Source organism: Streptomyces sp. NPDC034099 (genome assembly GCF_055575415.1).
This window is the reverse complement of the sequence record NZ_JBVISR010000014.1, coordinates 1-57,671: the sequence shown is the minus strand read 5'-3', so window position 1 is coordinate 57,671 and position 57,671 is coordinate 1. Positions and strand designations below refer to the sequence as shown.

Genomic DNA, 57,671 nt, shown 5'->3' with positions numbered 1-57,671 from the left:
CACGTCATCGTCGAACGGCCCACCGGGACCGGCGACGCCGCGCCCCGCGACGTACCCAGGTGCCTGGTGCTCTCCGCGTCGGGCAGGGACGCCCTCGTCGCCGACGCCGCACGGATCGCCGACTACCTCGGCTCACGGCCCGACCGCTACGAGGCGGTACTGCGTCACCTGCAGGCCGGCCGCCCCGCCCGACGCCTGCGGACCGCGGCGGCCGTCGAGGACGTCACCGCCGCCGTGGACTGGCTGCGCACGGTCGCCGCCGGAGAGGTCCCGCACGGCACTGCCGACCCGGACGCCGCCCCGGCCCCCGCCGTCGGCCGCACGGCCCACGACCTCGCCCGGGAGTGGACCGCCGGACGGTCCGTCGTCTGGAGCCCGGGACCCGCCCCGGCCCCCTGGGACTTCCCGCCCCCGTCGTTCGCTCTCACGGAGTGCGACTTCGACCGCGCGCCCGCGCCCGCGGTCGCCGGACCCCGGCGGCTGCCCCCGTCGGACTGGCTGCACCAGCCGCATTGGGTCCGGTCGCGCCGCGCCTCGGTCCCGGAAGGCGCCGCACGGACCGGGGACGGGCCCCTCGTGGTCGTCGTGGCCGCCGAAAGCACCCCCCGGGAGGCGTACACACCGTTCGAGGCCGTGTCCTCCAGGCTCATCCGGGTCCATCCGTCCACCGCCTTCGCCCGCAGGGGGCCCGACAGCTTCGACGCCGACCCGGCCGACCCGGCGTCGCTGCGCCTGGTGCTCGACGCCCTGTCCGACGACGGCACCGGATCCGTCGGGGCCGCGGTTCGAACGGAGTGGGTGCACGCGCTGCCCCTGGACGTGACGGGGCCGGTCGGCGCCGACACGCTGGCCCGTGCCCGTCACGCCTGCCTGGACACCACGGCGGCCCTGGCCCAGGCGCTGGCCGGGCGGACCGGCCGTCCCCGCGTGTGGTGGCTGTCGTACGGCGCGCGCCCCGTGCACGCAACGGTGGACCGACCCGAACTCGCGCTCCTCGGGGGACCGGTGGAGACCGCCGCCCAGGAAGCCGTCCTGGACGGCCACTGGCTGGACCTCCCCGACGGTGACCTGACCCGCTGGGCCGCACCGGTGGCCGCGCTCGTCGCGGGCCCCCACCCGTCGGGGCGCTCGGACGACGGGGGCCCGACCCGGCAGCTCGCGCTGCGGCAGGGCTACTGGTGGCGGCCGGGCACCACCCCCGTGGCCGCGCCGCCGGACCCCGAGCCCCTGGTACCGGCCGGACCGGACACGGTCCACCTGATCCTGGGCGGCACCGGTGGCATCGGCCGTGCCGTCGCCGCCTGGCTCCTGGAACACACCGACGGGCGGATCCTGCTGCTGTCGAGGAACCCCCGGCTCCCCGAGGAACTCGACCGCTGGGCCGATCGCGTCGGCCTCATGGCGATGGACCTGGCGACCACGCCCGCACACGAGGTGGCGGCGGCCGTCGCCGAGCACACCGCACGCCTGGACGGTGTCGTCCACGCGGCCGGCCTCGGACACGGCGGGTTGCTCGTGCGTCGCGACGCGGCGGCGATGCGGGACGCCGCCGCGGCCCGCGAGGGCGGCGCGCTCGTCGTGGAGCATCTCATCGCCGCCCTCCGGCCGCGGTTCGCCGTCTACTGCTCCTCCATGTCCGCCCTGCTCGGCGGCGTCGGGCAGAGCGACTACGCGGCCGGAGCGAGCCTGCTCGACGGCTTCGCCCACCACCGCGCCACCGAGACGGAGGAGACCGTCCGGATCGGTATCGACTGGGACATCTGGCGTGAGACCGGGATGGCGACACGGGTCGCGCACCCCGACAGCCGCCACCGGGCACACCTGGACGTCGGCCTGACGACCGAGGAGGGAAAAGAGGTCCTCGCCCACGCCCTGGCTCTGCAACTGCCCCAGCTCCTCGTCTCCACCACCGACCTCGCCGCCTCCCGCGCGTTCTACGCCCCCGCCGCCGAGGACCGGCCGGAACCACCCGTCCCGTGTCCCGCCCCGCCGGACGGCGCCGCGGAACGGGCCGCGGCCCTGGCCCGCGTGGTCCGGGGCCTGCTCGGCGTGGACGAACTGGACCCGGACGACTCCCTGTACGACCTCGGCGCCGACTCGCTGACCCTGATCAGCGTGATCGCCACCATCGAGGACGACTACGGCGTCGAGTTCGACCTCGCCTCCTTCAGCCACCGGGTCAGCCTCGCCGAAATCCTCAAACAACTGGAGGCGTCCCTCACTCCCGCCGAGCCCACCGCCGGCGAGACGGGGGAGACCCGCTCCCCGGTCGTCCTCGACATCTGGCAGGAGGGGAACGACGACACCGTCCTGTGCCTGCTGCACCCCGTGGGCGGAGACATCCAGGCGTACCGGCCCCTGGTGGGGGAGCTGGGCCCGGCACCCACCGTGTGCCTCATCGCCGATCCGGCCCTGCGCGACACCGGAGCGCCCGCCTGGTCCCTGGCCGAACGCGCCCGTCACTACGACGCGGCACTGAGGGCCCGCTTCGAGGGCTCCGGCCACCGCATCCACCTGGCGGGGTGGTCCTTCGGAGCCCGGGTGGCCATGGAGATGGCGGGGCTGGCAGAGTCTGCCGGGCACCGGCTGGAGGCACTCCACCTGCTGGACCCGCCGCCGCCCCGGACGGAGACGCCGGCCGCCGCCCGGGACGAGACCTACCTGGAGGCGGTGTTCGCCGCCGAACTGGGCGCCCGCGCCTCGCTGCCGTCCGGCTCGTCCGACCCGGCGCGGGCCTACTCCGAACGGCTGGCCCGCTGCTGTCGGGCCAACCTGCGCAGCCTGGACGAGCACCGTGTGCGGCCGCTCGCCTCCGTCCCCACCTTCCTGTGGCTGGCCGAACAGCGTACGGCCGGACTGCCCGCACCCGGCGACCCCCGGGAGACGGAGCGGCAGTGGAGGGCGTGTCTTCCGCCCACCGCCGTACGGCGGACCCTGCCCACCGACCACTACGGCATCGTCTCGCCGCCCCACGTACACACGGTCGCCGAGGCCATCAGGGCAGCGCTTGCGGGCCCGTCGGCCGCGCCCCCGGCCACGTCGTCCTGACCGCACCCCCTCTGGAGGAGAAGCCATGGAGTCGTACGAACGCGAAGCACTGGAAGCGGTGACCACACGTCCCACGAGGTCCTACCGCACGCTCACGGCCGAGCGCATCACCCCCGTGCTGGGCGCGGAGATCTCCGGCGTCGATCTGTCGCAGGAACTCCCGGTGGACCAGCTGGACGAGATCCGCACCGCGTTCCTCGACCACCACGTTCTCGTCTTCCGCGATCAGACGATCACCACCGAGGACCACAAGCGTTTCGCGGCCGCCTTCGGCGAACTGCGTCCCGTCAATCCGCCACCGCCCGAGGGCGACCCCTGCGTCCTGGAGATCCGCACCACGTCAGCCGCGGCGGACGTGGCGGGCAACGGCTGGCACGCCGACGGCACCGCCGACGCCGAACCGTCGCTGGGATCAATGCTGTACATCACCGAGATCCCCGAGCCGGGCTGCGGCGGCGACACACTCTTCGCGAACATGCACCTCGCCTACGACATGCTCTCGCCGGCCATGCGCTCCCTGTTGGACCCGCTCACCGCCGTCCACGACGGCGCCCAGGCCCTGGGCGGTTACACCCCGCCGCCGGACTACGTCATCCCCAAGAGCGAACACCCGCTGGTCGCCCGGCACCCCGAGACCGACCGCAAGCTGCTCTACGTCAACAAGGCCTACACCAGCCGCGTGCCCCAGCTCTCGGCCCGGGAGAGCCGGACCCTGCTCGACATGCTCTTCGACGCCGTCGCCGCCACTCCCGTCCTGCACTGCCGCGTCCGCTGGACGCCGGGCACCCTGGTCTTCTGGGACAACCGCTGCGTCCAGCACCACGCGACGTACGACTACTACCCCTACGCCCGCTACGGGCGGCGGGTCGCCATCAACGGCGGCCCGGTCAAGGGCTGACGCCCCCGACGGCCACCCGGACCGACCCCGATGAGCACCGCCGGCGCCGCGTTCCCGCCCGCACCGCCCACGCGTCGCCGCGGGACCGGTGCGGGCCGGTGCGGCTCACCGCCGTACGTCGTCGAGGAGCAGACGCGCGGCCACCTCCGCTCCGTCGGTGCGGACCAGGCCGCCCACGGCCCGCGCCCGGGACCGGGTCCGCGGTGCCAGGGCCGTCCCGACCGCGGCGTCGAGGGACTCGGTGGTCACCGCAGTGCCGTCGAGTGCCGTGCCGATGCCCAGGTCCGCGACCCGGCCGGCCCAGTACGGGTTGTCCGAGAGCGGACTGGCCACCACCACCTGGGGAACGGCCGCCCGGGCCGCCGTCGTCGTGGTTCCCGCGCCGCCGTGGTGCACCACCGCGGCCACTTTCCGGAACAGCGCCTGCTGGTTGACCTCGCCGACGGCGAAACAGTCGCTCCGGTCGTCGAGCAGGTCCAGCTCCGCCCAGCCCCGGGCGACGAGTACGCGACGGCCCTGTGCGCGGACCGCCTCGATCGCCCTGCGCGCGATGTCCCGCACCGGACGTACGCTGCCGAAACCCACGTAGACCGGCGGCTCGCCCGCGTCGATGAACGTTTCCAGATCGGCCGGCAACGGGCGCTCGTCCGGCAGCGTCCACGTGCCCGTCTGGGTCACGTCCAGGCCCGGAGCCGGCCGCCACGGTCCCAGGACCGGGTCCGCCGCGAGCCACGGACGGTCGGTGACGACGTGGTCGCGGACGTTGTCCACCGGCGGCAGGCCGAGCGAGGCCCGGTGGCTGTTGAGTGCCCTGCCGAACTGCCCGTTCACATGCTGGGCGTCCCACTCCCACAGGACCCGGTTGTCGCCCGTCTCCGCCTCCGGCCAGCCCGGACGGGGCGGTGGTGCGTGATGCGGCGACGGCAGCTGCACCGCCGCGTAACTCACGTACACGTAAGGGATGCCCGCGGCCTCCGCGACCGACCGCGCTGCGATCTGGGCCAGGCCGGCCGCCACCCACACGTCACACCCGTCCGCGGCGCCGGGGAAGACGTCGAACTCCCGGTCGACCAGCTCGTCCCGGTACCGGGACAGGTCCGCCGCCGACGGAAGCTCCGTCCCGCGCATCAGCTCCCGCACCGGTGGGCCGACCGGTACCAGGTCTATGCCGAGGCCGGCCAGCCGTTTGGCGAACTCCTCGTCCGGTGGGGCGCACACGCGGACCTCCGCGCCGAGCGCCCGTAGCCGCACCGCGAGTGCCACCAGCGGTTCGACATCGCCCCGCGTTCCGTATGTGGACAACAGCGCCCGCATGGTTCGTCCTTCCGGTCCGGTGGATAGGCAAGTGAATGCTGTCGGAATTCAAACCGTCAACACAACCTGAAAGCAGCCAGATGCATAATTCCTCCGCTTCCCTTCCCGACGTTTCGGTTGTATTGCCCTGTGCCGGGTTCGCCACCCGCTTCGGTGCCCCGTACGCGAAGGAACTCCACTGTCTGGCGCCCGGGGTGACCGTCCTGGACCGCAGTCTCGAACCCGTCGTCGAGTTGGCCAAGAATGGCCTCAACGTACGCGTGGTCGTCGTGTTCGGAAAGCACAAGCTGGACACGGTCGGCTATCTCGCGCGCTATGCCGGGATATTCCACCTGGTCTTCGTCTACCAGGACGAGTCGTACGAACCGAGTCTCGACGGCGCGATCCGCTCCGCGCTGCCGATGACACTGGGGCCGGTGGCCCTCGTCCTGCCCGACATCGTCGTCGACGGCCCCAGCGCTCCGGGCAGCCTCGTCGCCGCGCTGGACCGGACCGCGGTGACGGGTTGGAGCGTCGTCGCCACCGAGACACGGGAGCGGGAGACGCTGCGGCAGATGGGCGCGCTGGCCCTGACCCGCGAGGGCGGACTGCTGTCGGTCGAGGCGGCTGTGGACAAGCCCGCCGATCCCGCGCGCTACAACGCGTTCTGGGGGATGGTGGCGGCCTCCGAAGAAGAAGCGCACCGGCTGCCCGACCTGTTCAGCGAGAGCGCCGACAGCCCGCTGGTCGGTGCGGTCGCCCTCCTGGCGGAGAGGATCGTCAACTACAACACCGCTGCGGGCTGACCGTGGGAAGGTTCCCGAGGTCCGCGGCGAGGCACACGCGGTACCCGGCACGGGCTCGGGCGAGCGGCACAACTCGCCTTACCCATGGGGTCGTTGAAAGTGACCGCAGGCCTTCGTGCAGTTCGTGGCCGAGACCCATCGCTTCGCTCACACGACGGCAGAACGCGGCGTCGTCCGGGCCGGTCAAGTCGGGTGCACGGTCGGTGCGTACGCAGGCTGCGTGATGTCGCCGTGGGCGGGTTCGGTGCCGTGATCGAGTCATGTGTTCGCCGCCTCGGCCACGTTCGTGGCTCGGATGACCAGCCGCCTGCCGTGAACGGTCAGCCGGGCATTGCGGTGGGACACGAAGACCTCCGTGCGGTGCAGTCCTGGACAGCTCCACCACACCGGAGGTCTTCGCCGTGTTCAAGCCCGGTCGGCGTTGACAACGCTCGTGATCAATACACCTAGCGCTGATGCCGCTTGCTGTGGGACTTGCTCTTGTGTGTGTAATTGTTGATGGTGTTGGTGATGTCGCCGACGTTGAAGTTGATCAGTCCGCCGCAGGCGAGGAGGCAGAGGCCGGGGTCTGGGTCGGGGGGTGTCGGCGTTGCGGTGACCTGCACCGTCGTGGTGCTGTTGGAGGCGTCGCAGTCGGCGTTGCCGTTGTAGGCGGCGGTGATGGTGTGGGTGCCGGTGGAGGCGAAGGTGGCGGTGTAGGTGGCCTGGCCGTTGGCATTGACGGGCACTGTGTCGAGCAGGTCACTGCCGTCGAAGAAGGTGACGCCGAGGCCGCCGGTAGGGTCGGAAGGGCAGTCGACTGTGGCGGCCAGTTGCACGGGGGCGTTCACCTCGGTTGACTGAGGGATGGCTGTCACCGTGGTGCTCGAGGGTACGGCCCAGGCGGGTGAGGCGAGCCCCAGTGTGGCGGCCAGGGCTGCGGCGACGACCAGTCGTGCTCTGCATGGCGTGAAGTGCACCGGTTCGGTTCCTTGCTTCGGTTTCTGGTCCGCAGAGTGCGGGTGTCGTGAACCCTCACGTTATGGCGGTCGCCTCTGCCTTCCTGGGACGCGGCGCTGATAGGTAGCCCGGTTGGATTAGCTGCCTGCGCTGCTCGCCGGACGGCCGAGTGAGGGAATCGAATGGATGCGCGCGCAGGATGTGAGGCGGCCTTCCCGCCGGTCGCTGCGTCAGATGCCGGGCGTGGCGGTTCGTGTGTAGGACAGACCAGGGCTGGTACCGCCTGCGGTGGTGACCGATACCGTGACCGGGCCTGGGGCGCCTGCGGGTGCGACCGCGGTGACCTGCGTGTCAGACACTGTGGTGAATGACGCGGCCGTGCTCCCGAAGGTGACAGCCGACGTGGTGGCCAGGTTCGCGCCGGTGAGGGTGACCACGGTGCCCGCTGACGCCGGACCGGTGCTGGGGACCAGTGCCGACAGCATGGGCGGGGCGACATAGGCGAAGGCGACGGGGTTGCTCGTGCCGCCCGGCGTGACCACGGTGATGGGCGCGCTGCCCGTCCCCGCAGGAGCCGAGGCCGTGATCTGTGTTGTTGACACCACGGTGAAGGAGGCGGCGTTGGTGGAGGCGAAGAGCACGGCGCCGGCGTTGAGCAGGTTGCTTCCGTTGAGCATGACCACAGTGCCGCCGGCGGTCGGGCCCTGGGCGGGGCTGCCGCTGTTGAGGACGGGCGGCGCGGCGTAGAAGAAGAACGCGTCCGGGGCGCTCGTACCTCCCGGAGTCGTTACGGTCACGGCAGCGGCCCCGGCGGTGCCCGCGGGGGTGACGGCGGTGATCTGGGTGGCTGAGTTCACCAGGAACGACGTGGCCGGGACGCCGGCGAAGGTAACCGCCGTGGCCCCGGTGAGCCCGGTTCCCGTAAGGATGACAGTGGTGCCGCCGGCCGTTGGGCCGCTGGCAGGCGTCACCCCCGTGATCTGGGGGACCTGCGCCACGACGTAGGTGAACGTCACCGAGTTGCTGTTCCCTGTCGGATGGATGAGCGTCACTGCCGCTGCACCTGCGGCGCGGGGAGGGCTCACAGCCGTGATCTGGGTGGTCGAATTGACGGTGAAGGAGGTGGCGTTGGTACTGCCGAAGCGTACGGCGGTGGTTCCCGTCATCGCCGTGCCGGTGAGGGTGACGACGGTGCCCCCGGTAGTGGGCCCCTGCGTGGGGTTGATGGTATTGATCGTGGGCGGCATGAAGGTCGCTCCAATGGCAGCCTGGGCGAAGCCCGGGCCGACGAGGGCGCCGGCCCGGGCTGGGAGTCACCGCACGGGAGAAGCCGGAGGCTGTCCACCCGGCGCGGGCTACCCGGTCGAACGGTGGGCAGGACTGCCGCCCGGTGCGAGCCGGGCGGCAGCAGGGCGCGGGTCAGATGCCGGGGCCGGCGACGTAGGTGAAGGCGTCGGCGGCTGTGTCGGATCCGGCCGCGTTGGTCACCACCACGTCGACTGCGCCGGCGGCGCCGGGCGGGGTCACTGCCGAGACCGTGGTGGCGTTCACCACGGAGAACGGTGCCGGGGTGCCGTCGAAGGTGACCGATTCGGTGGTGTCGAGGTTGGTGCCGGTGATGGTGACACCGGTGCCGCCCGACGTCGGTCCGGAGGCGGGTGCGACGGTGGTCACGGTGGGGACGTCCACGTAGGTGTACGACAGGCCGTTGTTCGTCCCGCCTGCGGTCGTCACACTCACCCCCACGGGGCCTGCCGCCGCGCCTGCCGGGGCGGCGACGGTGAGCTGGGTGTCGGAGACGACCGTGGGCGTGGCGGTGTTGGCGCCGAAGGACACACTCGTGGCCGTCGCCAGCCCGACACCGTTGAGGGTGACCGTGTTGCCGCCCGCCAGCGGACCGGAAGCCGGGCCGACCGACGACTTGAACGGGGCTCCGACGTAGAAGAACGGGACGGGGTTGCTGATTCCGCCCGGGGTCGTCACGGTGACTCCGACGGTGCCGGTGCCCGACGGGGACACGGCCGTGACCTGGGTCGGAGAGACGTTGGTGATACTGCTGGCCGGCCTGGTGCCGAAGGTGACAGCGGTCGTGCCGGACAGGTTCGTACCTGTGACCGTCACCAACGTACCGCCGCCGGTGGATCCCTGGTTCGGAGAGATGGGCATGGAGAGACTCCTCGCTGACAGGAACAGACAGGGCGCAGCGAAACCATGAGCTTTGGGAGCCGACCTTCGCGGAGGAGTTGCACGCAAGAGCAGACGACTGAAGAGTGCCGCCGTGCCGAGGGGCTTCCCTCGACGCCGCACAGGAGAAGAACCGGCACATGCCGCCCTTATCGTGATCCCCGGTCATGGGATGGGCGGCCCACCGGTTCGCTGCTTCAAGTACCCCACAGGTCCTTCACTTTGACAAGACGTCAATCACATCATTCAGACGGCGGGGAGCGCACGAGCAGACCTGTGAACCACCGGCGTGCGCCTTGGGTTCTCCCTTTGTGCCGACAAAGGCCAGCCGACACCGCACGCGGTGCCGGCTGGCCATCCAACCCCTCCGGGGTGCCCATCGCGGTCCCGGCGGAGCCGCACACCTCCCCACGTGTGAAGGGTGACAACTCACACCGTTGCCACGCTCCCCGAACGGAACGGGCTGCCCTGGTTGGATATGCCCAGTAACGCAGGATTGAGGCATATGCCTCAAGCCCTAGAGTCCAGTGTCACCTGATTGGAGTAGTGCAGATCCTTGTTCCGCGGGTTCGTTCCAATCCGTCCGGAGGCAGGGCCAGTTGGGGTGCCGGACGGGTGAAGCCCTTGGTGGATGGGTTTCGGCCGCGGCATCCGTCTCCATCAGAGCTCACTTCCGCGCCACCTGGGACGGAACGGGGAGCGTGGAGGGCGCCTCAAGGGCGCTTGGATTCTCACGGGCCAAGGGAGACGACCTCATCCGCAGCGGGCAGTCTCCGTGCCGTGCGCTGCGCATCGGCCGTCAGACACGTGTCGTCACGGCGTCCCTACTCCGCATCCGCGAAAGCGGAGACCCGGAGTATGACGATGCCCGCGCCGGATTCCACCCGACGTCCTGAAGTGCTTGCTGACCAGGGCGGCAGGGAGTGGGAGCGGCGTGGGAGCGATCGGGAGCCGGGCGCCATGGGGATTGTCTTCTCGGCTACGGTTGCTGGCCGCCGCAGGACCACGCACAACTCGGCCGATTGGAGAAGTGCTGCCTGCCCGGTCTTGTCGGCGGTGAAGGGCGGTACGGCGTGAATCCGGCGGACGAGGCGCTGGTGGCCATCCGGAGCAAACACAGAGCCGTCAGGCACCACTACACGGCGCCGACCGCTGCGGCCAGTCCGCCCGGTTTCGAGACAGAGGAGCCGTCCAGGTCACCGCCGGCGCGGCTTCGTTCGTTCCGGAGTGGTGCAAGGACCGGGGGACTGTCCGAACGGCGGCCTGTCCGTGCGAGTGGAGGTGATCGGCACTGCACCTGTTAATGCGTATCAACGTCGCCCTTCCTCTTGACAGGGCTACCCGCCGACGCAACCGTTGAGAGCGCTCTCACTCACGTCACGTACACGAGGGGAACTGATGCGCTCTTCCCGTTGGCTCGCCGGTGCCGTTCCGCTGGGGCTCGTCGGCCTCCTCGCACTCGGGCAGGCCGCGATCGCTGCCCAGCCGGACGAGCGGCCCACCGACCGGCGCGCCCAGGAGACGGACAGAGGCGCGACGCATCGGGCGGTGACCGTGTCGGATCAGCCCTCAACGCTGGGGCGCTCCCTGGTGGGCGGGGCGGACCCGACCGTGATCAAGGTGGGCGACCTGTATGTCTCGGCCAAGGCCGTGGACGGCGGGATTGCGGTGCGCACGGCCGCCACCCCGGAGGCCGTGGCCACCGCGCCGAAGCACCAGGTGTGGCGGGACAGTGCGGGTCTGGGCGAGGTGTGGGCGCCGGAGATCGTGCACCACGACGGCCAGTACCGGATCTACTTCGCCGCCGGCCGAGGCGCGGCCCACCGGATGTACCACATAGGCTCAGCCAACCCGACGTCCGGTTACTCCGCGGCCGTCAAGGTTTCCCTGCCCGGCGACAAGTGGGCCATCGACGGGGCGCCCTTCACCTACAACGGGCAGCGCTGGTTCGTGTGGTCGGGCTGGTCCGGCGACACCAACGTCGAACAGAACCTCTACATCGCCCGGATGAGCAGCCCCACGGCGGCCACCGGCGGCCGGTACGTCATCTCGCAGCCGCGCGAGCCCTGGGAGCGGGTCGTGGGCAACCCGTACATCAACGAGGCTCCCCAGCCCGTCGTCGACCCCTCCGGGCGGCTGCACGTTGTCTACTCCGCGAACGGCAGCTGGAGTGACAAGTACTGCATCGCCGACTTGCGGCTGCGGGCGGGCGGCGACCCCACGTACGTCTGGGACTGGTACAAGAGCAACGGCTGCCTCTTCGGCTCGCACGCGCCGTCGATGATGTCCGGCTGGACTCCGACCGTGAACGTCAATGGACCCGGCCACCACTCGTTCATCCTGCCCCGGGGCGACGTCAACGCCGCTCCGCCCTCCGGAAACCGCTTCCCCACCCTGTACCACGCGGTCGCCAAGGGCACCCCGTACTCGTGGTCCAACCGCTACTGGTACTCCGGTACGGCGGTCTGGTGGAGCAACACCACCTACCGGCGCGCCAACGTTCCCGGGAGCACGACCGATGCGGGCTACAGCCTGAAGTTCTTCGAGTAGGCACAAGGCGATTCGGCTGTATGAAGCGGTCCTCGACGTTCCCGGTGACATGGCGTTGACGAACGTGGGCGGTTCGGGCGAGGCGCTCTACGCGACGCCTTTGCACACCTCCGTGGTCCCCGACCGGCCATCGCCGCGTTGCCCGTCGACTGCCTGGCCACTCCCGCAACCGGTGCCTGCACGCCGGCACCCCGGCTGGGGCTTCACCACCGCAGTCTGAACACCCGTCGGCCCTCACCGATTTGCCGATCGGAGGGCCTCCGAGTGCGCCATGGGGGTGACAGGGTGACGTTCTTGGAGTCGCTTGTAGCAGCAGATGGCTGCGGCCAGTCCGAGAGAGGCCGGTAGTTGCGGGGGTTTCGCTCGTAGCGGGGGCTGAGGCACCGGTAGCCGGACAGCCACGACATCGTGTGCTTGATCACCCACCTGCGCCGCCCTAATCGTTTGCTGGACACGACGCCCTTGTGTGCGATGCGCACGCCGATGCGTTTCCATCGGCGCCACCTGCGCAGGCCGGGACGATCGTAGGCTTTGTCCGCATGCAGGCGCTGGGGCTTGAAGTAGCGGCCGTCGTAGGGGTCCTGTCTCGTTTGGTGACCCCTCGATCATGGGTTTCAGCCCTTCGCTGTCGTGGGTGTTGCCGGCAGACACACCGACGAGGAGGGGCGGTCCGTTCGTCCGACACGGCGTGCATCTTGGATGCCCGGCCTGCCCCGGTCCACGCGGCTCGAACCTGCGTGTTCGCCCCCTTTTTAGCCCTGACATGGGCGGTGTCGAGGAGGACTCGGCTGACCTCGACCAGGCCTGCGTCGTCGAGCTCGTGCAGCACAGCCCCGTGCAAACGGCCCCGGACACCGGCTCCCGACCAGATCAGGAACCGGCGATGGGCCGTCGACTTCGAAATACCGAAGCACAGTGGCAGAGCCCGCCAGGCGCAGCCGCTGACCAGGGTTCGCGATCTCCTACAAGCCGCCGGACTGTGGCCTCCCGATTCTGGTCTTGGGTCAGCTCGGCGGCCATATGGGCGTGGGTGACACGTTCCGGCCTTGTCAGCGGTGGGTGTTCCGCGTCATCGGCGCGGGGCGGTCGCTACAGCTGTAGCGGCGGCGGACACGTTATGGGCAAGACCACCCCGAGCCGACCCTGGTCAGCCGGGATGACGAACCCGTGCATCCGTTTGATCGCCGGAGCGACCGCGGACAGAGCCTACGCGCGCAGGCCCGGCGCACCAGCGGTGTGCCCCATGCAGTGAGGCAAAGGCCCCAAGACTTGATAGTTAACCTGGCAACAGTTAGCGTGTTAACTATGAGTGGATCGAGCCGAGAGAGCACGTTGGAGCTGATGCGGTGGGTCGTGTGGGGGCAGCGACGCATAGCTGAAGACTGGATACGGGAACGCGGCCTCACGCACGAGCAGAGTGCGGTGCTGGCGTACCTGTCGAAGAACCCGGACGCCATTCAGCGTGACGTCGCGCGGGCCATGCGCACCAGTGCGCCCAGCGTCTCGCGACTCCTGGCCGGACTCGAGCGGCGCGGACTCGTGGAGCGCCAGACGCAGGAGAGTGACACGCGCAGCCGCCGGGTGTACGTCACTGCAGCGGGCTCCGAGCTGATCCAGGGGTTCGAAGAGGCCATGGACCGCGTCGAGAAGTCGATCCTCGCGCCGCTGGGCACCGCTGGGCAGGCCCGGCTCCATGAATTGCTCGAACAGCTCGCGTCCCGCATCGAGCCACCCAGCTCCCCCTGAACCGGCTCTACCGCTCCGTACAACGGCCGGGAGCCTCGCGGGCAGGACCGCCGGTTCCTCCAGCAGCAGTAAGGAACACAGGCATGACCCAGATCACGATCATCGGTGCCGGTCTTGCGGGACTGACACTGGCACGAACCCTGGCGGTTCACGGAATCCCGTCCACGGTGTACGAAGCGGAGGCGTCTGCCCGGGCCCGGGGCCAAGGCGGGATGCTCGACATCCACGACTACAACGGACAGCACGGCATCCGCGCCGCCGGCCTGATGAACGGCTTCCGGTCCCTCGTCCTCGAAGGCCGCCAGGCGTCCCGCGACGTGGCACCTGACGGCACCATCCTGGCGGACCGACCCGATGACCCCGCCGGCGGTCGCCCCGAGGTGCAGCGCGGCGAGCTTCGGCAGTTGCTGCTGGAATCCCTGCCCCCCGGCACGGTCGTCTGGGGCCACAGGACTCGGAGCGTGCGGACCCTCGCCGACGGTCGTCACGAAGTGACTTTCGGCAACGGATCGACGATCGCCACCGACATCCTCGTCGGTGCCGACGGCGCCTGGTCGAAGGTCCGGCCGCTGCTGTCCGATGCCACGCCCGCCTATGCCGGACGCTCGATGATCGAGACGTACCTGTATGAGAGCGACACCCGGCACCCCGCCACCCTGGCACTGGTCGGCGGCGGGTCGATGACCGCCTATGACGAAACCACCCGCATCGGTCTCGGCGTGCAGCGCGAGCGCGCGGACACCCTGCACTCCTACGCCATGTTCGACCAGCCGCTCAACTGGTTCGACGGCATCGACTTCACTGACGGCCCTGCGGCCGCCCGTACGGTCGCGGCGATGTTCGAGGGGTGGGCGCCGGCTCTCGTCGCCCTGGTCGCGGACAGCGACATCCCGCCGATCTTCCGCCCCTTGTACGGGCTACCGATCGGACACCGCTGGGAACATGTACCAGGCGTCACGCTCATCGGAGACGCCGCCCACCTGGCACCGCCGGACGGCGAAGGAGCCAACTGGGCACTCTTCGACGCAGGTCAGCTCGGCAACGCCATCGCCCAACAGCGCGAGAACGTCGACGCGGCCATCCGTGCCTACGAAGCCGCGCTCTTCCCGCGGAACATCGACACGGCGACCGCCGCCGCGGGCTACTACCCCGAATTCAAACCGTGCTGACCCACAACTACGGGACAAGCCTGAGAATCACGGCGAGCGTTGGACGTGGCGGTGGGTGATCAGGCAGACGGCGAGGCCGAGGAAGGCTTCGCTTATGTCGTCGTGTCGTTCCCAGCGGATGCGTAAACGTCGGAAGCCGTGGAGCCAGGCGATCGTGCGCTCGACGACGTAGCGGAAGACGCCCAGGCCGGTGCCGTGAGGCTCGCCCCGCTTCGCGATCACGGGGCGGATGCCCCGCTGCCAGAGCAGGCGACGGCGCTTGTCGTGGTCGCAGCCACGGTCGGCCAGCAGCGCGTCGGGGCGTCGGCAAGGTCTGCCGGCCCGGACCACGACGGCGGGGATCTCGTCGAGCAGCGGCTCGAGTTGGGTGAAGTCGCCCGCGGTATCCGCCGGTCAGCGACACTGCGAGCGGGATGCCCTGTCCGTCGACGATGAGGTGGTGCTTGCTGCCCGGCCGTGCAAGGTCGACCGGGCGGGGCCCGCTTTTGGGCCCCGCCGGGCCGCGCGGACGTGCGAGGAGTCGATCACCGCCCGCTCCCAGTCCAGCTCGTTCTTCGACCGCAGCTCGTTCAGAAGCAGCTGATGGAACCGGTCCCAGACGCCGGCCTCGTTCCAGGCCGCAGGATGCCACCAGCGACCGGGCGCGGCATCAACGGCTCGATCAGCGACCACAGTTCGTCCGACACGATCCACGGCCGCGACTGACGGTTCCCCGTAGCCAGACCTACGAGACAGCAGGCCGAGAGTCTCATGATCAGCAGCTTTGTTGGAGCCAACGAACCATCCGGGAACGCAGAGTGACCACCGGCGGCCAGATCGCTCCCCGCCAAGTGGCCGCCGCTGGGGGAGTCCCACTGACCGCCGACACAGACTGGCCGCATGCGATGGCCCTGAAGCAGGAGCCCGTACTTGGCCAACGGATCATGCGGGGCCGAAGACTTTGCCGGGGTTGAGAATCCCGGCCGGGTCGAGAGCGTGCTTCACCGCGCGATGCATCCGCAGGACGGCTGGGCCGAGTTCCCGGGTGAGACCTGGCCGCTTGAGCAGTCCCACACCGTGCTCACCCGTCACCGTGCCACCCAATTCAAGGGCGTCGGCGATGATGTCGTCGAACGCGGCACGGGCCCGGATTTGAGCCGCCGTGTCACCATGTTCCGTCACAAGCAGCGGATGCAAGTTGCCGTCGCCGACGTGCGCGATGTTGGCGATGGTGATCCGGTGTCTCTCCGCGGTCCGGTCGATGCGGGCCAGCATCTCCGCCACCGCCCCGATGGGCACACAGACGTCCTCCGTGAGGACCGGCCCCAGCCGCTCGAGCGCGGGGAAGGCCAGCCGGCGGGCCGAGAAGAGCATTTCGGCCTCTTCCTCTGTCTCCGACCGGTCCGCCCAAGTCGAGCCGGCGGCGCGGAAGCAGTCGACCATCCGGCGGGCGCCCTCCTCGGCGGCGCGGCCGTCATCGTCGAAACGGGCCAGGAGGACCACGTCCGCCTCGGCGGAGAGTCCCATGTTCTTCCAGGCGTCGACCGCGCGCAGACAGTGCCGGTCGACGAGTTCCAGCGCGGCCGGCCGCAGCCCTGCGGCAGCCGCCGCCCGCACCGCGTCACCGGCTTGCCCGACGCTGTCGAAGTAGCCGACGGCGGTCACGCCGACCGGAGGCAGGCGTCGCAGCCGGACGGTGATCTCGGTGATGACACCAAGAGTGCCCTCGGCACCCACCATGAGGCTCACGAGGTCGTAGCCGGCAACCCCCTTCGACGTACGACGCCCGAGCCGGACCACCTCGCCCGTGCCGGTCACGACCTCCAAAGCGAGAACATAGTCGCCGGTGACGCCGTACTTGACGCAGCAGACTCCGCCGGCGTTCGTCGCGACGTTCCCTCCGATGGTCGACCAGGGCGAACTGGCAGGGTCGGGCGGATACCACAGGCCGAGCGCCGCTACATGGGCGCGGAGGTCGTCGTTGACCACACCGGGCTGTACGACGGCGAGGCGCTCCAGCTCGTCGACCTCCAGCACCCGATCCATGCCGTCCAGCGCGAGGATCACGCTTCCTTCGACGGCATTGGCGCCGCCCGACAATCCAGTGCCGGCGCCGCGGACAACCAACGGAACTCCGTGCTCCAGGCACGCACGCACCACACTCTGGACCTCGTCGGTGCTCTTGGCGCGCACGACCGCCACCGCTCGGCCCGCAGGCGCCCACACCGCCTGGTCGTGCGAGAGGCCGGCGACGATGTCCGGATCAGTCACCACCCGGCCGGCGGGCAGCCGTCGCCTGAGTGCTTCAGCGATACCCACGGCGGGGGGCGTCGTGCTGACGCTGCCACGCTCGGCCACGCGCACACCTCCAGAGAAGTCGACTTACATGGGACGAAGGGGGAGCTGCGGCGTCCGGGCTCACTGGGCGCGGCAGGTCCTGAGGTAGCTGAGGAACGATGCCTGCAGCCCGGTCACATGCGTCTCGTGCATGAGTGCGCTGGTGACAGATCCGCCGCGTGACGTGAGGCGGTGAAGGAACGTGGCCGCGTTCTTCGCGAGATTCTGGTAGACCGCCAGGTCTCCGAGTATCTCCTGCTCGTTGAAGGTCACGTGCAGCTTGGTGTCGGGCAGGGGGTCGCCCATGGCTTCAAGTCGAGCGAAGACCTGACTGTCCGCATTGACTATGCCGGGGCTGCCCGCGCCGATGCTCTCGAAGAAGGTGCTCTTGGTGAGCCAGGCATAGAGGCTGAAGAGTCCGCCGTAGGAGTAGCCGAAGAGGCCGTGACCGCTCGGGGCTGTGCCGTGGTCGCGTTCGATGCGCGGGTGCAGGTCGTCGGTAAGGAAGTCCAGGAACACGTCCCCGCGGCTGTCGCTCAATCCAGCAAGGTAGGCATCGGCTTGCTCGCGAGTCGTCACACCCCTTTCGACCCCCATTTCCACCGCATCGATGTACTCCTTCGCGATGGGTTCGCCGGGCGGCACGAGGTCGCGGTTGCGCAACCGCTCCCAGTGCTCGGCCTCCTCGCCCGCGTAGCCCACGCTGACTTGGACGTAGGGCTGAATCGCCTGCATGGGGTCCAGTTGCGTGACGATGAGTGGGGCGGTCAAACCCACGGCCCAGTTGCCGTCGAGCACGTACACGACAGGCGCTGGGGCCGTGGCAGGGTCGTAGTGCGGTGGCGTGGTGACCCAGACGCCGTAGTCGTGCCCGCCGCTGGAGCGCATCTCGAAGTATTCGGTGTGGGGGAGGCAGCCCTGCCACATGGTGCTCATCTCAGGTCCTTTACGATTTTGCCGGCCTGGACGACGAGGACGGCGTTGGTGGGGTCGGAGAACAGTTCCGGGTCTTCGAGCGGGTTGCCGTTCCACAGAACGAGGTCTGCCTGCGCGCCGGGAGCGATGACGCCCACCTGGCCGGACAGGCCGAGGATCTCCGCGTTGGTCCGGGTCGCCGCCACGAGCGCTTCCATCGGCGTCTCGAGGGCTGCGCGCAGGCTGAGTTCTGTGCCGCGACGGTCCTGGGCCGGGCCGATGAGATCGGACCCCAGCCCGATCCGTACTCCCGCGTGCTTGGCGACAGCGAGCGCATGCGCCATCTGCTCGCGGACCCCCTTGGCCCGGTCGCGGACCGACTCGGCGAGGCCGGCTCCGGCGGTGTCGTGCAGCACTTGCTCGACGACGGCGAACGTGGGCACAAGGGCAACCTCGCGATCGGCCATCAGAGCCGCTGTGGATTCGTCGAGGCTGGTGCCGTGCTCGACACAGCGCACCCCGGCCTCGACCGCATTGCGTATGCCCTCGTTGTTGTGAGCGTGGACGGTCACATAGGTGTTCCGCGCCGCAGCTTCCTGAACTGCGACAGCGATCTCTTCGACGGTGAACTGGGTGTCGCTCAGTCGATCATGTCCGCCCACCACTCCGCCGGTGACGCAGAGCTTCAGGAAGGAGGCTCCGCGACGGAAGGCTTCGCGGACGTTGTGCCGCAGCTCGTCCGCGTTGCCCGCCATCATCGACAGGGCACACAGGCCCGGGATGTGGTGTCTGCTCCACAGCTCGGTGGGTTCCCATGCGGCGCCGTAGTAGCCGTGCCCACCGATCTGGCACTGAACAGGTCCGCACGACAGGACGCGCGGCCCTCTGACCTTGCCCTTCGCGATCGCCGTGACGACACCGCCGTCGATCCCGCCGGTGTCGCGAACGGTGGTGAAGCCGGCGTCGAGCGTCGCACCGGCTGTGGCGAAGATGTCGGCCGCGATCTCGGCGGCGCTGATCTGAAACGAGAAGTGCGGCTGGATCGGGCTCGACAGGCCCAGGTGGACGTGAGCGTCGATCAGGCCGGGCGTCATCGTCAATCCCCCGGCATCGAGACGCTCGGCGTGCGCGCTGGAGCCGCCGAGTCGGGTGATGCGGCCGTTCTCGATCGTGAGATCGAGGCTGCTGGGGTCGTGCCCTGATCCGTCGATGACCGTCGCGCCGACCACATGAACAGGTCCCATCGTCGATCCTCCGCCGTTGCATCCGTCTTTTCCAATGGATAAACTGCGGGAGTGATCCTGTCAACCTCGCAACGCAACGGCAGCGCGCGCGAGCGACTCCTGGTACGGCTTCTCGACGCCTTCGGTGAGGCCCTTCCCCCGCCGGAGATGTCGCTCCGTGAGATCGCCGCCCGTATCGAGACCAGCCACGCCCTGTTGCGCTACCACTTCGGGTCGCTCCCGGGCGTCCTGGCCGCCATGCTCACGGCCCAGCGATCCCGTGACAACGAGGCACTTCTGGAGGCCGCCCAGCAGGGCACCTTCGACGATTTCGTGGGGGCGATCTGGCGTGCTTACACCCGGCCGGAGCAGCTGTCGCGCGTCCGCGGCTTCTTCTACGTCGCCGGACTGGCCGCGTACGGCCCCGAGGACTTCCGTGAGTTCGTGGAGTCGATCGACGACCTGACCGTGATGCTGTCCTCACTCGCGGAACGCGAAGGGCTCGAGGCGAAGGCCGCCCGGGAGGCGGCCACCGTCACCATTGCCGCGATTCGCGGCCTCCTCCTGCAGGAACTCCTCGCTCCCGGAACCCGCTCGGAGGACGCGGTCACCTTGATCTTGCGCATGCGCGAGGGCCGGCCCGCCCGACGATCACGTCCGGAACGCTGAGTGGCCCTCGGCCTCGCAGCTGAGCATCGGCGCACATGCGCGACAACGGTGGGGTACGGCGACGGAGCGTGACGACAACAATCGCCGGAACATGGCCTCTTACCCACGTGCGGTGCGGACAGCGGCGGAGTGGCGACGCGCCGCGCCGCCACAGGAACCATCTGGTCCGACGATTAGAAGGTGAGTTGGAACGTGACTGAGAGCACAGACGTGGTCGTCGTCGGAGCCGGGGTCATCGGATCCTCCATCGCTCTCGAACTGGCGCGGAGCGGCCTGCGGGTGGTCGTCGTCGACAAGTTCGGCGGCGCAGGCAACGGCTCCACCAGCGCCTCGAGCGCCGTGGTCCGCTTCACCTATCCCACGATCGCGGGCGTCAGTGCTGCGTGGGAGTCCCTTCACTGCTGGGAAGCATGGCGCGACCACCTCCAAGCACCCGCCGGTGAACCCCTCGCAGCGTTCAACCGCTGCGGCGTCACCATGCTGGACGTGGACTTCGCACCCCGCAGCCTGTTCACGCGCCACTTCGACCAGGTCGGTGTCCCGTACGAGGAATGGGATGCGCAGGAGCTGTCCGAGCGCATGCCCGCCGTGGACACCGGCCGGTATTTCCCGCCCCGCCCGGTGGATGACGACGAGTTCTTCGCCGACGCATCCGCTCGACTCGGTGCTCTTCACACACCCGACGGAGGCTTTGTCGACGACCCGCAACTCGCCGCGCGCAACCTTGCTGCCGCCGCCGAGCGGCACGGAGCCACCTTCCGCTGGAAGACCGAGGTCACCGCGGTGATGCGGAGCAGGGGACGCGTGCGCGGTGTGCGTCTCAAGGAGGGAACCGAACTGTCCGCCGCGGTGGTCGTCAACTCGGCCGGCCCATGGTCGGGACAGCTGAACCGGCTCGCCGGCGTAGGCGGCGACTTCACGGTCGGTCTGCGGCCCCTTCGCCAGGAGGTGCACCATACAGCGGTCCCCGCCGGCTACCACGACGCTCACGGCGACCGTCAGGCTCCGGTGCTGGCCGATATGGACCTCGGCACCTATATACGGCCCGAGGGAAGGGAGTTCCTGCTCGTCGGCGGCACGGAACCCGAGTGCGACCCGCTGGAATGGCTCGATGATCCGGACGACGGAAGCCCCCTTCCGACCGTGTCGCAGTTCAGGACGCAGGTGACGAGGGCGGCTCGCCGGCTGCCCGGTCTGCGTGTTCCCAACAAGCCCAAAGGGGTGGCAGGCGTGTACGACGTGACCGACGACTGGACCCCCGTTTACGACCGAACCGAACTTGCCGGCTTCTACGTGGCCATCGGCACCAGCGGCAATCAGTTCAAGAACGCCCCTCTGGTAGGCCGCCTCATGACCACCCTGATCCAAGGTGTCGAGGGCGGGCACGACCACGACCGCAGTGCGCTCACCCACACCTGCGAACACACCGGCCAGACCATCGACCTCGGTGCTTTCTCACGCCGACGTCGGCCAGTCGCCTCCACGGGCACAGTCCTTGGCTGACGCCGGGCCGCGACCAGCCGGGCCGACATGCGCCTCGACGGCTGGCGCTACGAAAACCAGCCTGAGCACTTCCTGACACACCTGGTCAACGGGGGACCGCCAAGCCCCCGCTGCACCGTCTGCGGCGCCCACCTCGCCTACCACGACGCTCCCTAGAAGTCGGCTGCTTGGGAGAGCCGTCGGTAGCAGATGAGAGTGCAGGCGATGCTGGTGAAGGCCGGGAAGTGGCTCGCCTTGTGTTCGTAGCGGCGATGGAGGCGTCGGTATCCGACACGCCAGGCCATCGTGCGTTCGATGGTCCAGCGGTGCCGTCGGCCCGGCCGCGGACCGGGACCTTGGCCAGGACCGGGACGAAGTGGGGGCTGTGGGCGGCCTGCCCCGGGGTGAGGGTGAAGGCCAGTGGGCGGCCGCTTGACGCCTATCCGCGTGGGATGCCTTGTCGCCAGCCGCGTGAGTGGTCCAGGGCGGCTGCTTTCAGCCGTGCCCGGCGTCGTCGGTACAGGCGTCGGCGCTCGTCCCGGCGGGTGGCTTCGGCCGCATCGCCAGGCACTGCGGCACCTTGATCCTTTTGTTCCTTGCCGCGGACGCGGCCCCCCTTTCCTCCGCCAGTGCCTTCTCCAGCGCTGACAGCGTCTTGGCGTCCACGCTCACGCCGGCCGCGTCGTGATGCGCTCTCGCTGTGGTGGAGTCCACGCTGACCAGGGAAAGGTCCACCTGGTCCCGTCGTGCGGCCTCAGCGATCACCGCCTCCCTCAGTGGCGCGCCGCGTGCGGTATTGAGCTGCGTGGGGAGAGTGGAGGGCTGGTGTCCGAGAGCTGCTTCGGCCTGGGGGAGCTGGGCGAGCCGACCTCCACGAGCCGCAACCACGCCTGGTAGAGCGTGGCGTGCCCGGCGACCGCCGACCAGTGGCGGCCGTCGGTGAAGACGATGGGCAGCACGAGGATGACCGCCACCGAGACGATCATGGTGGCCGAGGTGTGCCTGATAACGGAGCCGATGGCCATGCCGGCGAACGCGCACACGGGCGCAAGAAGGGCGGACGCCACTACGACGCGCAGGGCGCCCGGGTAGCTGATCGAGATGCCTGCGTCCCGGCCGCCCCCGGTCTCACGGCAACGAGCGCAAGCTCAAGCGCTGGGTGCGGGCCCCTGCCACCATCCTCGACGTGTACCTGCCTACTACGCACCAGCTCGTTAGCCTGGACGCCGAAAAGCCTTTGACGGATTGGCGGTTGTCGGCCGATGGTGTGCAGGTTGCTTCGGTCACGAGCCAGTCCTGCGGTGCCATCGGCTCTCGCACGGCGAAGGAGTTCCGCATGCTTGCTGTGTCTGCCGCTTCAGGGACCTTTGGCAGACTCGTCGTGGATCATCTGCTGGCCCGGTGCCCTGCCCAAGACGTGGTGGTTGCGGTGCGTGCTCCCGAGCGTGTCGCGGATCTCGCCGCCCGAGGAGTCCAGGTGCGCCGTGGCGACTACGACGCCCCGGACACATTGCGCACGGCGTTCAAGGACGCGGACCGGCTCCTACTGATCTCGTCCCCGGAATTGGATCCCGTTCGCCGTATCCGTCAGCACCGCAGCGCCATCGAGGCGGCCCGCGACGCCGGTGTCGGCGCCGTCGTCTACACGAGTTTTCTGGATGCCGATGTCCAGGCCGAGGGCGTCACCGAGGCACACCACGCCACCGAGCGCGCGCTGCGGGCCGGCGGCCTGCCCCATACGCTGGTGCGTCACCCCTTCTACAGTGAAGCTTTCCTCAACCCCGGTCTGCACGCCGCCATCCTTTCGGGCGTCCTGGACGACGCGACCGGCGGCCGCGGAATCAACACCGCTTTCCGATCCGACCTCGCCGAAGCCGCCGCACGCGTCCTGACCGAGGCCGACCACCTGGGCCGCGCCTACGACTTCACCGGCACCTTGTGGAGCTATCCCCAGCTCGCCCAGGTCCTCGCCCGCATGTGCGGTACGACCGTCGTCCACCGCGTGCGGGACAGTGCCAGTCCCGGTGCCCAGGGCTGGCTAGAGGAGCAAGTCCGAGGAGGGGCCCTGGAGCGGCAGACCGACGACCTGCGTCGCGTCCTCGGGCGTCCGCCCACGACACTGGACGAGGCTGTCACCAAGATCCTCGCCCGTCCCGCGCCTGGGAGCGACGTTGCCAAGTAGTCCCAACACATCAGCACCAGGATCAGGACCCGTGCCGACTCTGATGTGACGGAGGCAAAGCTGCGGCGCAGATCCTGGGTGGCCGAGCGTACGCCAAACCTGCCGACAGGGCGGCACAGACGGCAGTGCCGGATGATCTTGTGCTTGATGGCCTGTGGGCTCATGTGGCCCCGTTGTTCCCGCCTCGCTCACCGTGGCATCGACGGTATCCAGGCCGCCTGCCAACGAATGATCGTTCGGGGGCCTGCGACTGCCTCTCTCCGCGCCGTGCGCGGACCGGGTCACCGTCGCCCGGAGGGACAGGTCCAGGCGGCTGTTCCCGCCGGGTTCGAACCGGCCGTACGGGTGCACGTGGGTCCGGAACAAGCGGGGACAGAGCAACCCGGCCCGCTTCGGTGGGTCGCTGCTCCCCGGTCAGGATGTTCTCCCCTGCTCAGGGGATGTGCTGGGAGGAGCAAGGTGGGGATGCCGGCGCGCCTCGGAGCAGGTTCGAGGTGACGACCCCGCACGCCTCCTGGGGCCCTTGGGGGAGCCGGTCAGGCCGTGTCCTTTCCGGTCGCCGCTTTCCCTGTCCCACTGGCCAGCGGAGTCCTGCTGGCCAGGGTGAGGTTTTGAAGGCGGGGAGGAGCCTGGGGGCTTTCACGGGGCCGTGTAGGCCGGCTGCGGAAGCGGGGTCGTGGCGGTGCGCCGATACGTGCTGGGGCTGATGCCGCGGGTTCGTTTGAACGCCGCGCTGAACGCGAACGGGTCGGAGTAGCCCACTGTGCGGGCGATCGCCGCGACAGTCATTGTTTCGCGCTCGGTCAGCAGGTCCGCCGCGAGCGTCATGCGCCAGTGGGTGAGGTAGGTCAGCGGCGGTTCGCCGACCAGTTCGGTGAACCGCTTCGCCAGCGTGGCCCGCGATACCCCGGTCCGGTCGGCCAGTGAGGCAACTGTCCAAGGCGCTGCCGGTTCCCCGTGCAGCAGGCGCAGCGCGCCGCCCACCACCGGGTCGCGCCCGGCGGAGTACCAGCCCGGCGCAGTGCCGTCGGGCCGGTCGAAGTACTCGCGCAGCGCGCACACCAGCATCCAGTCCAGCAGCCGGTCGAGGACGACCTGCTGGCCCGGCGTGTCGGCGGCGACCTCGGCGGCGAGGTGGTCCCACACGGGGTCGGGCCCGCCGCCGGAGCCCACCCGCAGGACGACGGGCAGCGCGTCCAGCAGCCTGCGACTGATCTCGCCACGCACCGGATAGGCGCCGACGACCAGGGTCGTCGTGTCCTCCCCGCCGGTAGCGGCATCGTGCCAGCCGAGCCGGTGCCGGGTCCCGCCCTGCTCTGGCGTCGAGCAGAACGCGCCACACGCGACGGGTTCGGCCCGGGTGCCCACCTCGTCGACGAAGAGGAACGGTGCGGGGCCCCGCACGATCACCGTCTCACCGACGCCCAGACGCTCGGGAGGGCGGTGCTCCGGCACGATCCAGCCGCCTCCGCGGAGGACGGTGCACAAGGTCAGCGGCGCGCCGTCCACGAAGTGCAGCGACCAAGGCGGGGTCAGGGTCGAACTGCCGAACAACGAGCCCTGGGCCCGCACTCCGCGCAGTAGGTCACCGAAAGCATCCACCCGCAAAGACTAAACGATCCAGACGATCACACAGGTGATCTGGCTCATCACCCATGGATCCGTCCGGGCGCATGCCGTTGACTCACTGACATGAGCGACGACACCACTCTTGTCCTTGGCGCGACGGGCAACACCGGGCGACGGGTGGCCGCCCGGTTGCGGCTGCGCCACGCGCCCGTACGCACCGCCTCCCGTTCCAGCCCGACCCCGTTCGACTGGTTCCGCCCCGCCGACTGGGGCCAGGTCCTGCGGGACGTCACCACCGCCTACGTCGTGCCCCCGTCCGTGCCCGGTCCGGTGCACGACTTCGTGGCACGGGCCGAGGCCGCCGGTGTGCGGCGCCTGGTCCTGCTCTCCGGTCGCGGCGCCGACGACTGGGGCGACTCCGCGTTCGGTCTGGACATGCGCTCGGCCGAGGACGCCGTCCGCGGCTCGACGCTGGAGTGGACCATCCTGCGCGCCTCGAACTTCGCCCAGAACTTCGACGGCCACCCCTTCCGCGCCCCGCTGGCCGCCGGCGAGCTGGCTCTTCCGGCAGGCGCGGTCCCCGAGCCGTTCATCGACCTTGAGGATGTCGCCGACGTCGCGGCCACGGTGCTGTCCGAGCCCGGCCGGCACGCTGGCCGGGCCTACGAGCTGACCGGGCCACACGCGCTGACCTGGGGGGAGGCAGTCGAGCTGATCTCCCGGGCATCCGGGCTGCCCATCGCCTACCGGCGCGTCTCCCCGGCCGAGTACACCGCGATGCTGGTCCAGGAGGGCTGGAGCGAGGAAGAGGCCCAGCACCTTACCGAGATGTTCGTGCTGCTTGAACGCGGAACCGCCGCCCGGACGACGGATGACGTCGCCACCGTGCTGGGGCGCGCGCCGCGGACCTTCGAGGACTTCGTCCTGCGGGCCACGGCAGCGAAAGCCTGGCAGCGCTGAGTCCCGTCGGCCCGGCCTGGCGTACTGCCCCCGGCCTCGGGGCCCCGGCGTCGCGTACTGGGCCGCGGCCTGGTGTTCGGGGCTCCCGGAGGCGGAGCACCGCACGCCCTCCCGCGCATCCGCACCACACGCTGCCGTCCGTTCTTCACATGACTGGAGCCATCGATGCATACCCTGCTCGTCGCTGCCAACCCCGACTCCCGGTCCCTGACGCACTACGTGCTGGGAAGACTTGAGGCAGCGCTTCAACCCGGTTCGGTCGAGATCGCCGACCTGGCCGCGGAGGGATTCGACCCCCGGTTCACTCCGGCCGATCGTCGGGCGTACCACGGCGGCGGCGACTACCCGGCTGACGTCGTGGCCGAGCACCGTCGTCTTGAGCGCGCCACCGATCTCGTGCTGGTCTTCCCCGTGTACTGGTGGTCGATGCCCGCCCTGCTGAAGGGGTGGATCGACCGTGTCTTCGTCAACGGCTGGGCCTTCGAACACTCCCCCGCTTCGGGTCTGCAACCGAAACTGCAGGCCCTCACCACCCATCTTCTCTTCCTCGCCGGCGCCGACTCCGGTGCGTACGAACGCCACGGATACGAGAAGGCACTGCGCACGCAGATCGAGCACGGCATCGTCGACTACTGCGGCAGCCGACGCGGCTCCACAGCATTCCTCTACGAATCCGAACAGCTCGCCCCGGAGACCACGGTGCGAGACGTTGACCGTGCAGTGCGGACCATCACCGAAGCCATCCGTGCCCGCGGGACAGCAGGAACTGCCGGCCCTGCTCCGGACGGCGTCCCGCCAGCGGGAAGCCGAACAGGACGACTCGCGGACCGGTGACCCCATCTCCGCGCCCTTCGCGCAGCGGGGGCCGAGTGGCAGCACAGACCACTGCCATGCCCCGCGGCGAGGTGACCGCAGGTCCAGGTGTGTAGCCGTGGGCAGCGGTCACCCCTTCTGGGACTTCGTCACCGGTTCCGCAGCTTCTTCACCACGGCCATCCCGACCGCTTCGGCGCTGCCCGGGTTCTGTCCGGTGATCAGTCGGCCGTCCTCGACGACGTAGGAGTCGAAGGGCTTGTCGGCAGTGCTGTAGGACGCTCCGAGCTTCTTCAGCTCGTCCTGAAGGCTGTAGGGGACGGCGTCCGCGCGCTGGGCCAGCTCCTCCTCGGGCCAGGAGAAGCCGGTGACGTTCTTGCCCTTGACCAGCGGTTCTCCGCTGCTCAGGGTCACGTCGAGCAGGCCGCAGGGGCCGTGGCAGACTGCCGAGACCACCCGGTCGGTCTCGTAGAAGCGGGCGATGAGGGTTTCCAGGGCCTGGTTCTGGTGGAAATCGAACATCACGCCATGTCCGCCGGTGAGGTAGATCGCGTCGTAGTCCTCGACGTCGACCTCAGCCACGGAGACCGTGTTCTCCAGTGTGTTCATGAACTCCCGGTCGGCGTAACGCTTGTCGGTGCCCAGCTCGCCGAGGACATCGTGGGCGAGGCTCTCCGGGTCGAGCGGGACGTGCCCGCCCTTGATGCTGGCGACCGTGCAAGCGAAACCGGCCTGCTCGGCGACATCGTAGAAGTGGGTCAGCTCGCCCAGCCACAGCCCCGTTCGGTAGCCGACCTTCTCGTACTCGCCGACGCTGGTAACGATGATCAGAATGCGATTGGTTGTGGTGGCCATGAGAGCCTCCTCTGTCATAGTTCGTCGACGGACGCGGTTCGTCCCGCGCGGTTGGCGTCGTCCCTGGCCTGGCGGGCCAGGCGGGACAGCAGCGACCGGAACTGCTTCTGCTCGGCAGGCCCCAGAGCTGCCAGCACCGACTCCTCGGCCGAGGCGACCTGGTTCTGCAACGCGCGGAAGGTCTCGATGCCCAGGACAGTGGCCACGACCTTCCGCGCCCGCCGGTCGGCCGGATCCGGCTGCCGCTCGACCAGCCCGGCCCTGACCAGGTCATCGATCACATACGGCAGCACCGACCGGTCGATGCCCAGGTATCCGGCCAGCTGCGACTGGTTGGCCAGGTTCTTGGACACCACGGTGTACAGCAGCTGATAACGGCGATACCGCGTGGCACATCGGCGGTACAGGGTTCTGCTTGCGCTCTGTAGTCACGCATGAGCATCCCGATTGACCACCCCAGGTCGCAGTCGCGGTCAGCCTCCCCTTTGTCCGGGTTATCGCCTTCGCCTTCCGCGGTTCCACCCTACGCCCAGTCGTATGTGCCACAACTTAGTTGTTGCACATACGACTGGGCCACGACGGTAAGGCGGGGGATCGCCGCTCGTGGGCACCGGGCGAACGCCTGGGCTCTACCTGGCCGCGATGCCCGGTGTCGGCGAGCGGCATTCCCTGCGAGCCCTCACACCGAAAGTGCGCCTGGTGTCGTGGTCGCCCACTGCTGCCGGCCGCCGCAGTTCTCGGCCTGGAGCGAGGTCGACGCAAGACCGCAGTCAGCAAGACCGAAAGCCCACACTATGCACCCGGTGAACCGGTCATGAGTTTTATGTGCGCCGTTAACGCATCACCGTCGGGCACGAGAACGACGCCCCTTGCCGACAGAAGAGACCTCACTGCCCCGTTGTCCGGTGTAGTGCTCACATATACGGTGGTGAAACCCTGCGCACTGGCTCTGTTCAGGAGGAGTTCGAATACGGCCGTTCCCACGCCTGCACCTCGGTGGGTCCGGCCGATCCACACGCCGGCCTCCGCAGTACCGGTCTGCCCGTCCAAGGGGCACAGGCGCGCAGCCCCAGCGACCTGCTCTGCGACGGTGATGGCGAAGGTGGTCTCCAGGGGATCCGCCGAGAGGGAACGCGCCTCGTGGAACTGCACGAATGCTGCCCGGCGCTTGGGCGTCCAGCCGCTCGGCCCCATCACGGGTGGCATCACCTCTAACGGATCGGCGTCCGTGACGGCTGCGTGCAGCAGTTCTGCGAGAAGGCGCTGGTTGAGACGGTACAGCTTGACATCGGTTCGCATGATCACTCTCTTAGAGCCATTTCATTTGGAAGGGTGACTTCTGTCGCGGTGGCGCACGAGCGTTTCTTCGATGGCCTGCTCAATGAGGTGGATCTTCTGTCTCGGAAAGTTCCTCTTGATCAGGGAGCTCATCCGCTGAGCCTTTTCGGTGGTCGGCAGGAGACCCGCCAGGAGGTGCGGTAGCAGCAGGCGGCGGGCAAGGACTTCGTTTTCGGAGGTGACCTGCGGCCGACGCACGACCGAGACGTTGCCCCGGATGGCGTGTTCGTTGCCTGGCGGGACAACCGACCGGTCCGTCTCGATCGCGGCATAGCGAAAGCCATGAGCGAGATCGCATGCGGGGCAGCCGACAGGTCCTCGGCCGAGGCGACCACTGCAGTCGGAGCAGGCCAGCCTGTCGAACGCGGCGTCCACCACCCGCCAGTCGTGACGGTTGGGCTCGGCCGCGGTTGCCTGAGATCCGCTGGCACCGTGCACAAAGGCGGACCATTCGTCTTCCACGATGCTGTCCACCAGTTCGCGGCAGGCCTTGCAGGCGGGCACACCGCTGTACTCATATCGGCCGCATTCGGCACAGCGGCGTAAAGGCGCCCCCATCGCGGGTCTTGCCATGGCCCTGATCCCTTCGGGCGCCGGTGCGACATCGGAGACAGCCGGCGATCGCGTTGCCCACTGTCCTGGCGAAGTCTCTCCTGCCGCACATGACACGAGAAACTGTTTACGGCCTCGGCGCCAACAAGCGGCGGTAGCAGATAGGGGTGCAGGCGATGCTGGTGCAGGCGAGAAGTGGCTGGCTGTGCGCTCGTAGCGGAGGTGGAATCGGCGGCACGGCAAGCCACCCGCATCCAGCTCCACCTGGAGAGCAACGCCAGCCTCGGCAGCCTGCTGGGCTGGTCTGCTGCCCTGCCGCTCACCGATGCGCAACGGACGCGGCGAGATCCATGGCCTCAACGGCGGAGAAGCCTTGCTGGCTGGCCGGCGACGCCTGGACCCCTACGAGAAGCAGTGGGACACCGAACGCCAGCTGATCTCCTACGAGTCCACCTGGCGCGACGTCGCCTGGCTCCCTGGCACACTGCTCCGCCGCCTCGGACTTCTCCACACCGTCGCCGTTCCCCAGGTCGTCACCGGACGTGAAGCCCGCGTGGGGGAGTGGTGGATCCTCCAGTTCGAGCACGACTCCGATACTGGCCTGCGCTGTGCCGAGCTGGTGCAGGCACTGACCGACTCGCACCGCGGTCTGCCGCTGGAACTCTGTGGCCACCGCGACATGATGCCCGGAGACAGCCTCGGACTGATTCTCCTGAAATCGCCGGATCGCGCCGCCGCCTTCCAGCAGCGCTACGACCGGATTGACTATCCGATCGCGAAGGACCGCACCGAGATGTTCGCGGCGATCCGGCGACGTACCGGTGCCTTCGCGGGTGAGGCAGCGCTGTCCGCCACGCCCGGTGGCTCGGCCACCGGCGGAGCCGGATTTCGCGGTACCGGTCCGCCGTCAAGTCCCCGTCACCCGAAAGGATGCCGTCCCGCGACGACGTCCCATGCCCCGCGCGCTTGCCGTACGGTTTTCGCACTGCGTCCGCCAGGGAAACGAGGGCGGGCTGGCTCGGGGAGAGGGCGGCGTTGGGGTGGGCGGGGACGAACCGGAGACCTAGAGTAACTGGCTCTAACAAAAGCTGCTGATCATGAGGCTGTCGGCCTCTCTGCTCGTATGTCTGGGAAACCGTCAGTCGCGGCCGTGGATCGTGTCGGATGAACTGTGGTCGCTGGTCGGGCCGTTGTTGCCGAAGCCGGGTCCGAAGAAGGCCGAGGGCAGACCGCGGGTGCCTGACCGGCAGGCCCTGTGCGGGATCCTCTTCGTCCTGCACACCGGTATCCAGTGGGAGTACCTGCCCCAGGAACTCGGCTTCGGCTCGGGCATGACCTGCTGGCGGCGCCTCGCGGCCTGGAACGAGGCCGGCGTCTGGGACCAGCTCCACCAGCTGCTGCTGAACGAGCTGCGGTCGAAGAACCAGCTGGACTGGGAACGGGCGGTGATCGACTCCTCGCACGTGCGGGCCGCCCGACGGGGCCCAAAAGCGGACCCAGCCCGGTCGACCGGGCACGCCCGGGCAGCAAGCACCACCTCATCGTCGACGGCCAGGGAATCCCGCTCGCGGTGTCCCTGACCGGCGGCAACCGCGGGCGACGTCACCCGACTCGAGCCGCTGCTCGACAAGATTCCCGCCGTCGCGGGCCAGGTCGGCAGACCCCGCCGACGCCCCGACGCACTCCTGGCCGACCGCGGCTACGACCACGACAAATACCGCCGCCTGCTCTGGCAGCGAGGGATCCGCCCCGTGATCGCGAAGAGAGGCGAGCCGCACGGCACTGGCCTGGGCACCTTCCGCTACGTCGTCGAGCGAACGATCGCCTGGCTCCACGGCTTCCGCCGCCTGCGCATCCGCTGGGAACGACGCGACGACATCCACGAGGCCTTCCTCGGCCTCGCCGTCTGCCTGATCACCCACCGCCACGTCCGACGCCTTTGTTAGGACCTCTTAAGCGCCCGCTGACTGACCAGGAGGCACGATGCATCGAGATGCCGGCGTGCTCCGAGTCGGCCCGCTTCGACGCCTGGCTCGCCCACGGGCAACGGCGCCGACTGGCTCCACTAGCCGCCGGTGCTGAGCTCACCGAGCGCATCCGAGGACTGCAGCCCTTCCAGCGCCGCGACGTCGAGGACCACCCGCTCCGGCTCCTGGCTGAGCACACGAACCTGGCCAAGCACCGCACCCCGGCCGTCGCCGCGACCCGCCTCGGCGCCGTCTATCCCGACCACCAGCACCCCGATCTCACCGTCGCTCTTCCTCTGGAGCGCAATCCGCAGCCAGGCCACGGCCTTCCTCTCCAGCCCGGAGACATCCTGGCCAGTGGCCCCCGCTACACCCGCATCGCGCTCTCGATCGTTCCGACCGTGTGCGTGCAGCGCCCGCACACCCAGGTCTGGCACATAGCGCTGAAAGAGCTGGGCTACCTCGAAGACTGGGTTCGGACCACGGCCATCCCGATCCTCATCACCGGATCCCGCCAGGGCACCGCGATCCCGCCCCAGCTCGATATCACGATCGGACACCCCGACCTCCGGCAAGCCCTTCAGTCGGCGGGCACCACGCCTGCAGCGGACCGGGGCGTCCTGAGCATGCAGGCCACCATCGCCCGCCGCGATCTCCCCGAAATCCTCGCTATGCCACCAGTGGAAGCCGACAGAGAAGTGATCACAGCATGGGTGGCCTCTCTGGATGACGCGACGGTCGCGACTGCGCTCACCCGAATCGCGGAGGTGAGGTCGAACCCCACGGCTCTGCTGGACTGTCTACGTCAGTTGAGCGCTGAGGCTCACGCCTACCAGAGCCGATAGCGGAGCGACCAAGGCCCGCGTCGTGACGTCGGCCCGCAGCCAGGCGATTGTCAGTGGGGGGTGAGAACCTGCCGTCTTGACCAGAGGAGAACGAGGGGGAGAAGTGTGGGGGAATGACGGGCCGGAACGACGAGACCTGCCCACCTGGCTGCGAGGACGACAGGCACTACGTCCGGCATCCGGAGAAGACCGCCGAGCTGGCCTGGGAAGGTTCGGCATGGGCTACAAGCTGACCACACAGACTGGCGTCGGCCTGGGAAAGACCGTGGAAGCAGGTCTGATCGTCGCCGCAACGGTCGCTGGACGCCTGTCTCCCCTCGACTACCTGACGATCCTGGACGGGCAGCACCGAACGCTGTGGCTCGGACGACAACGGGAGGCGGATCACCACGTGGGCGATCATCGACGAGGCCTACCAGATGCGCTCCGACACGCTTTTGTGGACCGCCGGCATCTTCGAACGGGCCCTCTTCGTCGGAGACCCCGGCCAACTCGACCCCTTTTCCGAGGTCGCAACCGACCGCTTCCAAGGCCTGTCCCACGACCCCATGAACAGCGCGGTCGCCGTCCTGCTCGCCAACAACCGCGACCTGCCCGTCCACTCACTGCCCGTGTCCTGGCGCCTGCCGCCCTCAGCCGTCCCCCCGATCAGCAACGCCTTCTACCCCTCCACGACCTTCCACGCCGGAAGCAGTGAAGCCGACCGAACCCTCACGTTCTCCCCTCTCGACATCCGCACCCCCACCGACGAGGTCATCGAGCACGCCGCCCGAACCGGATGGGCACTGTTCGAACTACCGGCCCGCATCACCGGCCAGCGCGACATCGAAGCCTTCCAGACCACCCTCGGCATCGCCGACCGGCTGCTGACCCGACGCGCCATCACCACCTGCGAGGAAACCCCCCAGGGGCACGCCCTGCAGCCCGGTGACATCGCCATCGGCACCGCCCACCGCAGCCAGGCTCACGACATCCGCGCGCTCCTGGCCCGCCACTACCCCCAACTGCACGGCGTCACCGTCGACACCGCCAACCGGCTCCAAGGCTGCGAATTCCGCGTCACCACCGTCCTGCACCCCCTCTCCGGCCGCGGCGACGCCTCCACCTTCCACCTGGAAGCCGGCCGCCTGTGCGTCCTCACCTCACGCCACCGCCACGCCTGCATCGTCGTGGCCCGCGCCGGCATCGCCGAACTCCTCGACGCCCACCCCTCCAACGATCCCGCACACCCCGAAGCCGCCTCCAAGGCCGCCGACGGCTGGGAGGCTAATCACGCAGTCCTCGCCCACCTGACCCAGCACACCATCTACGCTCAGGCACAGCCCCGTCGCTGGCGCGGATGAATAGGTCGCCGCACGCCTGCCACATGAAGGCGGGTTGATGGGAGCGTCGTCGCTGGGGCGCCCTCAGTCCTCGTCGTCGAGGGTGTCGTCGGCTGATTCGTGGTGGACGTTGACGCCGGCTCGGCAGCGCGCGGCGCCGATCGTGTCGTGCAGCCGGGCGAACAGGTCGGGCCGGATGAGTAGATCAGCTCCCGCGACCGCGGGCAGGAGTGGTTCGTAGTTTCCGTCGTGGACGAGGCGGCCGTGCCACTGGCGGCAGATCATTGCCTCACCGGTGGCGTCGCTGAGGCTGAACCCGCAGATTCCCTCTGTGGGTTCAAGGCCGAGTGCGGCCACGACGCCGGCTGCGGGTGCGAGTACGTAGACGGGCAGGCCGAGGCCGCTCAGGGTGCGAGGGCGAGGCGTATCGATCAGGCCAGCGGTTCCAGCGTCAGTGAGGGCCGTCAAGGCCTGGTCTGCGGCACTGATGTGCTCGGCTGCTAACTCGGTTGTAAGGCCGAGTCCCAGGCGCCGCCACGGGCTGGTCCACAGCTGCCAGGGGGCCTGGCAGGCGGGTAGTGTGCCGGGCGGCGGGTCGTCGTCGAGGGCCTCCAGGCCGACGGCGATCTGCAGTTGGCGGGCGGGCTGATCCGGGTATCGGCGTGCAGGAGTGCGCTGCCGCTCGAACAAGCCGATCTGCACCCAGCCCTCGTGCGGACCTTCATCCACGCGAGCAAAGGCCATGGCGTTTCCCGGCAGGGACCGCAGGCCCGCGACCGAAGCGAAGCCGGAAGGCGGCCAGGGCTTGTCCGCTTGATGGCTCTCACTGAACCACGGTGCTGGATCAAGCGACCACGCCAGGGCCTCGGGACGAGTCAGAGGGCGGGGAATGCGGGCGAATTCGGCACGCAGGGCCGCGCGGGGGTCATCGCGCAGTCGCGCGGCCGCGCCGCGTTCGAAATTCTGGGCGTTGCCGAGATGTCCCGCTTGGGCAAGCGCGGCACGCAGGCCGGCGGCAGCGCGTTGCAGGGCGTCTTCGGCGGCGGCCTGGTCGGCGAGATAGGCGTCGGGAAGCTGGCTGCGGCGTCCATTGGTCAGAAGGTCCAGCTGCATGCGCATGAGCGTCTCGACGTCCGGAAGAGCATCGATCACGAGATCGATGACGGTCTCGCGGAGCCCGGCCGGACTGCCGGCGGCGTTTAGGCGGTCGCCCAGGTAGTGGTCGACGAGGTGGGTTGCGAACTCCCGAGGGTTGTTCATGCGCTGTCCTCGCTGAGGGAGAGGGCGGCGGCGATGGCGCGTGCGAGTGTCGGATGAGCTGCCGTTGCCGCAGGGGCGGGCCGCCTGGTGGCCAGCGCGGGCCAGGATGGCGGACGCATCGGCACGGACGGACAGCACGTCACTGCCGCACAGCGTGACGAGCTGTTCGAGAAGGGCGGCATCCAGAGGTCCGTCGGGCAGGTGTCCTTGTAGGACGGTCAGGAGCCAGGTCAGGGGGCCAGCTCCGAGGTCGAAGGAGAGGACGCGTGCCAGGGCTGCCTGCGCCTGGCCGGAACGGCTGGCCAGCAGAACCGTCGCTGCGATCAGGGCGCGGCGCTTGTCGCCGCGTTCGGGCAGGGCAATCGTGGCCAACGCAAGTTCGCACAGTGCGGTGTCGATGTCGTGCTGGGTCGCCTGCTCCGGCACCGGGTGGTAGGCACCCTGGCCGAGACGGGCACGGCCCGGCAGACGGTGGGCGATGACGCCATACGCCGCATCCCAGCAGGCGAAAGCGCTGACAGCCGGGGGTGAAGCGAGCGGGGGCTGAACAGCGAACGCCGAGACCAGGGCCAGGCTGACACCGATAGTGCGGCTGTAGGACGCCTCGGCGACGGCCTGGGCCACCTGGTCTGCGAGGTTGCGGGCTGCGGTGGCCGGGTCCGCGTAGTGCGCCTGCTGCCACAGATCCAGCCGGTCATTGCCGCCGAAGGAACGCCATCCGCCGCCGCCTCGCATCTTGGTGTAGGCGAGCATGCCCGCCGTGGCGGCGAGAGGGCCGAAAACACCAGGATCGCTGTCCTGGCGCAAGCGGAGCCCCGAGGCGAGGTCGGCCAGCAGCTCAAGAGGGTTGGAGGCGTTCATCTCGTCGGCGATCCGGTGCAGGAACTGGGCGGCTGCGTCTGCTCCCTGACCGTCGATGACCTCCAAGAGCCGCCACCCGACCGCATTGGCCAGGGCATCCCTCGACCACCGTGGGCCCGAGGGGGCATCGTATGCCTTGCTGGTGCGGTCACGGACCGCAGCAAGCGCGCCAGCAGCACCTACGGGCAGCGTCGGGCGCTGCTGGGCGTGCAGATACGCGGCTGTGGTGGGGTGCTTCTCGGGGCCGAACCAGTCACGTGAGGTGTTGTTGGGCACGGGGCGGGGCGCCCAGGGCAAGCCGCCCTCACCGCCACAACGCTGTGCTGCTGTGCGCAGCGCAGAAGTGGGCTCGTCCCCGGCAGCCTGCGATGCGGCGATCAGTGTCTGGTCGTCGTAGGTGGAGGTGATTGCATTGGCCAGCACCGGCAGGAGACGCGATGCGCGGGCCGCGTCGTCGCCGGGCAGGTCAGCAAGCCTGGTGAGCAGAGCAACGTCCTGCCGGATACTGCGGCCATCGGGTCCAGCGGCGATGCGGAGCGCGGCCAGGACGACGGGGTCGGCCGTGTCAGCCTGCGTGGCCAGCAGCTGCCGGTGGGCCGCGCTTACCCGGCCATCGGGCAGCCCGGACTCGGCCAGCAGCACCTGGGCGCCCAACTGCGCGGCACCCCGCGGATCCAGGCGCGCAAGGGAACGCCACCACTCCTGCGGCGTTCCCGCCATGCCCCGCCCGTCGGTGCAGTCCGCGACGAGATGGACAAGAGGCTGCGTACGCGCCAGACGCACCTGCGCCTGGACGGGATCGGCCTGCATGAGCTGAGGCAGCGGATCCAGCAGCTCCTCGATGGTGATGTCCTTGTGACCGCCATAGGCCCCCATGTAGCGGGCGGCACGCTCCCAGCACCGCTGCGCCTCGTGCGGGTCGTCGCAGGCGAGACTCACACGGGCCATCTCAAGCTCGAAGTCGGCGTCCTCCGCATACAGAGCACGGCGCTCGGCTTGCGCTCCGCGCAACGTGCGCATGAGCTCGTGCACGACGTCGGCCCCTGCCTGACCGACGCTCCCGGCGAGCAGGGACACCAGCTCCGTGGTGACCAGCGGGCCGGTTCCGGCCATGCCCATGAGAGAGGTGGTGGTGCCCTCGCTGACGGCTTGCAGGAAGGCGATGCCCACAGCGACATCATCGCCGCGCAGCAGGGCGACGGCGTCGTGCAACACCTGCCGCACCTGCCGGTGGATGTCCGCAAGATCGCAAGCCCGGGGGCTGCCCGTGAACGCGTTTGCATGCTGGGCAAGTTGTTCGAGCGCGACACGCACGGTGGCAGACGCGGTTTCGGCTGTGAGGATGCCCGCCTCGACGTCGCGGTGCAGGCCGACGGTGGCAAGGGTGAAGCGCAGCCAGGCACGGTAGAAGCCATCGCCGTCCAGGAGGGGGAGCAGTCGGGCGGGCGCCTGCGGATCGGCTGCATGGGCCACGGCCAGCAGTGTCAGCCACCTGTTCACCGGGCCGGACAGGCCACTGGCACGATCGGTCAGTACATCCTGTGTTGCTTTCGCGAGAACCGCGGCGATGTCCCCGGAAAAGAGCTCCTCGGCAAGGTCCGACACTGCCACACCATGGCGGAGCAGGCGCCGCGGGTCGCACGGCCCGCCGGCCCAGGCCGCGGTGGCCAGCGTGCGGGCAGACGGCAGCGCGCCGCCCGCCGTGCCATGGGCGTCCGCAAGGTGCAGCAAAAGGGCCGCGCGCCGGTCGGGCTGCTCGATGAGCTCCGCGCTCTCGAGCAACGGGTCTGGACCCAGACAGTCCAACAGCACACCCAGCGCATCCTCAGGCGAGGTCAGAGCCTCCTGGTCGAGGAACCGGGCGACCCGCTGCGCGAGCGTACGCGGGGCCTGCCCGAGCTCGACATCGTCAGCAGCCCGGGCTGGCAACCGGATCCGTCCGCGCAACTCCGCCAGGAACACCGACTCATCGCTCTCGGATCCGTAGTGGACACGCTCATCCTTGCGTGCCTTGTCCCAGGCCGTGAGGTACGCCTCCCACGGGGCGGCACAGCCGGCCCGGTCGACCGCCGCACACAGCTGCAGGCCCCACCGCGCCGCCAACGTGGTCACACCCTCGTACATCAGGCTTGCCGCCACGCGGTCGGCTCCCACCAGCGCCACCAGCACATCCGCATACGGCACCAGGGAACCTGGCAGGCCTTCGTCCTCATACGTCGCCCGCGCCCGGCTCAGTTCGACGCAGCGCACCAGTGTGGGCCAGTCGTTGCGGACCGCCGCACGCCGCGCGGCAACGGTCAGAGTGTGGACGATGGCCTGAGGCGGCTGCAGCCCGGCAATCGCGCGGGTGAGGAAATCGGGTTCGATTAGCAGAGCGAGTTCGTCATCGCGCCCCAGTGCGGCCAGCAGTTCGGGCAGGTGCCGGAACGCGCGGGGATCGGTGAAGAAGCCCCGTTGGGACAACCAGTCGGCGGCCTGGGACCGGACCTGATCGACCCACGTGTCGTCGCCATCGACCCGGCGGATGAAGCGGCTGAAGCTCTCATGATGGATCTTCAGTCCGCCGATGCCCGGCTGTTGCGCGACGATTGGTGCCACGCTGTTCAGCGCGGCACCGAGTTGCATTCCGGGCAGCGGGAAAATTTCCTCGAGCTCCGATGCACTCACAGCGAAGTCGCAGACTGCGAGCATGCTGACAGCAGAGCGCTGTCCGGGGGTCAGACCGGCCAGCAGATAGGCGTAGTAGTCGTCGAGGTCGTGCGCCGACGACGGCACCGTCCGCAACCTTTCCAGAGGATCGCCGGCACCATCCGGCGCCGGCGCCGCTCCCAGGCCCGGGGCAGGACCAATGGCCTGCCGGCACAAATACGTGGCGTACAGGGCGTTGCCTCGAGAGCGCTCCTCGATCAGTGCGACCGCGGTCCTCGCCCGCGCAGCGGGATCGAGCCCCTCACCGGCAGGGGAGGACGCCAGGGCCGTCAGCACGCCCAGGCGGTCCGCCAGAGCATGCAGTTCGGCGCGGTTGAGCGGGGCAACGGTGAGACGGGAGGCACCGGCGTCGACGGCCTCGAGGTGAGGGCCGGGCTGACTGGCCAGGACGAGCACGACACCGGGCGGCAGTTCCAGGGCGGAGAGGTCCGTGACCAGAGAGGCCGCCGGGTCCACCCGCGGACGAAAGGCGCTGCCGGTGGTGGATCCAAGAACCCGGCTGACATGGTCGATACCGTCCACGGTCAGCGCGATCGGCCGGTCCGGTGCCAGGCCGCGCGCGGCAGTGATCGCGGCCGTGAGGGTCTCCAGCGTGGCCGCGTAGCGTGGCCTGACCTGCGCCAGCGCCTCTGGAACGGCCGTCCCCAGCTGCTTCAGCAGGCTGCCGATCACGACCTCGGTCAGCACACGCTGCTCACGGTCGATGTCCGCGGCACCGAGCCAGCAGTGATGCCTCACCGCCAGCCATGTCTCCCGCAGCGCATCCCCGAGCTGCTCACACAACCACGACTTGCCGATGCCGGGAGCGCCGGTGACCACCACGACACCCCCCTGCTGCGCAGCGTCCTTCACGGCCGCGACCACGCCCGTGAGCACCGTAGGACGTCTCACCTCGGTGGCACGGTCCACGGGGTGCCCCTCACGGACCGCTCCGAAGTCGACTTCCAGACTCAGACGAGGAAGCAGGTCCTCGACCATCACGGTCCCCGCCCGGCTGCGCGCCGCTTTGGCCGCCTCGATCAGGGCCAGCGCCACCTCCTCGGGTGTGCGATGCCGGTTCGGCGGCCGTCCGGCACCGAGTTCTTCGGTGATGCGGTGCAGCAAGGCCGCCTCGGCTGGCCCGGGCTCGCGGATGTTGAGCGAACACGCCGGAAGATCCGTGTCGACGACCAGGGATGCGCAAGCGCGGTTGAGCAGGTCATCACTGACCTGGGCGAGCATCTCCTTCCACGGAGCGTGTGCACGCAGCGCAGCGGCGTCGAAACGGAACCGTTTGCTGCTCAGGCCGTGCAGTGCAGGCCCGGGATCGGTGCTGGCGTGGACCGGGCGCAGCACCCGGGTCAGCTCGGGATCCTCCGGCTGCATGTCGCGCACCACGAGGCGGTGCGAGGAACCCGGATCCGAGGTGAAGTCGTGGTCCATGGAGGAGAAGAGCAGATCCAGGCGTAGGCCTCGCTTGTCCTTTGTAAAACTCTCCAGCGACAACGCGCGGTCATAATCCGTGTGCTTAATCTGCAGCCGCTCGCGGCTGCCGGTGCTCCACTCGCACGTGATGTCATCGAATCGGTCGCCGGTGAACATCTTTGTGTCGACCAGCAGGGAATTCGCACGTCCCACCGCCAGGTCCACCAGTCGCAGCGCGGTGAGCAGGTCCTGGTAAGCGTAGCCAAGGTGTGTCGGGCGCAGCCCCATGCTCACCTCCAGCGTGCCTTGCTCACTTGGCACCCCCCATGGTGCGCGTCGCGGTCACTCTAACCTCCCTGACGTACCGGGACGGAACGGAAACCCAAGGAGAGATCGTGTGCGCAAGATCCAGCTGGCCCAGGAACACCTGGAAGGTTGGGCACCAGCAGCGGCTCTCGCACGCGAGATCGACGGCGGCGGCGGCCGCACTTACCTGGTCGTCGACGGCTTCGCGTACCAGACAGGGGGCGTCAGGCTTCGACGTCGATGCCGTAGTCGGTGGCCAGGCCCGCCAGCCCGGTGTCGTAGCCCTGCCCGACGGCACGGGCCTTCCATCCGGTCGTGTGGCGATAGAGCTCCACCGCGATGGTGACGGTCTCACCCGAGGAGAAGGGGTCAGGTGTGAAGGCCAGTTGGGTGCGGGAGGGCTGGGTGATGTCTGCTTGCCACTGGGTGTGATGGTCGAAGACTGCGGCGGGTTGGGCCTCGAGGTCGATGCTGACGATGACGGCGATGGTTGCGATGTCGTCAGGGATGAGGCCCAGGTCGGCGGTGACGGTGTCCCCGCCGACGCTGACCCCGTCGTGACTGGGGTGGTTGTAGAAGACGAGGTCGTGGTCGCTGCGTACCTTGCCGTTGCGGGTGAGGAGTACAGCGGACACGTCAACGGGTGCGCCGGTGCAGGTGACGCGGACCGTCGTCGGCTCGGTGCGGATGGCTGCGTTGGCTCCCCTCGTCCGCAGTTGCAGGGTGCCGCTCTCCTCGCCGGGTAGCGGGCTGGTGGGGGAGCGGGTAGTGGCCGGGTCCAGGCTGGCACGGGTCAGCGTTGCAAGGACGCGCTCGAGGATGGGCCAGCCTTCGGTTTCCTCGCCTGGCCAGGGCCAGGTCAGACGCTGGGCGCCGAACTCCTTGGCGGTCGGCGGCTGCCCGAGTGCTTCCTGCAGCTGGAGGTGGCGCAGGCTCTCGGTGGCCAGGCGGCTGAGCTGCCACTGCCGTTGGGTTTCTTCCGGGTTGTTCACCCAGGTGTCGTGGTCGACGGGCTTGCCGCCCAGCTCCTGGTACACCCGGCGGGCGAAGTCGTAGCCGTCCTCAGTCAGTAGGCGGGTAGGCCGCTCCTGTTGGGATGGCGTCGGCTCGCCGATGGCCGTGTACAGCGCCCCCAGGTCGCCGCCCGTCCAGTGGTTGGCTGCCGTGGTCGCGAACCGCGCGAACTGGGGCAGGGTGGGGGGACGCCCCTTGGCGGCGACGAAGCGGTGATGCTGGTGGGCGACCTCCTCCAACTGGGAGCGCCAGCGGCCCTCCACGTAGGCACCGAGATACTGCTCGGCCCAGGCCCGCCGGTGCCGTGTGATGAGATCCCGTACCCGCTCGAAGCCGTCCCGGCGGGCGCCGTGACTCATGCTGGAGGTGAACGTCACCTGCCCGTACGGGGTCTCGACCGTACTGTCCTCGCTGTCCGTGATCTCCTCCTCCGGCCCCAGGAGTCGTTCGGCGGCTTGCAGTTCGCGGAAGAAGGCGGTGTCGACCGGGCATCCGGCCGCGCGCAGGGCGGCCAGCGGCCTGCTGTAGTAGCGGTCGACACGGTCCAAGGTGGTGCGGGAGTAGGGACCTTCGCACACGAACCAGGCGGTCAGGCCCACGCCGTGCCAGAACTCGGCCGCGGGACCGAGGGCTTCGGCCATGGTCTGGTGCGGGCGCGGGTTGCTGACGATGCTGCCGGGATACCGCGCAAGCGTCACCGTCTCCCACAGCCGCCCCACCCGTTCCAAGACATCGGCGGGCAGACGCTGCCGGTACAACTGAGGGGTGTACCCCTGCTCGGTCCGGTTCAGACTCATTAGATCCTGATCGACCAGCCCCCACAACGACGGCATTCCCCGTGACTGGCCGGCATGCGCCTGGTCGAAGCCCGCCCACCAGCCGCGCAGGGCCGCAGCCCGCTCCTCCACCGGAGACAGAGAACTGCCGCCGCCGAGGAAGGCCGCGAGCATCGCATGGACCTCGTCCTCCGCGATGCCCGCCTCGGCAGCCATGCCGGCCGTCTGCGTGGCCATGCCGACGTACAGACGAGGCTCGGGCAGAGCGGTGATGATCTCCTCATCCGGGTGAGGGGGAGCCTGAAGGTAATCCAGCACAGCCAGCCAGTCGCCCCCGAAGTACGCGGAGACGACCGGCTGCAGCTCTTTGGTGAGCACCCGGCGCGCCAGGGCTGTTCCCGTCCTGGCCTTCTTGGCGAAACCAGCCATCAGCCCTTGCAACCGCTGGATCCGGTGACGTGCCGCAAGCTGCACGAGGTCGGCGGCGGCAAGGGTGTCCAGCAAACGAAGGCGGGCCTGCTGCTGTCCCACACGGTCCAGCTGGTGCCAGCCGCCGCCGAAGCGGAAGGCTTCCAGCGCGCTCTCGTCGATGCCCAGCAGCCGGTAACGCTCCTCGATGAGTGTCCAGAACCGCTGCTGTTCTGTGCGAGGGAAGATCTCTCCTGCCGCCCGCAGCCGGATGGGCTGAAGCAGTGTCTCGAACAGCGGCACCAGCAGCGCCCACAGCAGCACCGTGTCCCAGTCCTCCACAGCGGTGAGGCGGGCGGTCTCATCGGCGGCCAGCGTCAGAGCGTGGCCAGGGCGTTCCCGCAGCAGATACGGCAGATTGACTGCCCCTGCCTTGACCGAGAGTTTCTGGGGCAGGTACCACGCCCCGAGCCGCTGCTGCTCCTGGACCCCGAAGGCGTTGACGCAGAAGACTTCCTCTTCCCGGGTGAGGGCCGTCACCTTGGCGGTGTCCGGCGTGTGGCGTCCTCGGCCGGGGACGACGGTGGCCACCGGCCGTCCGGCGAACCCTGCGGCCAGCAGCCTGGCCGCCAGGGCGTCGATGTCGGCGAACCGTTGCTGCTGCCCGGCCGCCCGCTCCAGGGTGAGCGCCTGCTCGGGACTGCATTCCACGGCCGGCTGCCACCAGCGTGTCGGGTCACTGGCCACCGGTCAGCCTCCGCATGATTTCGACGAACTGCTCAAACGGCACCGGCGCAGCGGTGTTCTGCGCATAGACGGCGTAGCGCTGGGCCATCAGCTGCATCTCCCGCTCCGTTCTTCGGGCCTCCACACGGTCCAGCTCGTGCACCACGCGCTGCTCGACGCATCCGCGCTCGTACAGCACGAACGCGTCCACACCGCCCAGACCCCCGCCGGCCCCCTCCGCGGCGCCGCCGGGGCCGGGGAGATCCCCTTCCATGGTGGTGGCGTCGATCAGCGGGACATCCAGGAGCACAGCGGGATCCATGTCGTTGTCCGCGCACATGGCCTCCAGATGCTCCTCCAGGCCGAGTTCGGCATGGCAGACCACGTCCAGGTACTGCTGGTCGGCAGCCACCGCGGTCTGGCGCAGGACGCGGACACCGCGGCCGACGAACTGGTAGAACTCGCCGAAGCTGCCATAGGGGCGCAGCGGTACGACCACGGTGATGGGCGGGAAGTCGTAGCCCTGGCCGAGCATCCGCAGCTGCACGATGCCCTGCAGATCCCCGGCGTCGGACTCGAAGCGCCGCCGGGTGGAGGCGATCGCGGAGGCGGGCATGCTGTGGTGCAGCGTGGCACTGGGGATCCCGTACTCCTCGGCGATCCGCGCGATCTGTTCAGCATGCGCCTGGCCCATCGCCGCGAACAGCACCCTCGGCTTCACGGGCGCCAGCAGCTTGGCCTGTGCGTCCAGACACGCCCGCGTCACGGCCATCACCTGGCGGATCGGCGCCTCGGACTGTGCGGTGATGCGTGCCATCTTCCGCTCGTCGCCCAGCGTGGCCAGCAAAGCATCACGGCCCACGATCTGCTCGCGCCGCCCGTCCGGCCACACCGCCTCATACACCGTCGACGCCACCTCGGGAGCGAACCGGTGCACCCGCAGGTTCTTCGCCGACCCGTCCGCGACGGAGTCGACCAGCCGGTAGCGGTAGACGACATCGGCGTCGATCGGCTTGCCGTCCAAACGCTGGAAGCACGCCGACATCAGCAGTGTGCGCGCACCCTGGAAGTGGGCGAACAGCCGCTGGTAGGAGGCGCTGGCCGCGATGTGCGCCTCGTCGACGACGATGAAGTCGATGTCCTCCGCCTCCAGCTTGGCCAGCAGGTCCCCGTCACTGTCGCCCGTGCCCAGCGCATGGAAGTTGGTGACCAGGATGTCCGCGGCCAGGAGCCGCTCACGGCTGACCTGGCTGATCTGCCCGTCGTCCGCGTCCAGGACGAGCGTGGCCGGCGGACGGGCACCGGGCAGCAGCGGCCCGCCCGCCAGCCCATACAGGACGTTGCCCGGTATCCCCGGATCGAGGGCCTTGGCGAAGGTGCCGCGGATGACCGAGCCCGGGGTCACCACCAGCGCCCGCCGTCGGCTGAACGACAACGCGGCCGCCACCCCCAGGGCCGTCTTGCCCGACCCCACCGCCATCACCGCAGCCGCATGCCGGCCGCCGGAGGCGTAGTAGTTCGCCAACGAGGCCAACGCCTCGTCCTGGCACTCCCGCAGCGGCGCCCGGTCCACCCTGGCCCGCACACCGGCGAAGTACGACCCGCCTGAAGGCAGTTCGGCACCGCCAGGCGGATCGGCCGCCCGCATCGGGTCGCCAGCCATGTCCGGGATCCCGATGCGAGGCACGGCAGTCACCAGCGGCGCCAGGAGCGGATCCTGCCTCAGCATCGCCTGCAACTGGGCCACACAGCGCGCCGTGTCCGTACGCACCGCATCGTAGGAGAACCGCAGAATGGTCAGGCCGGTCGCGGCCAGATCGTTCTGTCGCAGCCGGTCGTAGGTGAACGCGGCCCGGTCACTGTGGAAGGCGAACCCGTCGAGCTCGACGGCCAACTGCAGCGCCTCACCCGCGATCAGGTAGTCCAGCCGGTAAGCGCGCTCGTTGACGGTGACCGGGTGCTGACTGCGGACCCGCGCAACGATCGACGCGTCCACGGCCGGCGTGAGCACCCACCGCAAGAACGACTCCTCCAAGTAGGAGGCAGCCGGGATCAGTCGCTCCAGGCCCGCACTCATGACGATCCACCCTGTGCCGCAGCCTCGGCAACCAGCGCCTGAGCTTTCTCCGACAGCCGGGCCGCCACATCCTCGCCCTGCCCGAAACGGGCCAACCGCCGCGCCAGCTCAAGTGCTTCCGCGAAGGCGCCCTCGCGCTCCAGCAGGACGATCAACCGTGGCACCGAGGACACCCGCACAAACGCCGCCGGAGCATCAGTGGTGTCGAAGGACACGGCGTGCGGGGTTGCTTCCATTAACTCCAGGTCCAGCAGGGCGAACACCTCAAGCGCGGCGAGGGCCCCAGGCTCCGCACGACGTGTACTCCACAGTCGATCGACCGCGCTCTGCAGAACAAAGTGGTAGTCCCTGGCCGAGCCCGGAAGCTCCAGCGCCTCCCAGACACGGGCGATCAGCTCAGCGCCGCGCGCGTCGAACGGCACATGCCGGCTGGCCGGTGTCGCAGACGTACTCCCCTCGGCGGTCGGCCACATCGGCGAGCCGTACGACTCGTCCGGACGAACCCCTGCGCCCGGCAGCGCCTCCCGCATGACACCCGGGCTCCCGGCAAAGGCAAGGCCAGGGACAGCCGCCATGCGCTCAAACCACGCCCCCACGTTCCCCCTTCATACAAAAAAGAGGCCTGCACCCTCACCTACAGCGAAGTCGCCCCACCCGCCCCCTGCGGTACTTCATTGTCGCAGCCACTCTCTCTCTGCACCCCGAAAGCGGATATGTACTCCGCTCTCCGTCACCCACCCGGGCCGACTGCCGCCGGCCGAAGAACGGGAACCAGACGCCCTTGTCGCCCACTCGACCTCGTGTCCGGAGTCGGGAATTTCGCTTCACACACCTCTCGGCCAGCTGTACCAGGGACGGTGCAAGCCCTGGACGATTTCGGGTCAACCCGATTTTCCAGGTGGCCTGACCAGGGACGAACGACGTACCTGCGTTTCACGACGGTGAACACGTCAGCCTGAACGGGCGCCGATCAGGCTGGCCTTGAGAGCGTCGGCGAGGGAACCTTGAGGCATCGACGGCGGGATACGCCTCGCACCAATCCCTTCCCGAATCACCCGGGTTGGGGACCTCACCCCTACCTTCCTGGAGCTGCTCATGTCCGCCCTTCCCCTGCCCGCCGCCAGCCCCGAGCCGCCGGCGTTCTGCGCCAGCCACCTCCCTGCCCGCACCCAGCCGAGTCGGCTGGGCATCCCCGAGGTCGTGGTCATCGTCGTGGTCGTCCTGGCATCGGCCGGACTGGCCGCCGGCAACCGGCCCGTCCCGGCCGCGCTGGTCGTGGTGGCCGCCGCAGTGGCCGACCTGATCACCGGCCGCCGCTCCAGCGATGTCGCCAAGCCCTCCCGCCGCCGCAGCCGGTGACATGGGCCGCCCCACCAAACCTGTCGCCGCCGGCACCAGCCCCCGGCTGCGGGCCCTGGCCGTCTACCTGCGCCAGCTCAAGGACGACACCCGTACCACCTACGCCACCCTGTCCGAGCGCACCGGCCCACCGGGCGCGCCCGGGTACCGCGGAGCCTCCACCCTCAGCCAGGCCGCCCGCGGCACCCACCTGCCCCCGCTCGAGACCGTCCTCGCCTACGCCCGCGCTGCCGGCGACCTCGGCAGCCACTCCACGCAGAGGCGAGAAGCGTCAGCCCTGAGCCTGTGGAAGGCAGCTGCAACCGAGAAGGCCCGCCCACACCTGGCCGGTCGCGGCCGACGGACCCGGCAGGTCCGCACCCCCGCCTCCCTGGGCCAGGAACTGACGCGACTGCGCCTGAGGGCCGGCCGGCCCTCTTACCGCGCCATCGAGAAGGCGACCAAGGCCGACGGGCACCGTGTACCGCGTTCGACAGCCCACCTGATCCTCATCGGGAAGGTCCTGCCCGGCCGCGAGCAGTTGGCCGCGCTCCTGAAAGCCTTCGACGTGAGCGTGGCGGACGCCGCACAGTGGCACGCGGTCCTCGACCGCATCGAGGACCGCCGGCGACCGCCCGAGCCGCCCCAGCGAGGCAGAGGGTACGCGTGCGCCGACGCCGACCCGGCCGTGCAGGAGTACCTCGAACGCCGTGAGCGCGACGAGGAGATCAAGCGCCGTACCGGGCAGATCCATCCGGACGAGACGTACGAGGACTACGAGGAACGGATGCGCGAGAGGGCGTTCCAGCAGCAGTCCTCGGACATCTGGCTGTATGAGGACTACGACGAGCCGGAGGGCGAGGCCCAGATGCAAGCATGGGCCGGTGAGCAGGCCGCCTTCCGTGCCCAGCTGAAGGCATTGGTAGAGCCCGCCACCCCCACGGGGCACGGTGCCGATCACGCCTGACACCTCCCGAACCACCTGCCTGCCATCCTCCCGGGCAGGACCGGCCTGATCACCCACGACACCAACCCCAGCGTTACGTAATTCCGGGGCGAATATTATGTAACGTCGGCTAGACTGGGGGGTAACGTTACATTTTTAGCGGCGCGGTCGTTTCGCAGAGGCGGCCGCTGCCGAGCCAACTGCCCGACCTTCCCCTTGCGATCCGCTTGCCACTTGCTCTTGGAGTCCCCGGGTGTCCTCCTCACGTTCATCCCGCACGGCCGGTGAGGCGTCTTCCGGCGCTGCCGTGCCGAGCAACCCCGCCCACACCGCTCCGCCTGCAGCCTCACAGGAGCCGTCCGACCAGGCTCCGCGCTGGGCGGGCAACTGGCCATTGAGTTTTCCTACGCCTCCCACACCATCCTCAGCGGCCAAGACAGCCTCCGAAGACGCTAGCCGCCGACACGGCGATGACAGTCAACCCGAGTCAGCTGAGGGCCCGTTGTCCGAGCGGGGAACAACCTCCGCCGCCCCTGACGCGGAAACACCACACGCCCTGACGCGCACCGGCCCGGCGACGCTGCACGAGGCCCGCAGCACACTCAAGCAGCTGATCAACGCCGCCATCCAAGGGCACCCCACACCCCTGACGCGTGGTCCGCACCATGCACTGCTCACCACGCCCGCCCATGCAACCGAACTGGGCTGGGACCTCACCCAAGCCCCCACCCACAGCTTCGTGGACGCCCGCAAAAAGCTGGGGGATCTGATCCAGTACGGCGCCGAGGGCCACCCTCAGGTGCTGTGCCGCCACAAGACCCCCGTCGCCGTCCTGCTTGCCGCAGCCGCGGACGGCACCCCCACCCCGCCCGCACTTCAAGCCGAGCCAGCACCCGACACAGCGGCTCCGACTGCAGCAGCAGCCCCGGACTCCGCCACAACACCCCCGCAAGCAGTCCAGACCCCCCTCCCGACCACAACAGCCGAAGCCGAAGTCGAGGCCGCGAAAGACCTCGCGCCCGCACCGACCACTCCTCCTGCCGAAGCGGCCGCTGCACCCACCACGCCCTCGGAACCACAGCCGGAACCGACACCAGCAGCCCAGGACACGCCTGCACCTGCCAGTACCCCCGCCTCACGCGGCACCACCCCAGCCACACCGGCCCCGTCGGCCACCCCCACCGGCTCCCCGGCCGCTCCCACCCCCGCACCCAGCCCCCCGACACTCCAGCACCCACTCACACCACCGGCCGCCCTCCCCGCACCCCCCTCGGCCCCGCCCGAGCCGGGCCCGCCGGCCCCCACTCCCGCGACGCCCGGGACCAGCCACAAGACCGTCATCCCGGCCAGTGGCCCACCAACTATCACTGCGCCACGCACCCTGCGACGCCTGGCCGCACTCGCGCAAGCCCTGGACACCGTCCTTCCCACCACTGCCTCCACCGGTGAAACCACCGCCCCCGCACCCCTGATGGGCCTGCCGACCGGGATCCGCACCCTGGACGACGCCCTCGGCGGCCTCCAGCCCGGCCGCTTCTATCTCGTCGCCGCCGCCCCAGGCGCCGGATCCAGCCTGATCGCCACCGCCGCCGCACGCACCAGCGCCCTCGACCAGCACCAACCCGTCCTCTACGCCGCCTCCGGACTCACCCGCGCCGACATCGCCGCACGCATCGTCGCCGCACACCTGCCCGTCGACTACCGCCGCCTGCGAGCCGGCCGCCTCACACCCACCGAGCAGGACGACACCGCAGCCCTCCACCACCACCTGGCCCAAGCCCCGCTGTACATCGATGACGGCACCGACCTGACCACCGACGCGATCGCCGAGAGCGTCCCGGACCTGCCCGGCTTGGCCCTCATCGTGGTCGACCGCCTCCAGACCACCGAGGACCCCCGACTGCCGCTGTCCGGCCCGGCCCAGATCACCGACGCCGCCCAGGCCCTCGCTCACCTCGCCCGTACCCACGAGCTCCCCGTCGTCGCTGCCGTAGACAGCGACGATCCCCGCCTGATCGCCGAGCTCAGCCTCGACATCACCATCACGTTGACCCGCGACGCCGACCAGATCCACGCGACCATCACCGAACGCGACCTCGGCCCGCAGGCCGCCCTCACTCTCCACGCCGACCTTGCCCACGCCCGCATCACAGACCCGGCCATCCCCTACGCCAGCCCCACCCCTCCAGCGCAGCCACAAGCCGCGAACCTGCACACCCCCGGACACACCCCGCAGGCGCCTCTCCAAGCCCCCACACCCACCGAGCCCGCCCAGGCAGCCCACACCGACGCCCCACGCAGGTCATCGCACCGCCGCACCGCCGCTCCACCTCCGCCCGGCGGCTACGCCAACCGGGACTACAGCTACTTCACCGGCATGATCACCCGCGCCGTCGACGAAGCCCTCCACGAGCACGACGGTGACATCACCGTCGCAACCGAAGCCCTGGTGAAAAAGGCCGTACCGAACGCAATGGCCCTGTTCGAGGCAACCCGCGTCGGCGGAAATTACGAACACACCGTCTACCCGGAAACCCTTGAATTCCTCCGGAAGAAAACCAAGGACGGCGCCGACGAAATCTGGGAAGGCCGCCACAACTGGACCAACACCCACCTCATGGACGCCCTCCAAAACGGCACCCACCCCCCGATCACCGTCAACGCCCTCGATACCAACGCCAGCTTCCTGTCCGCCTTCAAGACCCACCTGCCCATCGGCGCCCTGATCCACGACCCCAACGGCGGCTTCGACCCCAAGCGCTCCGGCATCTACCGCCTCCCCACCCGCCCCACCTGGCACCACCCCGACCTGCCCGACCCGATCGGCAACCGCCGAGAAGACGGCCCCGTCCTCCTCGACGACGCCACCATTCGCCTCCTCATCCGCTGCGCCCGCCTCGGCCTGTGCGAGGCCCCGCGCATCACCGAGCGCTGGACCTCCGGCACCAGCGAAGGCCTCCTGGAAAAATTCCGCCGTGTCCTAACCGAGGCCCGCACCAATGCCATCGAAGCCGACGACACGGTGACCGTCGAATACATCAAAGCCATGTATTCAAAATTCACCTCCACCATCGGAGAATCAAGCGTCAACCGCGACATCCGCCGACCCGACTGGATGCACATCATCCGCTCCCAGGCATTCGCTAACCTCTGGTACAAATCCCACCGCGCCCACACCAATGGCCTGACCGTCGTCCGCGTCCGCGGCACCGACGAACTCCACGTAGCCGGCGACTGGCGCAAGGTATTCACCGAAGGCCGCCTCACCACCCAGATGAAACAAAAAGACCAGTACCCCCTGCCGAGGAAGAGCGCCCGATAGATGTCGACCGACGGATGGAAGAACTTCGGCAACTACGGCGCAGACCGTGACCCAGGAAACGTCCACGGCAAAATCGCCCTCGCCCGCGCCCTCGAGGACGCCCTCGAACGCATGATCATCGACGGCGGAATCAAATCCCCGGTCGGCACCCGCCGCGGCCTGAAAGCCCGCATGCGCTACCTCACCACCACCAAAGGCGGCCCCCAAGCCTTGGCCGACGCCGGCATTCTCGCCACCCCCGCCACGATCCGCGCCTGGACCCGCGGCACCCAGCGCCCGCGCCCGGCCAACCTCGAAGCGATCGACACTGCCTACTGGAACCTGCGAGCCCACAACGTGCTCGCCAACCCCGGCGCCCTCAAGCAGCACCTCAACCGAGGCGGCCGCGGCACCCGTATCGAGATCCACCCCGTCAACCAGACCACTGTCGACGAGCCCCGCCGCCGCGACAACCTGAGGATTCAACACCGGCAGGTCCGCTATATCTGGGACGACGCCGTCGACGCCCTCGTCGCCAGCGACCTGGACACCATGGAAGACCTCTGGGACGACATCATCGCCGAACTTGACTCCGACTGGGGCGCCTACACCTACGTCTCCTACATCGGCATCGGCGCCTGACACGACCGCCTGCGGCTGGCCTGACCGGCCCTGATGGTCTGCGGGGGAGTGTCGGTTGGACCTCGTCGTCTGAGTGTCAGTGGCGCAGGTGCGGTGGCCTGGTCGTTGACGCTGACGGGTGGTGCTCACTCGTTGCTTGCATGAGTAACGAAGGGCCATGTCATTCTCATGCCGACCACCAGTGCTTCCGGCGTCGCCCGCCGCCAGACCCTCAAGCACGCCTCCGGCGCCCTCCCCCTGACGCTGCGGCGGTCTGACGGCCAAGACGTCGCGCGGCCGACGGGTTACGGGCGCTGGGTGAGCAGGGCGTCGACGCGGCTGGAGTGCTGGATGTAGGCGGCGAGGTCGGGCCCGAGCAGGCCGGCGACCGTCAGGAGGTCCTTCATCCGTACGGCGACGGGAACGTTCAGGAGCGGTTCCCAGTGCGCGGCCCGGTTGCGCAGCTCGTGCAGGTCGCCGATCGGCTGGTCGACGGTGGCACGGTTGGTCCCGGGCGGGAAGGCGTGGTGGAGGTGGGGGACCCACAGCGTCTTCTCGTGCGCGGAGGTGGACAGGTACCTCCACATGCCCAGCGACAGCTCGGCGATCACCTTCCCGGGGGGCGCGCTGCGGCCGTAGCGGGTGCGGGCGCTGTCGATGGCCTTGCGGGTCTTGTCGTTCATGTCGACCCGGCGCGTGCCGCGCGAGCCCTTCTTCACACGGATCAGCGGGGCGCGCAGGGGACTGGCCGGGTCCTCCAGCCAGTGCCCGTTGCCGTTCCAGGTCGCGTCCAGCGCGGCGGCGTACGCGTTGCGCAGGGCGATCTCGAAGTGGCTGAGGTCGCGCAGGACCGCGCAGGTCAGGCTCGTGTTCCATTCGTACAGGGCGAGGGCGCGGGCGGGGTCGCCGCCGGCCGCGGTCAGGTAGATGGCGTGCCGGGCGGGGCTGAGCCAGTTCTCCACCCACGGCCCCGGGGCGGGTGCCGGGGATGCGTGCGTCACGGTTCCTCCTGCTGGAAGGTCGGGTATAGTCATGGATGACAAGCCCCGGTGGACCGCTGATCTACATGATCATGTCGCCGGGGCTAAGACGTTTTCCGGGCCCGGTACGCCTCGCCCGCGAGACGGCAGCCCCGCGTTCCCGTTGCCGGGGCCTGCGGAGTGCGGCCGGTCGCATAGCTCAATGAAACCCCCGATCCGGAGCTGTCCCCGTACACTGGGACCACGGATTGACCTGCATGACCTCTAAGCCACCAGGGAAGCGGAGAGACGAGGCATAACATGCGGGTCAAGCCGTAGCTATCAATCCGCTGCAATCGGTGAGGAGGCGCCGTGATCCGGGCCCGCCTTGTATCGGCCACGGGGGAGCCGCCCGGACCCGCCGAGAAGGCGGTCAAGACCCGCCACGAGACGCTCGACGCCCTCACCGACAGCGGCATGCTGAAGGATGCCGTCACAGCCGCCACCCACCTGTCCGCCGCCGGCCGCACCCCTTCGGCGGTCCGTGTCCGCCGCCTCTACGTCCGCCATACCGTGCCGCTGAAAGTCGTGACGGAACGCAATGGCCTGCCGCGCGAGAAACGGCCTCCCGCCGCCCGACTGATCGCCCCCCGCGGCGTCACCGGCCGCCTGCACCTGCTCCTGTTGTTCGCCGCCGCCTGCCAGGCCGCCCCCGGCCAAAAGTGGCACCACACGATTCCCATCGAGCACGGCCGCGACCAGCCGATCTCCCTGGAACGACTCGTCTGCGCGCTCGCCCGCCACCGGGGCGGCACGGCTTACGTTGCCAGCCCGAGGACGAACAAGCTGCGCCAGATCACCCAGGCCCTCAAGACCCTCAACGACCAGTACTTGGTCGACCTGCCCCACCGCGGTGAATACCTGCCCTTCCGCGACTTCACCCTGCTGTGCGACAGCGGGCACAGCACCGACAACGCCCACATCCCCTATCGCGTGCCGAAGAAGAACGAGCCGTACGTCGACATCCCGGCCGCGTTCTTCACCCGGGGCTGGGTACACCTGCTGACCCCCAGCGAGATCACCGCCTACCTGATGTGGCTCGATGTCAACCAGCACTCCGAGCACGATGAGCCCTACGTCACCGGCGCCGTGCGCGCGGGCGCCTACGGACTGACCCGCGAGGCCTATGAGACCCACCAGGCGCTGCAGGCCTTCGGCCTCATCGACGTCACCCCCGACCCCGACCGTCACGGCGACGGCAAGTACGCCGGCTACCACCCGGACAGCCGCCTCCCGCCGTGCCACCGGGTCACTGTGACCCCCGACGGTCTGCTTGAGGACGCCGCCGACCGGATCGGCGAAACCCTCAACTGGTATGCCGCCACCGGGGACTGGGTCCGACCGCTTCGCCTCCGGCGCACCTGAGCGACCACATCCGTCCGCGCCGGCTGCCGCCCGGCGGACGGGATCGTCGTCCCCGCGGTGCCTTCCCGGGTACGGCAGAGGCATCGGACCAGCGTCGTGGAGGGCGCCGCCCTGTTCGGCACCGGCCGGGCTCGAACCATGCGGCACGCAGAGTGGGGGGGCGATGCGGATCTCGTTGATCTGCTGCTCGCGACTGGAGACCCGCAGGCAGGGCACACTCCGCCGACAGCCCGCGCGCGAACGACAGAATCCGCACCGCCGCACACCCCTGGGCCCCGGCACCGGCTGCGCCGACCCCCGCAGCCCGCGCTCCCGTCTAGGTCCCAGTTTGTGCGCAGAGCATGCTGTTCGGTCCCGAGGCGGGGCACAGGAACGCTACCGTTCGGGCATGTCAGGAAGACCCGTGCCACGCCCTCCGCAGCGCCCGCGTAAGCCGCAGCCGAACGGCAACAGCGTCGACTACAACGTTCCGCGGTGGCGCGACGACGGCCAACTCGGCCAACTCGGCGGGAAGAAGTTCGTGCGCAGGGCCACCGAGGTGAGCAGCGGGCGTGAGGGCGTCCTCAAGCACATGTCCGACCCGCCTGTGCCGGGCGAGGGCTATGTGGACAAGGGACGGCGGGCCCGCCGCCGGCGCTTCTACGACGAGGCGCTCTTCATGCAGCAGGTGAACGGAAGTCCGGGCATCCTGCCGATCTGGGACATCGACGACGCCCATGGCACCGCACCCCGCTGGTACGCCATGCCCCGGGCCCGGCCGCTGGCCGACATCGTCGACGACACCTCGACCGTCCTCGACGTGGTCACGCACACCACCGCCCTGGCCCGCACCCTCGCGGCGCTCGCCGATCAGGGGATCTACCACCGGGACATCAAGCCGGACAACCTGTTCTGGTACGACGGGATGCCGGTCCTGGCCGACTTCGGGATCGCGGCCTTCGCCCACCTGCCCGCCGGCGTGACCCGTGTCGGGGAGAAGGTCGGGCCCGCCAACTTCATGGCCCCCGAGATGCGCAGCACCGACGGCAAGGACCGCGGTGAGCGGGCCGATGTCTACTCTCTCGCCAAGACCCTTTTCGTCCTGGCCCATCGCCGTCGCGGCCCGTATCCGCCCGAGGGAACACACCGGGTGGGCGCGGAGGAGTTCAACCTGGCCACCCACGGCGGCGGGAACGCCATGACCGCCCTGGAACACGTCCTGGAGGCCGCGACCCAGCACCGCGTGCAGGACCGGCTGACCATGACCGACTTCCATGCCGAACTGGCGGCCTGGCTCGGCCGCCACGCCCAGACAACCCGCTTCCGCCCCTTCGGCCGCCCCTTCATGGGTGGCTGGGGACCGCACGGAGACCGCAGCCGCCGCGATGTTGAGGCGACACGGGCGATGATGCTGCCCTGCATCCGACGCATCGCCGAAGCCCTGACCGGTGATCCGGACGCCTGGAGCGAGGGCATCAACCACGACAACGGCGATCGCACCCTTGGCGAGTACGGCTGGATCGACAACTGTGAGGAAGGCTTCGTACCCGACGGCGGCTTCATCTGGATGGCCACCGACCTCCACGACGGACGGCGCATCGTCCTGGACGCACTCCTCGACGACGGTGTGTGTTTTATCGCCGAAGCGCAGCGAAGCGGACCGCCGTGGGTCCTGGAACAGCAGTGGGGACACACTCCGTGGCACCGTGCGCGGATGCCGCGGACAGCCGATCAGGTCCAGCAGCTGACAGACGCGGTCGTGGCCTGGATTTCCCACTCCTCACCGGACGCTCCCGTCGCTGAGGTTCCCGAACGGACCGCCGCCACGGCCTGACCCCGCAGCCAGCCGATTCTGTACGGGTTCTGGAAGCGAGACGAGGACGAACTCGGCTGTCCCCATGGGGCTGGACGCCGATGCCGGCCGCACTCGATGCGACGGCCGCTGACGACCCGCGCTGGCGCAGGGCGTGGCACGATCCGTGCTCGGCAGCCACGCGGCCAGCAGGGCGTGCTCGGCGCGTTCGGCACAAGGTCGTCAGGGCTCGGGGACCGCAGTGACGGCCGAGCCGGGGCCGCTGCCCTCGCCGACGCTGTCGAGGCCGCGGTCGCGGAGTTCGTGGAGACGGTCGATCCAGGTCTGCTTGAATGCCCCGGCCCCGCCCTCCTCGGCCCCGGGCAGCGACAGCAGCCCCTGTCCGGCGCCGGCCTGTTCGTCGATCAGCTCCTCCAACAAGGCGGCGACCACGGCGATCTCGGGCGACAGGCACATCGCCAGCGCGTGGGGGACACCGGACGGGCTGGCCATCTGAGGGACGAGCTGGGAGACAACCAGGGCGAACCCGGACTCGTCGATCCTCGCCCGCAGGCGGGCGAGGAAGGGGTTGTCGGGCATCAGCAGCCCGTGCATCACGTACAGAAAGCCGACCAGGTTGAGGATTCGCGCCACACTGCGCGCCGCAGCCATCTCCTCCTCGCCGGCGGCCCGGAGGCGGGCGAGCGGGTCAACGAGTGTCCCCGCCACAAGCCAGCTCTCCAGAGTGCCCTCGCGCTCGGCCTGCTGCGTGGACTCGGCGACCGGCGCCCAGTCCACGCCGGGCATCAGTGCGGCGAGCGCCTCCACGAGGACCTCACCGCCGACCTCCGCGGCCCCCATCCCGGCGGCCGCGGCCAGATGCATCACCGCGCGCTGTTGCCCGCGCTCCGGGCCCCGGTCCCACGCGCCCCCAGGGTCGTCGACCACCAGCCGCCGCACCTCGTCCGGGTGCGGCAGCCCGGCCGGACCTCGCCCCGCCACCCGCCCGGCCTCGGCGTAGAAGGCGTCCTGCGCCCCCCGCCGCCCGCCGTACGGGCCCGCACCACCAGGTGCTGGGCGCGCGAGCGGGAGACCGCCCACAACAGCGACTCCCGCACGGCCGGCCACGGCGGCTCGGGCACCGCCAACTCCCCTGGCCCGGCGGGAAGTCCGGCCTCGGCGTACCAGGCGATCACCGTCCACCGCAGATCCCGCCCCGGCCGCGCATGCCGCCCCAGCGCTGCCGCGACGGCCACCGTCTCCTCGGCAAGCACCGACATCGAACCGCGCCCGCGCCCCAGCCACCGCCGTGCGTGCCCGGGCAGCAGTCCCGCCGCCCGTCACCGCTCCAGCTGCGCTGCCGACACCCGCAGGCCGAGCGCCGCGAGGCGCTCGATCAGAGTCCCGCCTCGGGGTCAGGACGGCTTGGGCCAGCGCGTCGCGTGAGGGCTCTGCGGCACTGGCAACGAGTCCGGAACGAGAGCGGGTCAGACGCGGGTGTGGTGACGGCGATGAGAGTTCCGTCCCATGCCATCAGCTCCCACACACACCTCCCGAGAACAAACCTAAGCAGAAGAAAAACGAGCCCCGAATGCGGCTCTAAATTTCTACTTTTGCGGTGCACAACGATTCACGTCTTCGGGGAACGCCATCCGGAGAGAATCGCCACAGAACCCCCACACCCATGTAACGCGAGTGAATGCATAAAATCCCTTCGGAGACCTTCTATCACTCTTTTTAGGTACCGAGTATTCCACAAGAGGTCCAGACCAATACTTGAACACGAAGAGTAGCCGTTACATAACCGTGAACCAAGCCAAGGAGCGTTACATAATGGGTACGCATCGACAGGGACGGTGTCCGGCGCTCAGCGACAAGTCAGTCCGATCTGGCTCTCACCAGGCAGGCCGTTGAGAGCAAGAGAGATATAGCCGCAGGTCAAAGGGTTATAGAGACTGGGCTGCGATGCACTTACTTCTACAATTATGTACCGGCCAACAGGGGTCGGCTCCTCCAGGCAGCCAGCTTTTGTAACGTCGCGGAGCGGCGTTACAGGTCGTCGCGGAGCGACGACGCAACGTTCCGTCACGTAGTGACGGCGCGTCATGTCTCCGGAGGAGACGGCGCGC

The 57,671-nt window shown here is 69.3% G+C and carries 40 protein-coding genes and 3 pseudogenes (1 of these 43 running past the window's edge); 21 read left to right on the top strand and 22 right to left on the bottom strand.

Features of this window, described 5'->3' with window-relative positions; all coding sequences use genetic code 11:
* Positions 1-3,048, top strand: the 3' portion of a protein-coding gene (locus tag ACZ56V_RS32000; RefSeq protein WP_468947139.1) for an amino acid adenylation domain-containing protein. Its footprint begins 6,222 nt before the window's first position; 3,048 of the gene's 9,270 nt are visible here — the last part of the coding sequence; its start codon lies off the left edge, out of view; its stop codon occupies positions 3,046-3,048.
* A gap of 25 nt (positions 3,049-3,073) precedes the next feature.
* A complete protein-coding gene (locus tag ACZ56V_RS31995; RefSeq protein ID WP_104630518.1) occupies positions 3,074-3,946 on the top strand; it encodes a TauD/TfdA dioxygenase family protein in 873 nt (290 codons plus the stop codon).
* Positions 3,947-4,051: 105 nt separating this feature from the next.
* On the opposite strand, the gene ACZ56V_RS31990 is transcribed toward ACZ56V_RS31995, so the two are convergent.
* Complete coding sequence (locus ACZ56V_RS31990; RefSeq protein WP_398909340.1) at positions 4,052-5,260, bottom strand: glycosyltransferase; 1,209 nt, start codon at positions 5,258-5,260, stop codon at positions 4,052-4,054.
* A gap of 122 nt (positions 5,261-5,382) precedes the next feature.
* On the opposite strand from ACZ56V_RS31990, the gene ACZ56V_RS31985 reads away from it, so the two are divergent.
* Entirely contained in the window at positions 5,383-6,045 is a 663-nt protein-coding gene (locus ACZ56V_RS31985; RefSeq protein ID WP_468947137.1) for a glycosyltransferase family protein, read from the top strand.
* A 446-nt stretch (positions 6,046-6,491) separates the two neighbouring features.
* On the opposite strand, the gene ACZ56V_RS31980 is transcribed toward ACZ56V_RS31985, so the two are convergent.
* The 3 genes from ACZ56V_RS31980 to ACZ56V_RS31970 all read right to left on the bottom strand — a co-directional run bounded on the left by ACZ56V_RS31980 (position 6,492) and on the right by ACZ56V_RS31970 (position 9,150).
* The gene (locus tag ACZ56V_RS31980; protein ID WP_468947136.1) at positions 6,492-6,902 is read right to left on the bottom strand and encodes an Ig-like domain-containing protein; all 411 of its coding nucleotides are present in this window, start codon (positions 6,900-6,902) and stop codon (positions 6,492-6,494) included.
* 312 nt (positions 6,903-7,214) lie between these two features.
* Positions 7,215-8,231, bottom strand: a complete 1,017-nt coding sequence (locus ACZ56V_RS31975) for an IPT/TIG domain-containing protein (RefSeq protein ID WP_468947134.1) — start codon at positions 8,229-8,231, stop codon at positions 7,215-7,217.
* A gap of 172 nt (positions 8,232-8,403) precedes the next feature.
* Positions 8,404-9,150: an IPT/TIG domain-containing protein gene (locus tag ACZ56V_RS31970; RefSeq protein ID WP_467383670.1), complete on the bottom strand. Its 747-nt coding sequence runs from the start codon at positions 9,148-9,150 to the stop codon at positions 8,404-8,406.
* A gap of 1,608 nt (positions 9,151-10,758) precedes the next feature.
* Here ACZ56V_RS31970 and ACZ56V_RS31965 point away from each other — a divergent pair.
* The gene (locus ACZ56V_RS31965) at positions 10,759-11,718 is read left to right on the top strand and encodes a glycoside hydrolase family 43 protein (protein ID WP_467383824.1); all 960 of its coding nucleotides are present in this window, start codon (positions 10,759-10,761) and stop codon (positions 11,716-11,718) included.
* 234 nt (positions 11,719-11,952) lie between these two features.
* On the opposite strand, the pseudogene ACZ56V_RS31960 reads toward ACZ56V_RS31965, so the two are convergent.
* A pseudogene (locus tag ACZ56V_RS31960) lies at positions 11,953-12,667 on the bottom strand (IS5 family transposase); the annotation flags it as partial.
* A gap of 356 nt (positions 12,668-13,023) precedes the next feature.
* Between ACZ56V_RS31960 and ACZ56V_RS31955 the strand changes: the two are divergent.
* Together ACZ56V_RS31955 and ACZ56V_RS31950 are read left to right on the top strand one after the other, a co-directional pair.
* Positions 13,024-13,464 (top strand): MarR family winged helix-turn-helix transcriptional regulator, encoded by a 441-nt coding sequence (locus ACZ56V_RS31955; protein WP_468947132.1) that lies wholly within the window; start codon positions 13,024-13,026, stop codon positions 13,462-13,464.
* An 83-nt stretch (positions 13,465-13,547) separates the two neighbouring features.
* Positions 13,548-14,633, top strand: a complete 1,086-nt coding sequence (locus ACZ56V_RS31950; RefSeq protein WP_467383666.1) for an FAD-dependent oxidoreductase — start codon at positions 13,548-13,550, stop codon at positions 14,631-14,633.
* A 27-nt stretch (positions 14,634-14,660) separates the two neighbouring features.
* On the opposite strand, the pseudogene ACZ56V_RS31945 reads toward ACZ56V_RS31950, so the two are convergent.
* The 4 genes and pseudogenes from ACZ56V_RS31945 to ACZ56V_RS31930 form a co-directional block, all read right to left on the bottom strand.
* A pseudogene (locus tag ACZ56V_RS31945) lies at positions 14,661-15,385 on the bottom strand (IS5 family transposase).
* A 169-nt stretch (positions 15,386-15,554) separates the two neighbouring features.
* Entirely contained in the window at positions 15,555-16,925 is a 1,371-nt protein-coding gene (locus tag ACZ56V_RS31940) for an FAD-binding oxidoreductase (RefSeq protein ID WP_468947254.1), read from the bottom strand.
* Between the two features lie 105 nt (positions 16,926-17,030).
* Complete coding sequence (locus ACZ56V_RS31935; RefSeq protein ID WP_467383664.1) at positions 17,031-17,885, bottom strand: alpha/beta hydrolase; 855 nt, start codon at positions 17,883-17,885, stop codon at positions 17,031-17,033.
* Entirely contained in the window at positions 17,882-19,108 is a 1,227-nt protein-coding gene (locus ACZ56V_RS31930; protein WP_468947129.1) for a metal-dependent hydrolase family protein, read from the bottom strand. Before ACZ56V_RS31930 ends, ACZ56V_RS31935 begins: the two co-directional genes overlap by 4 nt.
* A 51-nt stretch (positions 19,109-19,159) precedes the next feature.
* Between ACZ56V_RS31930 and ACZ56V_RS31925 the strand changes: the two genes are divergently transcribed.
* Positions 19,160-19,756, top strand: a complete 597-nt coding sequence (locus ACZ56V_RS31925; RefSeq protein WP_398909356.1) for a TetR/AcrR family transcriptional regulator — start codon at positions 19,160-19,162, stop codon at positions 19,754-19,756.
* Between the two features lie 180 nt (positions 19,757-19,936).
* Entirely contained in the window at positions 19,937-21,259 is a 1,323-nt protein-coding gene (locus ACZ56V_RS31920) for an NAD(P)/FAD-dependent oxidoreductase (protein WP_467383662.1), read from the top strand.
* Positions 21,260-21,733: 474 nt separating this feature from the next.
* Here the strand turns inward: ACZ56V_RS31920 and ACZ56V_RS31915 are convergent, their stop codons facing one another.
* Entirely contained in the window at positions 21,734-22,003 is a 270-nt protein-coding gene (locus ACZ56V_RS31915; RefSeq protein WP_468947128.1) for a hypothetical protein, read from the bottom strand.
* Between the two features lie 8 nt (positions 22,004-22,011).
* Complete coding sequence (locus tag ACZ56V_RS31910) at positions 22,012-22,263, bottom strand: hypothetical protein (RefSeq protein ID WP_468947126.1); 252 nt, start codon at positions 22,261-22,263, stop codon at positions 22,012-22,014.
* A gap of 161 nt (positions 22,264-22,424) precedes the next feature.
* On the opposite strand from ACZ56V_RS31910, the gene ACZ56V_RS31905 reads away from it, so the two are divergent.
* On the top strand, positions 22,425-23,420 hold the full coding sequence (locus ACZ56V_RS31905; protein WP_468947124.1) for an NAD(P)H-binding protein: 996 nt from the start codon (positions 22,425-22,427) through the stop codon (positions 23,418-23,420).
* A gap of 639 nt (positions 23,421-24,059) precedes the next feature.
* Here ACZ56V_RS31905 and ACZ56V_RS31900 read toward each other — a convergent pair.
* Positions 24,060-25,022, bottom strand: coding sequence for an AraC family transcriptional regulator (locus tag ACZ56V_RS31900; protein ID WP_468947122.1), 963 nt, complete (start codon positions 25,020-25,022; stop codon positions 24,060-24,062).
* A 90-nt stretch (positions 25,023-25,112) separates the two neighbouring features.
* Here ACZ56V_RS31900 and ACZ56V_RS31895 point away from each other — a divergent pair, with 90 nt between their 5' ends.
* Together ACZ56V_RS31895 and ACZ56V_RS31890 are read left to right on the top strand one after the other, a co-directional pair.
* Positions 25,113-25,949: an NAD(P)H-binding protein gene (locus ACZ56V_RS31895; RefSeq protein WP_468947121.1), complete on the top strand. Its 837-nt coding sequence runs from the start codon at positions 25,113-25,115 to the stop codon at positions 25,947-25,949.
* Positions 25,950-26,114: 165 nt separating this feature from the next.
* Positions 26,115-26,783: an NAD(P)H-dependent oxidoreductase gene (locus ACZ56V_RS31890; protein WP_468947119.1), complete on the top strand. Its 669-nt coding sequence runs from the start codon at positions 26,115-26,117 to the stop codon at positions 26,781-26,783.
* A 128-nt stretch (positions 26,784-26,911) separates the two neighbouring features.
* On the opposite strand, the gene ACZ56V_RS31885 is transcribed toward ACZ56V_RS31890, so the two are convergent.
* The 4 genes from ACZ56V_RS31885 to ACZ56V_RS31870 all read right to left on the bottom strand — a co-directional run bounded on the left by ACZ56V_RS31885 (position 26,912) and on the right by ACZ56V_RS31870 (position 29,527).
* Entirely contained in the window at positions 26,912-27,616 is a 705-nt protein-coding gene (locus tag ACZ56V_RS31885) for a type 1 glutamine amidotransferase domain-containing protein (RefSeq protein ID WP_468947117.1), read from the bottom strand.
* A 14-nt stretch (positions 27,617-27,630) separates the two neighbouring features.
* Positions 27,631-27,981, bottom strand: a complete 351-nt coding sequence (locus ACZ56V_RS31880) for a MarR family winged helix-turn-helix transcriptional regulator (RefSeq protein WP_468947252.1) — start codon at positions 27,979-27,981, stop codon at positions 27,631-27,633.
* Positions 27,982-28,408: 427 nt separating this feature from the next.
* Complete coding sequence (locus ACZ56V_RS31875; protein ID WP_468947115.1) at positions 28,409-28,915, bottom strand: GNAT family N-acetyltransferase; 507 nt, start codon at positions 28,913-28,915, stop codon at positions 28,409-28,411.
* Between the two features lie 21 nt (positions 28,916-28,936).
* Positions 28,937-29,527, bottom strand: a complete 591-nt coding sequence (locus ACZ56V_RS31870) for a hypothetical protein (RefSeq protein ID WP_468947114.1) — start codon at positions 29,525-29,527, stop codon at positions 28,937-28,939.
* A 304-nt stretch (positions 29,528-29,831) separates the two neighbouring features.
* On the opposite strand from ACZ56V_RS31870, the gene ACZ56V_RS31865 reads away from it, so the two are divergent.
* The 4 genes and pseudogenes from ACZ56V_RS31865 (at position 29,832) to ACZ56V_RS31850 (ending at position 33,661) form a co-directional block, all read left to right on the top strand.
* Complete coding sequence (locus ACZ56V_RS31865; protein ID WP_468947112.1) at positions 29,832-30,578, top strand: hypothetical protein; 747 nt, start codon at positions 29,832-29,834, stop codon at positions 30,576-30,578.
* Between the two features lie 25 nt (positions 30,579-30,603).
* Positions 30,604-31,452 (top strand): annotated as a pseudogene (locus ACZ56V_RS31860) (IS5 family transposase).
* Between the two features lie 47 nt (positions 31,453-31,499).
* The gene (locus tag ACZ56V_RS31855; protein ID WP_467385071.1) at positions 31,500-32,318 is read left to right on the top strand and encodes a hypothetical protein; all 819 of its coding nucleotides are present in this window, start codon (positions 31,500-31,502) and stop codon (positions 32,316-32,318) included.
* 419 nt (positions 32,319-32,737) lie between these two features.
* Positions 32,738-33,661, top strand: a complete 924-nt coding sequence (locus ACZ56V_RS31850) for an AAA domain-containing protein (protein WP_468947111.1) — start codon at positions 32,738-32,740, stop codon at positions 33,659-33,661.
* 63 nt (positions 33,662-33,724) lie between these two features.
* Here ACZ56V_RS31850 and ACZ56V_RS31845 read toward each other — a convergent pair whose 3' ends face one another.
* The 4 genes from ACZ56V_RS31845 to ACZ56V_RS31830 all read right to left on the bottom strand — a co-directional run bounded on the left by ACZ56V_RS31845 (position 33,725) and on the right by ACZ56V_RS31830 (position 45,711).
* Positions 33,725-40,162: an AAA family ATPase gene (locus ACZ56V_RS31845; RefSeq protein ID WP_468947110.1), complete on the bottom strand. Its 6,438-nt coding sequence runs from the start codon at positions 40,160-40,162 to the stop codon at positions 33,725-33,727.
* Positions 40,163-40,404: 242 nt separating this feature from the next.
* On the bottom strand, positions 40,405-42,969 hold the full coding sequence (locus ACZ56V_RS31840) for a TerD family protein (RefSeq protein WP_468947109.1): 2,565 nt from the start codon (positions 42,967-42,969) through the stop codon (positions 40,405-40,407).
* Between the two features lie 145 nt (positions 42,970-43,114).
* Positions 43,115-45,100 (bottom strand): DEAD/DEAH box helicase family protein, encoded by a 1,986-nt coding sequence (locus tag ACZ56V_RS31835; protein ID WP_468947107.1) that lies wholly within the window; start codon positions 45,098-45,100, stop codon positions 43,115-43,117.
* Positions 45,101-45,177: 77 nt separating this feature from the next.
* A complete protein-coding gene (locus ACZ56V_RS31830; protein WP_468947106.1) occupies positions 45,178-45,711 on the bottom strand; it encodes a hypothetical protein in 534 nt (177 codons plus the stop codon).
* Positions 45,712-46,276: 565 nt separating this feature from the next.
* Between ACZ56V_RS31830 and ACZ56V_RS31825 the strand changes: the two genes are divergently transcribed.
* The 4 genes from ACZ56V_RS31825 (at position 46,277) to ACZ56V_RS31810 (ending at position 51,408) form a co-directional block, all read left to right on the top strand.
* On the top strand, positions 46,277-46,540 hold the full coding sequence (locus ACZ56V_RS31825) for a hypothetical protein (protein WP_007387413.1): 264 nt from the start codon (positions 46,277-46,279) through the stop codon (positions 46,538-46,540).
* Complete coding sequence (locus ACZ56V_RS31820; RefSeq protein ID WP_468947104.1) at positions 46,506-47,486, top strand: hypothetical protein; 981 nt, start codon at positions 46,506-46,508, stop codon at positions 47,484-47,486. Before ACZ56V_RS31825 ends, ACZ56V_RS31820 begins: the two co-directional genes overlap by 35 nt.
* Positions 47,487-48,936: 1,450 nt before the next feature.
* Entirely contained in the window at positions 48,937-50,787 is a 1,851-nt protein-coding gene (locus ACZ56V_RS31815) for a DnaB-like helicase C-terminal domain-containing protein (protein WP_078968019.1), read from the top strand.
* Positions 50,788-51,408, top strand: a complete 621-nt coding sequence (locus ACZ56V_RS31810; protein ID WP_053641157.1) for a hypothetical protein — start codon at positions 50,788-50,790, stop codon at positions 51,406-51,408.
* A 284-nt stretch (positions 51,409-51,692) separates the two neighbouring features.
* Here ACZ56V_RS31810 and ACZ56V_RS31805 read toward each other — a convergent pair whose 3' ends face one another.
* Complete coding sequence (locus tag ACZ56V_RS31805; protein ID WP_111382288.1) at positions 51,693-52,388, bottom strand: Abi family protein; 696 nt, start codon at positions 52,386-52,388, stop codon at positions 51,693-51,695.
* 330 nt (positions 52,389-52,718) lie between these two features.
* Here ACZ56V_RS31805 and ACZ56V_RS31800 point away from each other — a divergent pair, with 330 nt between their 5' ends.
* Positions 52,719-53,771, top strand: a complete 1,053-nt coding sequence (locus tag ACZ56V_RS31800; RefSeq protein ID WP_053641159.1) for a hypothetical protein — start codon at positions 52,719-52,721, stop codon at positions 53,769-53,771.
* A 388-nt stretch (positions 53,772-54,159) separates the two neighbouring features.
* Complete coding sequence (locus ACZ56V_RS31795) at positions 54,160-55,584, top strand: protein kinase domain-containing protein (protein ID WP_161143221.1); 1,425 nt, start codon at positions 54,160-54,162, stop codon at positions 55,582-55,584.
* A gap of 201 nt (positions 55,585-55,785) precedes the next feature.
* Here the strand turns inward: ACZ56V_RS31795 and ACZ56V_RS31790 are convergent, their stop codons facing one another.
* Positions 55,786-56,643 (bottom strand): hypothetical protein, encoded by an 858-nt coding sequence (locus tag ACZ56V_RS31790; protein ID WP_468947102.1) that lies wholly within the window; start codon positions 56,641-56,643, stop codon positions 55,786-55,788.
* Positions 56,644-57,671: the final 1,028 nt, after the last annotated feature.

What these genes read in the sequence shown, in the direction of transcription:
- ACZ56V_RS31995 (WP_104630518.1), top strand. Translation starts at nt 3,074, where the DNA reads ATGGAGTCGTACGAACGCGAAGCACTGGAAGCGGTGACCACACGTCCC.
- ACZ56V_RS31990 (WP_398909340.1), bottom strand. Translation starts at nt 5,260, where the DNA reads ATGCGGGCGCTGTTGTCCACATACGGAACGCGGGGCGATGTCGAACCG.
- ACZ56V_RS31975 (WP_468947134.1), bottom strand. Translation starts at nt 8,231, where the DNA reads ATGCCGCCCACGATCAATACCATCAACCCCACGCAGGGGCCCACTACC.
- ACZ56V_RS31970 (WP_467383670.1), bottom strand. Translation starts at nt 9,150, where the DNA reads ATGCCCATCTCTCCGAACCAGGGATCCACCGGCGGCGGTACGTTGGTG.
- ACZ56V_RS31955 (WP_468947132.1), top strand. Translation starts at nt 13,024, where the DNA reads ATGAGTGGATCGAGCCGAGAGAGCACGTTGGAGCTGATGCGGTGGGTC.
- ACZ56V_RS31950 (WP_467383666.1), top strand. Translation starts at nt 13,548, where the DNA reads ATGACCCAGATCACGATCATCGGTGCCGGTCTTGCGGGACTGACACTG.
- ACZ56V_RS31935 (WP_467383664.1), bottom strand. Translation starts at nt 17,885, where the DNA reads ATGAGCACCATGTGGCAGGGCTGCCTCCCCCACACCGAATACTTCGAG.
- ACZ56V_RS31930 (WP_468947129.1), bottom strand. Translation starts at nt 19,108, where the DNA reads ATGGGACCTGTTCATGTGGTCGGCGCGACGGTCATCGACGGATCAGGG.
- ACZ56V_RS31910 (WP_468947126.1), bottom strand. Translation starts at nt 22,263, where the DNA reads ATGGCCATCGGCTCCGTTATCAGGCACACCTCGGCCACCATGATCGTC.
- ACZ56V_RS31895 (WP_468947121.1), top strand. Translation starts at nt 25,113, where the DNA reads ATGAGCGACGACACCACTCTTGTCCTTGGCGCGACGGGCAACACCGGG.
- ACZ56V_RS31890 (WP_468947119.1), top strand. Translation starts at nt 26,115, where the DNA reads ATGCATACCCTGCTCGTCGCTGCCAACCCCGACTCCCGGTCCCTGACG.
- ACZ56V_RS31885 (WP_468947117.1), bottom strand. Translation starts at nt 27,616, where the DNA reads ATGGCCACCACAACCAATCGCATTCTGATCATCGTTACCAGCGTCGGC.
- ACZ56V_RS31875 (WP_468947115.1), bottom strand. Translation starts at nt 28,915, where the DNA reads ATGCGAACCGATGTCAAGCTGTACCGTCTCAACCAGCGCCTTCTCGCA.
- ACZ56V_RS31870 (WP_468947114.1), bottom strand. Translation starts at nt 29,527, where the DNA reads ATGGCAAGACCCGCGATGGGGGCGCCTTTACGCCGCTGTGCCGAATGC.
- ACZ56V_RS31865 (WP_468947112.1), top strand. Translation starts at nt 29,832, where the DNA reads ATGCGCAACGGACGCGGCGAGATCCATGGCCTCAACGGCGGAGAAGCC.
- ACZ56V_RS31855 (WP_467385071.1), top strand. Translation starts at nt 31,500, where the DNA reads ATGCCGGCGTGCTCCGAGTCGGCCCGCTTCGACGCCTGGCTCGCCCAC.
- ACZ56V_RS31850 (WP_468947111.1), top strand. Translation starts at nt 32,738, where the DNA reads ATGCGCTCCGACACGCTTTTGTGGACCGCCGGCATCTTCGAACGGGCC.
- ACZ56V_RS31845 (WP_468947110.1), bottom strand. Translation starts at nt 40,162, where the DNA reads ATGGGGCTGCGCCCGACACACCTTGGCTACGCTTACCAGGACCTGCTC.
- ACZ56V_RS31830 (WP_468947106.1), bottom strand. Translation starts at nt 45,711, where the DNA reads ATGCGGGAGGCGCTGCCGGGCGCAGGGGTTCGTCCGGACGAGTCGTAC.
- ACZ56V_RS31825 (WP_007387413.1), top strand. Translation starts at nt 46,277, where the DNA reads ATGTCCGCCCTTCCCCTGCCCGCCGCCAGCCCCGAGCCGCCGGCGTTC.
- ACZ56V_RS31820 (WP_468947104.1), top strand. Translation starts at nt 46,506, where the DNA reads ATGTCGCCAAGCCCTCCCGCCGCCGCAGCCGGTGACATGGGCCGCCCC.
- ACZ56V_RS31815 (WP_078968019.1), top strand. Translation starts at nt 48,937, where the DNA reads ATGGGCCTGCCGACCGGGATCCGCACCCTGGACGACGCCCTCGGCGGC.
- ACZ56V_RS31810 (WP_053641157.1), top strand. Translation starts at nt 50,788, where the DNA reads ATGTCGACCGACGGATGGAAGAACTTCGGCAACTACGGCGCAGACCGT.
- ACZ56V_RS31795 (WP_161143221.1), top strand. Translation starts at nt 54,160, where the DNA reads ATGTCAGGAAGACCCGTGCCACGCCCTCCGCAGCGCCCGCGTAAGCCG.